Annotated in this window: 40 protein-coding genes; 16 read left to right on the forward strand and 24 right to left on the reverse strand. The window is 62.8% G+C overall.

Going from position 1 to position 46,894, the window contains the following annotated elements; translation table 11 throughout:
- Positions 1 to 311 (reverse strand): hypothetical protein (locus BN2475_RS35045; protein ID WP_218023713.1); only part of this gene is annotated, 311 nt, incomplete at its 3' end.
- Between BN2475_RS35045 and BN2475_RS22255 the strand changes: the two genes are divergently transcribed.
- On the forward strand, positions 310 to 3,189 hold the full coding sequence (locus BN2475_RS22255) for a valine--tRNA ligase (protein WP_094781667.1): 2,880 nt from the start codon (positions 310 to 312) through the stop codon (positions 3,187 to 3,189). The two genes, BN2475_RS35045 and BN2475_RS22255, sit on opposite strands and share 2 nt — an antisense overlap.
- Before the next feature lie 73 nt (positions 3,190 to 3,262).
- On the forward strand, positions 3,263 to 4,144 hold the full coding sequence (galU, locus tag BN2475_RS22260; RefSeq protein ID WP_094781668.1) for a UTP--glucose-1-phosphate uridylyltransferase GalU: 882 nt from the start codon (positions 3,263 to 3,265) through the stop codon (positions 4,142 to 4,144).
- 139 nt (positions 4,145 to 4,283) lie between these two features.
- Here galU and BN2475_RS22265 read toward each other — a convergent pair whose 3' ends face one another.
- From BN2475_RS22265 to BN2475_RS22280, 4 genes are all read right to left on the reverse strand, one after another.
- Positions 4,284 to 4,511 carry a sulfurtransferase TusA family protein gene (locus BN2475_RS22265; RefSeq protein ID WP_075301700.1) on the reverse strand — a complete coding sequence of 76 codons (228 nt, stop codon included), beginning with the start codon at positions 4,509 to 4,511 and terminating at the stop codon, positions 4,284 to 4,286.
- Between the two features lie 136 nt (positions 4,512 to 4,647).
- Positions 4,648 to 5,682: a Gfo/Idh/MocA family oxidoreductase gene (locus BN2475_RS22270; RefSeq protein ID WP_094781669.1), complete on the reverse strand. Its 1,035-nt coding sequence runs from the start codon at positions 5,680 to 5,682 to the stop codon at positions 4,648 to 4,650.
- Complete coding sequence (gene iolG / locus BN2475_RS22275) at positions 5,682 to 6,698, reverse strand: inositol 2-dehydrogenase (RefSeq protein ID WP_094781670.1); 1,017 nt, start codon at positions 6,696 to 6,698, stop codon at positions 5,682 to 5,684. The genes BN2475_RS22270 and iolG overlap by 1 nt, the downstream gene beginning before the upstream one ends.
- Positions 6,691 to 7,572 carry a MurR/RpiR family transcriptional regulator gene (locus tag BN2475_RS22280; protein ID WP_094781671.1) on the reverse strand — a complete coding sequence of 294 codons (882 nt, stop codon included), beginning with the start codon at positions 7,570 to 7,572 and terminating at the stop codon, positions 6,691 to 6,693. Before BN2475_RS22280 ends, iolG begins: the two co-directional genes overlap by 8 nt.
- A 277-nt stretch (positions 7,573 to 7,849) precedes the next feature.
- On the opposite strand from BN2475_RS22280, the gene BN2475_RS22285 reads away from it, so the two are divergent.
- The 9 genes from BN2475_RS22285 to BN2475_RS22325 all read left to right on the forward strand — a co-directional run bounded on the left by BN2475_RS22285 (position 7,850) and on the right by BN2475_RS22325 (position 19,205).
- Positions 7,850 to 8,896, forward strand: coding sequence for a sugar ABC transporter substrate-binding protein (locus BN2475_RS22285; protein ID WP_094781672.1), 1,047 nt, complete (start codon positions 7,850 to 7,852; stop codon positions 8,894 to 8,896).
- Between the two features lie 223 nt (positions 8,897 to 9,119).
- Positions 9,120 to 10,304 carry an ABC transporter permease gene (locus BN2475_RS22290; protein WP_094781726.1) on the forward strand — a complete coding sequence of 395 codons (1,185 nt, stop codon included), beginning with the start codon at positions 9,120 to 9,122 and terminating at the stop codon, positions 10,302 to 10,304.
- Between the two features lie 24 nt (positions 10,305 to 10,328).
- Entirely contained in the window at positions 10,329 to 11,135 is an 807-nt protein-coding gene (locus BN2475_RS22295; protein ID WP_094781673.1) for an ATP-binding cassette domain-containing protein, read from the forward strand.
- Between the two features lie 66 nt (positions 11,136 to 11,201).
- The gene (locus BN2475_RS22300; RefSeq protein ID WP_094781674.1) at positions 11,202 to 13,253 is read left to right on the forward strand and encodes a bifunctional 5-dehydro-2-deoxygluconokinase/5-dehydro-2-deoxyphosphogluconate aldolase; all 2,052 of its coding nucleotides are present in this window, start codon (positions 11,202 to 11,204) and stop codon (positions 13,251 to 13,253) included.
- Between the two features lie 12 nt (positions 13,254 to 13,265).
- Positions 13,266 to 15,251 carry a 3D-(3,5/4)-trihydroxycyclohexane-1,2-dione acylhydrolase (decyclizing) gene (gene iolD, locus BN2475_RS22305; protein WP_425435558.1) on the forward strand — a complete coding sequence of 662 codons (1,986 nt, stop codon included), beginning with the start codon at positions 13,266 to 13,268 and terminating at the stop codon, positions 15,249 to 15,251.
- Between the two features lie 10 nt (positions 15,252 to 15,261).
- The gene (iolE, locus tag BN2475_RS22310) at positions 15,262 to 16,188 is read left to right on the forward strand and encodes a myo-inosose-2 dehydratase (protein WP_094781676.1); all 927 of its coding nucleotides are present in this window, start codon (positions 15,262 to 15,264) and stop codon (positions 16,186 to 16,188) included.
- Positions 16,185 to 16,985, forward strand: coding sequence for a 5-deoxy-glucuronate isomerase (iolB, locus tag BN2475_RS22315; RefSeq protein WP_094781677.1), 801 nt, complete (start codon positions 16,185 to 16,187; stop codon positions 16,983 to 16,985). Before iolE ends, iolB begins: the two co-directional genes overlap by 4 nt.
- 60 nt (positions 16,986 to 17,045) lie before the next feature.
- On the forward strand, positions 17,046 to 17,867 hold the full coding sequence (locus tag BN2475_RS22320) for an alpha/beta hydrolase (protein WP_094781678.1): 822 nt from the start codon (positions 17,046 to 17,048) through the stop codon (positions 17,865 to 17,867).
- Between the two features lie 300 nt (positions 17,868 to 18,167).
- Positions 18,168 to 19,205, forward strand: coding sequence for a GSU2403 family nucleotidyltransferase fold protein (locus BN2475_RS22325; protein WP_094781679.1), 1,038 nt, complete (start codon positions 18,168 to 18,170; stop codon positions 19,203 to 19,205).
- A gap of 17 nt (positions 19,206 to 19,222) precedes the next feature.
- On the opposite strand, the gene BN2475_RS22330 is transcribed toward BN2475_RS22325, so the two are convergent.
- From BN2475_RS22330 to BN2475_RS22345, 5 genes are read right to left on the reverse strand one after another with little or no spacing between them, the layout of a single operon-like run.
- Positions 19,223 to 20,233, reverse strand: a complete 1,011-nt coding sequence (locus tag BN2475_RS22330; RefSeq protein ID WP_094781680.1) for a response regulator — start codon at positions 20,231 to 20,233, stop codon at positions 19,223 to 19,225.
- A complete protein-coding gene (locus BN2475_RS35690) occupies positions 20,230 to 20,418 on the reverse strand; it encodes an ATP-binding protein (RefSeq protein WP_245841479.1) in 189 nt (62 codons plus the stop codon). Before BN2475_RS35690 ends, BN2475_RS22330 begins: the two co-directional genes overlap by 4 nt.
- A complete protein-coding gene (locus tag BN2475_RS22335) occupies positions 20,418 to 20,822 on the reverse strand; it encodes a response regulator (RefSeq protein ID WP_245841482.1) in 405 nt (134 codons plus the stop codon). The genes BN2475_RS35690 and BN2475_RS22335 overlap by 1 nt, the downstream gene beginning before the upstream one ends.
- A 7-nt stretch (positions 20,823 to 20,829) precedes the next feature.
- Positions 20,830 to 22,167 (reverse strand): sensor histidine kinase, encoded by a 1,338-nt coding sequence (locus BN2475_RS22340; RefSeq protein ID WP_094781681.1) that lies wholly within the window; start codon positions 22,165 to 22,167, stop codon positions 20,830 to 20,832.
- Position 22,168: 1 nt separating this feature from the next.
- Positions 22,169 to 23,578: a class I SAM-dependent methyltransferase gene (locus BN2475_RS22345; protein ID WP_094781682.1), complete on the reverse strand. Its 1,410-nt coding sequence runs from the start codon at positions 23,576 to 23,578 to the stop codon at positions 22,169 to 22,171.
- On the opposite strand from BN2475_RS22345, the gene BN2475_RS22350 reads away from it, so the two are divergent.
- On the forward strand, positions 23,568 to 23,924 hold the full coding sequence (locus BN2475_RS22350) for a hypothetical protein (RefSeq protein ID WP_143325842.1): 357 nt from the start codon (positions 23,568 to 23,570) through the stop codon (positions 23,922 to 23,924). The genes BN2475_RS22345 and BN2475_RS22350 overlap by 11 nt on opposite strands.
- 735 nt (positions 23,925 to 24,659) lie before the next feature.
- On the opposite strand, the gene BN2475_RS22355 is transcribed toward BN2475_RS22350, so the two are convergent.
- Together BN2475_RS22355 and BN2475_RS22360 are read right to left on the reverse strand one after the other, a co-directional pair.
- Positions 24,660 to 26,450: an FAD-binding oxidoreductase gene (locus BN2475_RS22355; protein ID WP_094781684.1), complete on the reverse strand. Its 1,791-nt coding sequence runs from the start codon at positions 26,448 to 26,450 to the stop codon at positions 24,660 to 24,662.
- Between the two features lie 517 nt (positions 26,451 to 26,967).
- Positions 26,968 to 27,399, reverse strand: a complete 432-nt coding sequence (locus BN2475_RS22360; protein ID WP_094781727.1) for a hypothetical protein — start codon at positions 27,397 to 27,399, stop codon at positions 26,968 to 26,970.
- A gap of 760 nt (positions 27,400 to 28,159) precedes the next feature.
- Here BN2475_RS22360 and BN2475_RS22365 point away from each other — a divergent pair.
- Together BN2475_RS22365 and BN2475_RS22370 are read left to right on the forward strand one after the other, a co-directional pair.
- Positions 28,160 to 29,473, forward strand: a complete 1,314-nt coding sequence (locus tag BN2475_RS22365) for a DUF2254 domain-containing protein (protein WP_094781685.1) — start codon at positions 28,160 to 28,162, stop codon at positions 29,471 to 29,473.
- 18 nt (positions 29,474 to 29,491) lie between these two features.
- Positions 29,492 to 30,169, forward strand: coding sequence for a carbonic anhydrase (locus BN2475_RS22370; RefSeq protein ID WP_094781686.1), 678 nt, complete (start codon positions 29,492 to 29,494; stop codon positions 30,167 to 30,169).
- A gap of 242 nt (positions 30,170 to 30,411) precedes the next feature.
- Here BN2475_RS22370 and BN2475_RS22375 read toward each other — a convergent pair whose 3' ends face one another.
- From BN2475_RS22375 to BN2475_RS22415, 10 genes are all read right to left on the reverse strand, one after another.
- Entirely contained in the window at positions 30,412 to 31,206 is a 795-nt protein-coding gene (locus tag BN2475_RS22375; protein WP_245841484.1) for an FkbM family methyltransferase, read from the reverse strand.
- Positions 31,207 to 31,404: 198 nt separating this feature from the next.
- Entirely contained in the window at positions 31,405 to 32,043 is a 639-nt protein-coding gene (locus BN2475_RS33770) for a hypothetical protein (protein ID WP_143325845.1), read from the reverse strand.
- Between the two features lie 785 nt (positions 32,044 to 32,828).
- Entirely contained in the window at positions 32,829 to 33,542 is a 714-nt protein-coding gene (locus tag BN2475_RS22380; RefSeq protein ID WP_094781688.1) for an ABC transporter ATP-binding protein, read from the reverse strand.
- A complete protein-coding gene (locus BN2475_RS22385; RefSeq protein ID WP_094781689.1) occupies positions 33,539 to 34,339 on the reverse strand; it encodes an ABC transporter ATP-binding protein in 801 nt (266 codons plus the stop codon). The genes BN2475_RS22380 and BN2475_RS22385 overlap by 4 nt, the downstream gene beginning before the upstream one ends.
- Positions 34,336 to 35,643 carry a branched-chain amino acid ABC transporter permease gene (locus BN2475_RS22390; RefSeq protein ID WP_094781690.1) on the reverse strand — a complete coding sequence of 436 codons (1,308 nt, stop codon included), beginning with the start codon at positions 35,641 to 35,643 and terminating at the stop codon, positions 34,336 to 34,338. Before BN2475_RS22390 ends, BN2475_RS22385 begins: the two co-directional genes overlap by 4 nt.
- Positions 35,636 to 36,574 (reverse strand): branched-chain amino acid ABC transporter permease, encoded by a 939-nt coding sequence (locus BN2475_RS22395; RefSeq protein ID WP_094781691.1) that lies wholly within the window; start codon positions 36,572 to 36,574, stop codon positions 35,636 to 35,638. The genes BN2475_RS22390 and BN2475_RS22395 overlap by 8 nt, the downstream gene beginning before the upstream one ends.
- Before the next feature lie 4 nt (positions 36,575 to 36,578).
- Positions 36,579 to 37,028: an acyl-CoA thioesterase gene (locus BN2475_RS22400; protein WP_094781728.1), complete on the reverse strand. Its 450-nt coding sequence runs from the start codon at positions 37,026 to 37,028 to the stop codon at positions 36,579 to 36,581.
- A gap of 124 nt (positions 37,029 to 37,152) precedes the next feature.
- Positions 37,153 to 37,683 carry an NUDIX domain-containing protein gene (locus tag BN2475_RS22405; RefSeq protein ID WP_094781692.1) on the reverse strand — a complete coding sequence of 177 codons (531 nt, stop codon included), beginning with the start codon at positions 37,681 to 37,683 and terminating at the stop codon, positions 37,153 to 37,155.
- A gap of 135 nt (positions 37,684 to 37,818) precedes the next feature.
- Positions 37,819 to 38,850, reverse strand: a complete 1,032-nt coding sequence (locus tag BN2475_RS22410) for a threonine aldolase family protein (protein WP_094781693.1) — start codon at positions 38,848 to 38,850, stop codon at positions 37,819 to 37,821.
- Positions 38,851 to 39,132: 282 nt separating this feature from the next.
- Entirely contained in the window at positions 39,133 to 40,527 is a 1,395-nt protein-coding gene (locus BN2475_RS22415) for a YbfB/YjiJ family MFS transporter (protein ID WP_094781694.1), read from the reverse strand.
- Between the two features lie 125 nt (positions 40,528 to 40,652).
- Between BN2475_RS22415 and BN2475_RS22420 the strand changes: the two genes are divergently transcribed.
- The gene (locus BN2475_RS22420) at positions 40,653 to 41,585 is read left to right on the forward strand and encodes a LysR family transcriptional regulator (RefSeq protein WP_094781695.1); all 933 of its coding nucleotides are present in this window, start codon (positions 40,653 to 40,655) and stop codon (positions 41,583 to 41,585) included.
- Positions 41,586 to 41,870: 285 nt separating this feature from the next.
- Here the strand turns inward: BN2475_RS22420 and alaS are convergent, their stop codons facing one another.
- Positions 41,871 to 44,495 carry an alanine--tRNA ligase gene (alaS, locus tag BN2475_RS22425; protein WP_094781696.1) on the reverse strand — a complete coding sequence of 875 codons (2,625 nt, stop codon included), beginning with the start codon at positions 44,493 to 44,495 and terminating at the stop codon, positions 41,871 to 41,873.
- Positions 44,496 to 44,812: 317 nt separating this feature from the next.
- Between alaS and BN2475_RS22430 the strand changes: the two genes are divergently transcribed.
- Entirely contained in the window at positions 44,813 to 46,033 is a 1,221-nt protein-coding gene (locus BN2475_RS22430; RefSeq protein WP_094781697.1) for a CaiB/BaiF CoA transferase family protein, read from the forward strand.
- Between the two features lie 91 nt (positions 46,034 to 46,124).
- Here BN2475_RS22430 and BN2475_RS22435 read toward each other — a convergent pair whose 3' ends face one another.
- Positions 46,125 to 46,685, reverse strand: coding sequence for an RBBP9/YdeN family alpha/beta hydrolase (locus BN2475_RS22435; protein ID WP_094781698.1), 561 nt, complete (start codon positions 46,683 to 46,685; stop codon positions 46,125 to 46,127).
- Positions 46,686 to 46,894: the final 209 nt, after the last annotated feature.

The raw sequence follows: 46,894 nt of genomic DNA on the forward strand, positions 1-46,894 counted from the left end.
CGTTCGTTAATCGCGCCACTATCCCCTCCAAGCCAGGGGACCCGCTTAAGAATTAGCGGTTTGAAGCCGCTTTCTTTGCCTACTTTCTTTGCGGCATGCAAAGAAAGTAGGTGCCCGCCCCGCACAGGGGCAACGCCAATAGACCACAAGCAAATCAAGGAAAGGCCAACACCACAAGCAAACCAAAAAAAGCCAACCTTAACCCTACCAAAACCAGAACAGAAAAAGAACAGAACAAGACCAGAAATCCCTCCCCACCGCACGCCGCTTATAATCAGGCATTCTTTGCATTTACCAGCCGATCGACACATGAGCGACACCCCGAGCGACACCACCTCAACACTTGCCAAAAGCTTCGAACCCCACAACATCGAAGCCCACTGGGGCCCGGAATGGGAAAAGCGCGCCTACGCGGCGCCCTCCTTCGACGCGAATCGCAAGGATTTCTCGATCCAGCTGCCGCCGCCGAACGTCACGGGCACCCTGCATATGGGCCACGCGTTCAACCAGACCATCATGGACGGCCTCACCCGCTATCACCGCATGCTCGGCGAAAACACGCTGTGGGTGCCGGGCACGGACCACGCGGGGATCGCCACGCAAATCGTCGTCGAACGGCAACTGGACGCGCAAGGCGTATCGCGCCACGACCTCGGCCGCGAGAAGTTCGTCGAGCGCGTGTGGGAATGGAAGCAGCAGTCCGGTTCGAGCATCACCAGCCAGGTGCGCCGTCTGGGCGCATCGATCGACTGGTCGCGTGAATACTTCACGATGGACGACAAGATGTCGGCCGCCGTGCGCGATGTGTTCGTGCGACTGTACGAACAGGGCCTGATCTATCGCGGCAAGCGCCTCGTCAATTGGGACCCGGTATTGCTCACCGCGGTCTCCGATCTCGAAGTGGTCAGCGAAGAAGAAAACGGCCACCTGTGGCACATCCAGTATCCGCTCACCGACGGTTCGGGCCATCTCACGGTCGCCACCACGCGCCCGGAAACCATGCTCGGCGACACCGCGGTGATGGTTCATCCGGAAGACGAGCGTTACGCACACCTGATCGGCAAAACCGTCACGCTGCCGCTGTCGGGCCGCGAAGTGCCGATCATCGCCGACGACTACGTCGACCGCGAGTTCGGCACCGGCGTCGTGAAGGTCACGCCCGCGCACGACTTCAACGACTATCAGGTCGGCTTGCGCCACCAGCTGCCGCAAATCGAAATCCTCACGCTCGACGCGCAGATCAACGGCAACGCGCCGGAAAGATACCGCGGCCTCGACCGTTTCGACGCCCGCAAGCTCGTGGTGGCCGACCTCGAAGCGCTCGGCGCACTCGAATCGGTCAAGCCGCACAGGCTGATGGTGCCGCGCGGTGACCGCACCGGCGTCGTGATCGAGCCGATGCTGACCGACCAGTGGTTCGTCGCGATGAGCAAACCGGCTCCGCAAGGCACCTTCAATCCGGGCAAATCGATCGCCGAAACCGCGCTGGACGTGGTTCGCAACGGCCAGATCAAGTTCGTGCCGGAAAACTGGACCACCACGTATTACCAGTGGCTCGAGAACATCCAGGACTGGTGCATCTCGCGCCAACTGTGGTGGGGCCATCAGATTCCCGCATGGTACGGCGAGAACGGCGAAATCTTCGTCGCGAAGACCGCGGAGGACGCACGCGCCAAGGCCGCCGCGGCCGGCTATACAGGCGCGTTGAAGCGCGACGAAGACGTGCTCGACACGTGGTTCTCATCCGCGCTGGTGCCGTTCTCGTCGCTCGGCTGGCCGAACGAAACGCCGGAGCTCGAGCACTTCATGCCGTCGTCGGTGCTGGTCACAGGCTTCGACATCATCTTCTTCTGGGTCGCGCGCATGGTCATGATGACCACGCACTTCACCGGCAAGGTGCCGTTCGATACGGTGTACGTGCATGGTCTCGTGCGCGACGCCGAGGGCCAGAAGATGTCGAAGAGCAAGGGCAACACGCTCGACCCGATCGATATCGTCGATGGCATCGGCCTCGATTCGCTGGTCGCCAAACGCACCACCGGGCTGATGAATCCGAAGCAGGCCGCGTCGATCGAAAAGAAAACCCGCAAGGAATTCCCCGACGGCATCCCGGCGTTCGGCACCGACGCGCTGCGCTTCACGATGGCCTCGATGGCCACGCTCGGTCGCAACGTCAACTTCGATCTGGCACGCTGCGAAGGCTATCGCAACTTCTGCAACAAGCTGTGGAACGCCACGCGTTTCGTGCTGATGAACTGCGAAGGCCACGATTGCGGCTTCGGCAAGCCGGAGCAGTGCGGCGAATGCGGGCCGGACGGCCACCTGAATTTCTCCTCGGCCGACCGCTGGATCGTGTCGCAACTGCAACGCGTCGAGGCGGAAATCGCCAAGGGATTTTCCGACTATCGCTTTGATAATGTGGCCAACGCCCTATACAAGTTCGTATGGGACGAATACTGTGACTGGTATCTCGAACTCGCCAAGGTGCAGATCCAGACGGGTCAGCCGAACCAGCAGCGCGCCACGCGCCGCACGCTGCTGCGCGTGCTCGAGACGGTATTGCGCCTCGCGCATCCGGTGATTCCGTTCATCACCGAAGCGCTGTGGCAGAAGGTGGCACCGCTGGCCGCGCGTTATCCCGAAGGCAAAGTCGAGGGCGAAGCGTCTATCATGGTGCAGCCCTATCCTCTTGCCGAGCCGTCGAAGATCGACGACGATGCGGAGCAATGGGCAGCCGAACTGAAAGCAGTGATCGATGCGTGCCGGAATCTGCGCGGCGAAATGAATCTGTCGCCGGCGGTCAAGGTGCCGTTGCTCGCTACCGGCAATGCGCAACGCCTGCGCACGTTTGCGCCGTACGCTCAGGCGCTCGCGCGTTTGTCGGAAGTGCAGATCATTGCCGACGAGGCAGCGCTCGACGCGCAGGCTGATGGCGCGCCAATTGCTATTGTCGGGAATGACAAGCTCGTGCTGAAGGTGGAGATCGATGTCGCGGTCGAGCGCGAACGGTTATCGAAGGAGATTGCCCGGTTGAGCACCGAAATCATCAAGTGCAACGGCAAGCTGCAGAATGAAAGCTTCGTTGCCAAGGCGCCGCCGGCAGTCGTTGAACAGGAGCAGAAAAGACTGGTCGATTTCGAGGCTACGGTGGGCAAACTGAAAGCCCAGCTGGCCCGCTTGCCGGCCTGATCAACGGTCCTTGCCCGCCGCTGCGAAGGCGGGCAAGGACTGATAGCTAAACCAGAGGACTCAGGGTAATCAAATGCTAAAAGTTACAAAGGCGGTTTTTCCGGTAGCAGGTCTGGGCACCCGGTTCCTCCCTGCCACGAAGGCGAGCCCGAAAGAGATGCTGCCGATCGTCGACAAGCCGTTGATTCAATACGCGGTCGAAGAAGCGATGGCGGCCGGCATTACCGAAATGATCTTCGTCACGGGGCGCAGCAAGCGCGCCATCGAAGATCACTTCGACAAGTCCTATGAGATCGAAGCCGAACTGGAAGCGCGCGGCAAGGACAAACTGCTCGAGCTCGTGCGCAGCATCAAGCCGAGCCACGTGGATTGCTTCTACGTGCGTCAGCCCGAAGCGCTGGGTCTCGGCCATGCGGTGCTGTGCGCGGAAAAGCTGGTGGGCGACAACCCGTTCGCCGTGATTCTCGCGGACGACCTGCTGTACGGCAAGCCGCCCGTGATGACGCAGATGATCGAGGTGTTCGACCACTATCACAGCTCGGTGATCGGCGTCGAAGAGATTCCGCCGCAGGAAACGAAGTCGTACGGTATCGTCGACGGCAAGGAGTGGGAAGATTCGATCATCAAGATGTCGGGCATCGTCGAAAAGCCGGAGCCGAACGTGGCGCCGTCGAATCTCGGCGTGGTGGGCCGCTACGTGCTCAAGCCGCGCATCTTCGATCACATCCGCTCGATCAAGCCGGGCGCAGGCGGCGAATTGCAACTGACGGACGCGATCCAGTCGCTGCTCGCCGACGAACAGGTGCTCGCGTACAAGTATCACGGCACGCGTTTCGACTGCGGCAGCAAGCTGGGTTATCTGAAGGCGACGGTCGAGTTCGCGCTACGTCATCCGGAAGTGGCCGCCGATTTCGAAGAGTATCTGCGCACCCGTTCGCCGGTTCTGGAAGGTTGAACGGCCGCGCATTTCCGGCTTCCGGCCGCATCGGGCTGCAATGAAAAAGGCGCTGTGTCCCGCATTCGCGGGCACAGCGCCTTTGGTTTTGTCCAGGACATGGGACGCGCGCCGGGTAGTGGCGCCGCCGACTAACGCACTAGCGGCGCCTCATCAGGAACGTGAACACCTTGTCCTGCGCCGAGCTTTCGACGATCTCGTTGCCGGTCTGCTTCGCAAACGCGGCGAAATCGCGCTGCGAGCCGGGATCGGTCGCCAGCACCTTGAGAATCTGGCCGCTTTCCATGTCGGCGAGCGCCTTCTTGGCGCGCAAAATGGGCAGCGGGCACATCAGCCCGCGCGCATCGACTTCCTTGTGAATCTGAATTTGCATCGGCGATGACCTTCGGGACGAGGCGTCGTTCGCGACGCCGGACAGAAGGTCAGATTTTACCGCAGGCGGCGCACAACCGCCGGGCGTGACGCTGACGCAGCGAGTTGCGCGCGCAATGGCCCGCGCGCCGCTACAGCGTCACCGCCTGGCCGCTTTGCAGCGACTGCCGCAACGCGACGCCGATGCGCGTCGCCTCGAGGGCGTCGGCGAGCGTCGCGCCCGCCTGCGCCGCCGCGCCGCTCTGCACCGCCGCGACGAAGGTGCGCGCCTCATGCAGAAACGCCTCTTCGAAGCGCTCGAAGAAGTTCGGCGTGCATTCGTTGCGAATCCCGCTGGCGTCGTATATCTCGACGCGATTTGCGCGCGGATTGCGGCCGATCGTGAGCGCGCCGGCCGTGCCGATTACTTCGCTGTGCGTATCGTTGCCGTGCGCCTGGGTGCGCGACGCGTAGAACATCGCGAGCTTGCCGCCTTCGAACTCGCAGATCGCGACGCCGTTATCGACGTCGCCGAATTCGCGCAGACCGTCGTGCAGCGCGACCGCGCCCGCCGCGAACACGCGCGTTGCGCGCGGCTTGCCGAGCAGCCAGCGGGCAACGTCGATATCGTGCACGGTGCAGTCGAGAAAGATGCCGCCGGAGCTTGCCGCGAAGCGCACGAAGAACCCGTCGGTATCGTTCTTGTCCGTGGTCTGCGAGCGCACGAGGAACGGCCGGCCGATCTGGCCTGCTGCGATCCTGTCGAATGCATCCTTGTAGCTCGGATCGAAACGCCGCATGAAGCCGATGGTCGCCTGCAGATGCGGATAGCGCGCGGCTTCGGCCAGCACGCGCTCGCATTCGGCGAGATCGAGCGACAAAGGCTTCTCGCAGAACACGTGCTTGCCGGCGCGCAACGCGTCGACGATCTGCTGCGCGTGCAGCGACGACGGCGTGACGAGCCACACAGCGTCGACCCCGGCATCGGCGAGCAGCTCTGCGTAATCGCGGTACAGACGCGGCTCGGGCAATGCATCGCGCGCCCAGCACAACTCATCTTCCAGCGGACTGCAGGCCGCGACCAACGCCGCACCCGGCACGCGATACGCGAGATTCTCCGCGTGCCGTTTGCCGAGCCGGCCCAGGCCAACCACGCCGATGCGAAGCGGTGCGATAGCCGTTTTCATCAGGATGCCTCACCGAGTTTGACCACGCGGCCTTCGCGCCACGAACGGGTCGCGGCGTCCGCGAGTTCGAGCGCTTTCAGCCCGTCGGCTACCGTCGTGCGCACCGGCTTGCCGCGCGTTACCGCATCGAAGAAATGCGCAATTTCCAGCGCGTAGGCTGCGCGATAGCGTTCGAGAAAGAACGCTTCGGGCACGTCGGTCGACACTTCGGTTTTCGAATACGCAGTGACTTCGGTCGGCCGCACATTGCCCGCCTGCAGCATGCCAGTGCTGCCGAGCACTTCGAAACGCTGGTCGTAGCCGTACGCAGCGCGGCGCGCCGTGTTGATCTGGCACAGGCGTCCGCCCTTCGTGCGGATCGTCACTGCGGTCGAATCGATATCGCCCGCATCGGCGATCGTCGGGTCGCTCAGACAACTGCCGGTCGCGTGCAGCGTGTCGGCTTCGTCGTCGAGAATCCAGCGGAAGATATCGAAGTCGTGAATCAGCATGTCCTTGAAGATACCGCCCGAGTGCCGGATGTACTCGACCGGCGGCGCACCCGGATCGCGGCTCGTCACCACCAGCATTTCCGGCGTGCCGATCTCGCCCGCGTCGATACGCGCCTTCAACGCGGAGAAGGTCGGATCGAAGCGGCGCTGAAAGCCGATCATGCAGACCACGCCCGCGCGTTGCACCGCGTCGGCGCAAACGCGCGCGCGCTCCAGCGTCAGATCGACCGGCTTCTCGCAGAACACGTGTTTCTTCTGCGCGGCCGACTTGACGATCAGGTCCGCATGCGTGTCCGTGCTCGAACAGATCACGGTCGCGCCGATCGTCGCGTCGCCCATCGCGCCGTCGATATCCGCGACCTGCGCGCCATGCTCGGCGGCAAGCGCGGCGGCGGCCTCGCGATTCACGTCGACCACGTACTTCAACCGCACACCAGGTTGGCGCGCCAGATTCGCCGCATGAATCTTGCCGATGCGTCCCGCACCGAATACCGCCACGTCGATCGTCTTTATCGCGTCAGTCATCGTATCCTCCGGTGTCCTTGGATTCTTCAACGTTCAATTCGAGCTTGTACGCGAGCGCGATGAATAACGCCTGGCACAAGCAGATCGTGCTGGTCAGCGAGCGGAACGCGAACGCGCTGCCCTCTTTCACATACAGCTGCGTGGTCGCGTAGCGCGCCAGCGGAGATAGTTGGCTGTCCGTAATAACCAGTGTTTTCGCCTGATGATGATGCGCGACGCGCAGGCAATACTGGGTTTCCTTGCCGTACGGCGCGAAGCTGATCGCAATCACCACGTCGCCCTTCTTCACACTGCGAATCTGCTCGCGGTACATGCCGCCGAAACCGGACACCAGATGCACGCGCTTGGGCGTGTGCTGCAACGCATAGACGATGTAGCTCGCCACCGGAAACGAGCGCCGCACGCCGATCACATAGATGTTGTCGGCCTGCTGCAGCATCTTCACGGCGGCGTCGAACTGCTTGTCGTCGAGTCCTGCTTCGAGCTCTTCGAGACCGCCGCGCGACGCCGCGATGAACTCGCGCGCCACCGCGCCGCCGGACAACGCGCCGGGCTTCTCGTCGATCAGCTTACGAATCCTCTGCTGGTAACTCGGCGACGACGCGCCCTGCCCCGTATAAGCCTGACGAAACACCGCCTGCAGATCGGAGAACCCGGAAAAGCCGAAGCGCTGCGCAAACCGCACCACGGCGGACGGATGCACGCCGCAGCTCGCGGCGATGTCGCTGGTGCGATCCACCATCACGCTCGAACGGTGCTGTTCGATATAGGTCGCGACATTCTTCAGCTGACGCGGCAACGCGTCGTAGTTTTCCGCAATGCGCTGCATCAATTCGTCGACGCTCGGCAATGCTTCAGTGCTCTCTTCCGCCATGGTTTTCTCTCAGATGCTGTATTGCAGTGCGGCAACCGCTGCCGGAGCTCGCCGCACGGCGTGCCGACGCTGCGAATTATAGGCAGGCTCCGTGCCAAATGGAACGTATTTTCCATTTTTATTTGCCATGAAATTTTCATTGCAACACGTTGGAAGATGACCTAATCTTGGTCGTGAGCGATGGTGCTGCGGCGGACCTGCGCCGGCAAGTAGGCAGTCGGAAGCCGCCCCGCCCGCCGCTCCCCTCAATAACGACAGACCGAGAAAGGTGGAGACAATGAGACTTTGCAAGGGCAAGGCCACGCTCAGCATTCTGGTGACGGCATTGACGTTGGCGATGGGATTCGGCGCGGCTTCGGCCGCCCGCGCGGCTGACGCTCACTTCGTGCTGATCAGCCACGCGCCGGATTCGGATTCGTGGTGGAACACCATCAAGAACGCGATCAAACAGGCCGACGAGGACTTCAACGTCGAGACCGACTACCGCAATCCGCCGAACGGCGACATCGCCGACATGGCGCGTCTGGTCGAACAGGCCGCCGCGCGCAACTACGACGGCGTGATCGTCTCGATCGCCGACTTCGATGTGCTGAAGAATTCGATCGGCAAGGTCACCGAGAAACACATTCCGCTCGTCACGATCAATTCCGGCACCGAGGAACAAAGCGCGAAACTCGGCGCGATCATGCATGTCGGACAACCTGAATTTGCCGCGGGCAAGGCAGCGGGCGAGAAGGCCAAGGCGGCGGGCATCAAGTCGTTCCTGTGCGTGAACCACTATGCAACCAACCCGGCTTCGTTCGAACGCTGCCGCGGCTTTGCCGAAGCGATCGGCGTCGACTTCAAGACGTCGACGCTCGACGCAGGCCAGGACCCGACGGGCGTGCAGTCCAAGGTGAGCGCCTTTCTGCGCAATCATCCGGACACCCAGGCGGTGCTCACGCTCGGTCCGCTGTCGGCCGATCCGACGCTCAAGGCGCTGCAGCAGATGGGCCTCGCGGGCAAGATCTGGTTCGCCACGTTCGACTTCGACAGCGACATCGCGAAGGGCATCCAGGACGGCACGATCCAGTTCGCGATCGACCAGCAACCGTACTTGCAGGGCTATATCCCGGTCGCCGTGCTGGCCATTGCAAAAAAGAACAAGACGACCGATCCGGCAAAAATCCGCGAGATCCTGCAGGCCAATCCGAAGTTCAAGGAACGGCTTGCCACCTACGGGCTCGCACCGTCTTATGGGCCGCGCAATATCGGCTCGGGCCCGGGCTTCATCACGAAGGCCAATGTCGACAAGGTGCTCAAGTACGCAGGCCAGTACCGGTAGGTAGCGTGGCGCCTGACGGCGCGGCCGCCACGGTCGCACGCATCAGGCAGGCGGGGACCGGCCAGACGCATCTGGCGTGGCCGGCACTCGCCCGTTCGCCGCCTTTTACGCGCAGCTCTTTTACGCGCAGCTTTTTGCGACCATTCACGCGCGTTTGAACGCACTGCGCGCCTCGCGGGTTTGCATCGACCAGTCGCCCGCCGACGTATCAAGGAGAGCTTCAATGGGTGTCGCCGACCTCTTCCATCCCCATCAACGCAAGCAGCCACCGTCCGATCCGCAGAATCCGTCTGGACCGGCTGCGGCCGCGCCGTCCGTTGCCGACGACGAGCGCGTGCGCCGGGAATCGTGGTTCCGGCATCTGCTCAATCGCCCGGAATTCGCGGCGTTGGCGGGCACCGCCATGGTGTTCATCGTGTTCGGCGTGACGGCCGGCAACTCCGGGATGTTCAACCTCGACGGCGTGATGAACTGGTCGCAGGTCGCGGCCTATCTGGGTCTGATCTCGGTCGGCGCGTGCGTGCTGATGATCGCCGGCGAATTCGATCTGTCGATCGGCTCGATGATCGGCTTTGCCGGCATGATGGTCGCGCTGCCGACCATGTATTTCCACTGGCCGATCTGGCTTGCCATCGTGTTCGCGTTCGTCGGCTCGATGCTGCTCGGCGCACTCAACGGCTATCTCGTGATGCGTACGCGGCTGCCGTCGTTCATCGTCACGCTCGCGTTCCTGTTCATCCTGCGCGGACTCACGCTGGCGCTCTCGGTGATGTTCGCCGATCGCACGATCATCTCCGGCGTCGGCGACGTCGCGCGGCATGACTGGCTGGCCCACACGCTGTTCCAGGGGGTCGCGTTCCGGGGTCTGTTCGTCTGGCTCGGCCACATCGGTGTGGTGAAAATGCTCGACAACGGCCTGCCGCTCGTCCCGGGTATTCCCAAGGTGCTGCTGTGGTGGCTCGCGCTCGCCATCGTCTGCGGCTTCACGCTGGCGAGAACCCGCTTCGGCAACTGGATCTTCGCCGTCGGCGGCGACGCCAACGCGGCCAAGAACGTCGGCGTGCCCGTGCGGCGCGTGAAGATCTCGCTGTTCGTGCTGACCGCGTTCTGCGCGTGCCTGTATGCGGTGCTGCAAGTGTGCGACATCGGTTCGGCCGCGGCCGACCGCGGTCTGCAGGCGGAATTCGAAGCGATCATCGCCGCGGTGATCGGCGGCACGCTCCTCACCGGCGGCTATGGCTCGGTGGTCGGCGCATGCTTTGGCGCGCTGATCTTCGGCGTGGTGCAGATCGGCATCACCTACACCAATGTGGATTCGGACTGGTTCCGGGTGTTCCTTGGCGTCATGCTGCTGTTCGCCGTGCTGTTCAACCACTACGTGCGCAGCCGCGTCGCGGCATCCCGCTAAGGCAAGGAGTACAAGGAGTTCATGATGACCGCTCCCGAACAGACCGAAGGCGACTACATCCTGTCGCTCGAAAACGTCAGCCGTTATTTCGGCAACATCATTGCGCTCAAGGACGTCACGATCCGCCTCAAACGCGGCGAAGTGCATTGCCTGCTCGGCGACAACGGCGCCGGCAAGTCGACCCTGATCAAGACGCTCGCGGGCGTGCACCAGCCGAGCGAAGGCATCTACCGGGTAGACGGCAAGCCCGTGCACTTCACGTCGCCCAAGGACGCGCTCGATCTCGGCATCGCGACCGTCTACCAGGATCTGGCGCTGGTGCCGCTGCTGTCCGTCGCGCGCAATTTCTTCATGGGACGCGAACCGCAAAAGAAGCTGTTCGGCTTCATCAACGTGATGGATATCGATCAGTGCGCGACTACCTCGCGCGACAAGCTCGCCGAAATGGGCATCAACGTGCGCGACCCGCATCAGCCGATCGGCACGATGTCCGGCGGCGAGCGGCAGTGTCTCGCGATCGCGCGGGCAATCCACTTCGGCGCGCGTGTGCTGATTCTCGACGAACCGACCGCCGCGCTCGGCGTGAAGCAGAGCTTCAACGTGCTGAAGCTGATCCACAAGGCGCGCGCCAAAGGCATCTCGGTGATTTTCATCACGCACAACGTGCACCACGCGTATCCGATCGGCGATTCGTTCACGCTGCTCAATCGCGGCAGGTCCATGGGCACATTCACCAAGGAGACCATCAGCAAGGATCAGGTGCTCGACATGATGGCCGGCGGCGCCGAGATGCAGAAGATGATCGGCGAACTCGAAGGCGCGACGATCTGACCGATTCGCGCGGAAGCGCCGGCGCTTGCGTAGCCGGCGACCGCGCCCAGCTATTCAGGACTATTCATGGATCATTCCAGCACCTCCAGCGACACTCCGCCGGTCCCCGCGTCGGGTTTTGCGACCGGCGGCCGCTTCGCGCCGGGCCGCAACCGCGACATCATCTGCCTCGGCCGCCTCGCCGTCGATCTGTACGCGCAGCAGGTCGGCGCGCGGCTCGAAGACGTGTCGAGCTTCGCGAAGTATCTCGGCGGTTCGTCGGCGAACATCGCGTTCGGCTGTGCGCGGCTCGGGCTCGCGTCGGCGATGCTCACGCGGGTCGGCAACGACCACATGGGGCGCTTTCTCACCGAAACGCTGACCCGCGAAGGTTGCGACGTCAGCCACGTGCGGGTCGACCAGCAACGGCTGACCGCGCTGGTGCTGCTCGGCCTGAAAGACCGCGACACGTTCCCGCTGATCTTCTACCGTGAAAACTGCGCGGATATGGCGATCGACGAAGCCGATTTCGACGAGGCATTCATTGCGTCGGCCAAAGCGCTGCTGATCACCGGCACGCACTTCTCCACCGAGCAGGTGAATCGCACGAGCCGCCGCGCGCTCGACTACGCACGCGGCAATCAGGTGCGCACCGTGCTCGACATCGACTATCGGCCGGTGTTGTGGGGACTCACGGGCAAAGCGGACGGCGAGACCCGCTTCGTCGCGAGCGAAGGCGTCAGCGCGCATTTGCAGCGCATCCTGCCGTGGTTCGATCTGGTGATCGGCACTGAAGAAGAGTTCCGCATCGCCGGCGGCAAGACCGAGCTGCTCGACGCGCTCACGATGGTGCGCGCCGTGACGCCGGCCACGCTGGTCCTCAAGCGCGGACCGCTGGGCTGCCAGATCATCGACGGCAAGGTGCCTGCCTCGCTCGACGACATCCCGATTCACGGCGGCGTGCAGGTCGAGGTGCTGAACGTGCTCGGCGCGGGCGACGCGTTCGCGTCGGGCTTTCTGTCCGGATGGCTGCGCGATCAGCCGCTCGAAGCGTGCGCGCGTGCCGCGAACGCGAGCGGCGCGCTGGTGGTGTCGCGGCACGGTTGCGCGCCGGCCATGCCGACCTCGGCCGAGCTCGACTACTTCCTGCGCGAAGCGCAAGCCGATCCACAACGGATGCGCCGCCCGGATCGCGACGCGACGCTCGCGCGACTGCATCGCGTCTCGCCGGCCCGCAAATCATGGCGCGAAGTGCTCGGCTTCGCGTTCGACCATCGCAACCAGTTCTTCGAACTCGCGCAGCAAACCGGCGCCGACGAAGCCCGCATCGCGCGCCTGAAAGGCCTGTTCGTCGAAGCCGTCGCGCAGACCGAAAGCGCGTTGGGCTTGCAAAATCGCATCGGTGTACTGATCGATGACCGCTACGGCCAGGATGCGCTGAACGCCGCCACCGGCCGCGGCTGGTGGGTCGGCCGCCCGGTCGAGTTGCCGGGCTCGGTGCCGCTGGTGTTCGATCATGGCCGCTCGATCGGCACGTCGCTGATCGCGTGGCCGCTCGAACATGTGGTCAAGTGCCTCGTGCAGTTCCATCCCGACGAACCCATCGAACAACGACTCGAACAGGAAGCCCAGTTGCGTGCGCTATACGACGCGACGCAGGCAAGCGGCCATGAACTGCTGCTCGAAGTGATTCCGCCGAAGCACGCGCATCTGTCGCAAGCGCCGGACGTCGTCTATCGCGCGTTGAAGCGCCTGTACAACATCGGCATCTATCCCGAGTGGTGGAAGCTCGAACCGATGAACGCGGCGCAATGGCAGGCTATCGATGCGCTGATCGCCGAACGTGATCCCTATTGCCGCGGCGTGGTGCTGCTCGGTTTGTCGGCCGGCGTCGAGCAACTGGCCGAGGGTTTTCGTGCGGCCGCGCAATCGGCCACGTGCCGCGGCTTCACGGTGGGCCGCACGATCTTCCACGAGCCGAGCCATGCGTGGCTGGCCGGCGAAATCGGCGACGACGAACTGATCGCACGCGTGCGCCATACCTTCGAAACGCTGATTGCTTCGTGGCACGCAGCGCGTGGCGCGAGTACCGCGCAATCCGGCGGGTCGAGCAATGTTCATCAGGAGCAGGCGGCATGAATCATGCACATCATGCATCACAGTGCGCCGTCCGCCGACGACGCCACCCCAGCGCGCACAACAGCCGGCACTGTCCGCCTGACCACCGCCCAGGCGCTGGTGCGCTATATCGCCGCGCAACGTGTGGCGACCGAAGACGGCAACGGCACTGAGCCGCTGTTCGGCGGCGTGTTCGCGATCTTCGGCCACGGCAACGTGGCGGGCATGGGCGAAGCCCTGTACCAGCATCGCGACGAACTGCCCACTTTGCGCGCCCATAACGAGCAGGCGATGGCGCATAGCGCGATTGCGTACGCAAAGGCGCATTTGCGCCGCCGCATGATGGCCGTCACGACGTCGATCGGACCCGGCGCCACGAATCTGCTGACGGCGGCGGCGCTCGCGCATGTGAACCGTCTGCCGGTGCTGCTGCTGCCGGGCGACATCTTCGTGTCGCGTGCGCCCGATCCGGTGCTGCAACAGCTCGAGGATTTCAACGATGGCGGCGTGTCCGCCAATGACGCGTTCAAACCTGTCTCGCGCTACTTCGATCGCATCGTTCATCCGGCGCAATTGCTGAGCGCGTTGCCGCGCGCCGTGCGCGTGCTGACCGACGCCGCGTTGTGCGGGCCAGTCACGCTCGCGTTGCCGCAGGACGTGCAAGCGCATGCATGGGATTTCCCGGTGGATTTCTTTACGCCGCGCGTCGTGCGGTTTCATACGCCCGCGCCGCGTGTCGACGAGATCGACGCCGCCTGCGCGCGCTTGCGGCACGCGAAGCGGCCGCTGATCGTCGCGGGCGGCGGCGTGCTCTATGGGCGCGCCACCGATGCCTTGCACCGCTTCGCGACCACGCACGGCGTGCCGGTCGCGGAGACCCAGGCCGGCAAGAGTTCGCTCGCGTGGAACGATCCGCTGAACGCCGGTGCGTTGGGCGTGACGGGCTCGCCCGCGGCGAACGCGCTCGCGCACGACGCCGACTGCGTGCTGGCAATCGGCACGCGCCTGCAGGACTTCACCACCGGTTCGAACACGCTGTTCACGCAGGCCGACGTGGTTGCGATCAACGCGAACGCGTTCGACGGTCTCAAGCATCGTGCGCTGGTCGTCGAAGCGGACGCGCGGCTCGCGCTCGATGCACTCGCCGAGCCGCTGCATGGATGGCATGCGGACCGCCCATGGACCGCACGCGCGCACAAGCTCGCGGCCGGCTGGCGCGATACGGTGAACACGCTCACGCATGCGCCGCAACGCGATGCCGTGCTGCCTTACGAGGGCGACGTGATCGGCGCGGTGCAGCGTTCCAGCGCGCATTCCGCGACGGACGACATCGTCGTGTGCGCGGCCGGCACGTTGCCCGCCGAATTGCACAAGCTGTGGCGCGCTGGCAGACCTGGGGCCTATCACGTCGAGTACGGCTATTCGTGCATGGGCTACGAGATTGCCGGCGGACTCGGCGTGAAACTTGCGCGGCCCACGCGTGAGGTGATCGTGATGGTCGGCGACGGCAGTTATCTGATGATGAACAGCGAGATCGCGACCTCGGTGATGCTCGGCGCCAAGCTGATCGTCGTGGTGCTCGACAACCGCGGCTTTGGCTGCATCAACCGCCTGCAGCAGGCCTGCGGCGGCGCGCCGTTCAACAACCTGCTCGACGACTGCGTGCAAGCGCCCACCGGCGCGCCGCGCATCGATTTTGCCGCGCACGCGCGCTCGCTTGGCGCACAGGCCGAGCACGTCGACCATATCGCGGGACTCGAAGCCGCGTTGCAGCGCGCACGCGCGGCCGATCGCACCTACGTCATCAGCATCGACACCGACCCGGCCCGCACCACCGACGACGGCGGCTGGTGGTGGGAAGTCGCGGTGCCCGAAGTTTCCACGCGCGACACGGTGCGCGCCGCACGCGCGAAATACGATGCGCAGCTCGCGGCGCGCGCCGATCCGGCAGCGTCTTCGGGCAATGACACCGGCCATGTCGCCCACCCCACGCACGCCGCCCGCACCGACAACGAATGAGGATGCTCGCATGACTGCTTTCGACGTACGTATCGGCATCAACCCGTTGTCATGGATGAACGACGATCTGCCGTCGCTGGGTGGCGAGACGCCGCTCGACGTGGCGCTGACGGAGGGTCGCAAGATCGGCTACGAGGGCTTCGAACTCGGCAACAAATTTCCGCGCGAGCCGCAGGCATTGAAGACGCTGCTCGCGCAATACGATCTCGCGCTGGTGTCCGGCTGGTATTCGGGACGCCTCGCGCGGCGCAGCGTCGAAGAGGAGATCGCGTCGGTCGGCCCGCATCTCGAACTGCTCGCGCAAAACGGCGCGACGGTGATGGTCTATGGCGAAGTCGCCGATTCGATTCAGGGCGCGCCGCAGCCGCTCTATCAACGACCGCGCTTTTTCAGCGACGCCCAATGGGCCGCATACGCGGCGCGTGTCGACGAATTCGCGCGTTATACGCGAAGCCACGGCGTGCGGCTTGCGTATCATCACCATATGGGCGCTTACGTCGAAACGCCGGCCGACGTCGATCAACTGATGGCGCGCACCACCGACGCCGTCGGCCTGCTGTTCGACGCCGGGCACATCACATTCGCCGGCGGCGATCCGCTGGCGGTGCTCGACAAACATATCGCGCGTGTGTGCCACGTGCATTGCAAGGACGTTCGCCCCGTCGTGATGAAACTGGCGCGCAACCGCAACTGGAGCTTTCTCGATGCGGTGATCGCCGGCGCCTTCACGGTGCCCGGTGACGGCGCGGTCGATTTTCCGGCGCTGATCGCCCGCCTGAAGCGGCATGGCTATCGCGGCTGGCTGGTGGTCGAAGCGGAACAGGACCCGGTGGTGGCGCCGTCGTTCGAGTATGCGCAGAAAGGCTTCATGACTTTGCGGTCGTTGGTCGATGCACCGCCCGACACCGCGGACCGTAACGTGCAGGAGGCAGTATGAGTCTATTGGTGAAGGCGCAGCGCGAAGGCCAGACGATCGCGCGAGTGACGCCGCAGTCGGCATGCTGGCGCTATGTGGGATTCGCCGCGTACCGGCTGGGCACGAGCGAAGTCGTGCACGTGTTCGAGCCGTCGCGCGAGGTATGCATCGTCGTGCTCACCGGCACGGTGGATGTCGAAACCGCCGACGCCCGCTGGACCTCGCTGGGTTCACGCGACAGCGTGTTCGAGGACGCCGCCCCGTATGCGGTGTATCTGCCGCCCAACGTGCGCGCGACGGTGCGCGCTTGCCGCGATGCGGAGCTCGGCGTGGCGAGCGCGCCGGCCAAAGGCGAGTATCCGGCACGTCTGATCGAACCGGCCACGATGAAGCGCTCGACGCGCGGCAAAGGGCTAAATACGCGCTACGTCTGCGATATTCTTGCGCAGACCGAACCCGCCGAATCGCTGCTGGTGGTTGAGGTTAGAACGCCTGGCGGACATGCTTCGAGTTATCCGCCGCACAAGCACGACACCGACAACGTGCCGCACGAGAGCGCGCTGGAGGAGACTTACTATCACCGACTCAATCCGCCGCAAGGTTTCGCGTTCCAGCGCGTGTACACGGATACGCGCGACATCGACGAGTCGATGGCCGTGGAGAATCACGACGTCGTGATGGTGCCGCGCGGCTATCATCCGGTGGTCGTGCCGTACGGGTATGACTCGTACTATCTGAACGTGATGGCGGGCGCGCAACGGGTCTGGCATTTCCGCAATGACCCGGCGCACGAATGGATCATTAATAAGGATGCCTGACGACACATCCTGCAGGGATTCGAGCGTTCGCGACAATAACAATCGGGGGTCGATAACAACATGCGTGCAATAGCGAGACGAAGGTTCATTTCACTGTCACTGGCCGCATGCGCAGCCGGCATAGTCGCGTATCGGGCGCGCCCGGGCGGCATCGCCTATGGCAAGGCGTCGCGTCAGCGGCTAGACGTATATGCGCCCGAGTCCCGCACCCGCACGAACCACCCCGTCGTCGTGTATTTCTACGGCGGAGGCTGGCAAAGTGGTCATCGCTCGCTGTCGCGAGGAGTCGCGCAAGCGCTCGCCGCGCGAGGCATCGTAACGATCGCGCCAGATTACCGCATCTATCCGGAGACCGTCTTCCCGGGCTTTCTCGACGACCCTGCTGCCGCCGTGCGCTGGACGCGCGATCATGTGCGCGAATTCGGCGGCGACAGCGGACGCATTTTCGTGATGGGACATTCTTCCGGCGCGCATATGGCGGCGATGCTCGCGACCGATCCGCGCTATCTGGCCGCGCACGGCATGTCGAACACCTCGCTGTCCGGGATGATCGGACTCGCGGGTCCATACGCCGCAATTCCGACGAGCGACCCTCACATGGACAGGATCTTTCCGGCGGCCCTGCGCCAGCGGGCGCTGCCCATCGCGTTCGTCACGGGAAACGAGCCACCGATGTTGCTCGCCGCCGGCACGGCGGATACCGATGTCGATCCGCATAACAGTGATCGTTTTGCAGACGCGCTGCGCGCGCATCGCGACGCCGTCGAACTGAAAAAATATCCGGGTTACGGCCACGATACAATCATCGAGTCGTTTTCGGCGGTGCAGAATACGGCCTCACCGGTTCTGGCCGACGTCATCGCCTTCATCGACGCGCATTAAAGATCCGCTTCGATAATCGGCGCAGAAAGACTGCGGCTTTCGCCCAGCCGGTGGCCGGTGTCGAAAGCGAAGGCGCCATAGGAGTGTCCCGGTAGCCGATCGGACGAATGTCTCTGGTCAGGAGGAGAGGCAGCAGCAACCGCATCGCGACGTTGCTGACGAGCGCCTCGGGCTGCGCGCGAACTTCCCCCGCTTGCTCTCAGTGCAATTATCCCTCGCAATGAAATATTAAGGTATAAGTTTGACGCATCTCTTTTTATACCCTAACATGAAATTGTAGGGTATAAGGAGTCGCTAGCTATGGCCAGCTTCCACAACGACGCACTGCAAACGCTGTATTCCTCTATCACCGAGCGCGCCAGCGTACAACGTCACATCCCGCTGCATTCTCCGGGCTCCGCTGCGCAGAAGACCGTTGACGGGAAAACGTACACCTACTGGCGGGTTTATCTGGCCTCAGGAAAGCACAAGGAAACCTCACTGGGCCGAGCGGGAGAGCCCGCTACCAACGCTGCGCTCGAGGCGAGACTACTCGGGAGCGCGGAGATGCGCGTGCTTGCCGCCGACGTCCAGGTTCTGCGCAAGGCGAGCTTTGCTGCTGCCGACAATTCTTCGGCGCTGACTCTCGCAACGCTCTTTAACGCCGGCATCTTCAGCCACGGCGGAGTGCTCGTCGGCTCCCACGCATTCGGTGGGCTCCTGAACAGCCTCGGCGTTCGTCTGCCTGCGAACTACAGGACTGAGGATATCGACATCGGCAGCACGGGGACCATTTCGGTGGCTATCCCGGAAGACCGCAGCTTTCTCGACATCCTGCGTGACAGCGGTATTCCCTTTATCGAGGTGCCGGAACTGGACTCGCGAAAGCCGTCAACCTCGTTCAAGGCTCGCGGACAACCCCTCAAGGTGGACTTGCTCGTGCCGGGTACCGAGGCGTACGAGACGAAGGCCTTGCCCCAGTTGCGCGCACACGCGACAGGGCTTCCATACTTCAGGTATCTGGTATCAAACCCGGCGCGCGGCTTTATCCTTGGCAAGGAACACGTGGTCCCGGTGATGCTGCCGGACCCCGCGAGATTCGCTCTTCACAAGCTTGTCGTCAGCACGCTTCGCGACCCATCGCGCGCACTCAAGGCAGACAAGGACCGACGGCAAGCCGCTGTGTTGATTGACGCGCTCACAGAGAAATTTCCGGACTGGTTGACGACAGCCACCAACGACCTGGAGAAGAGCGCGCGCCCCCGGGTTGCCATGGCGGCTGCCCAGGCCCTGAACCTTGCTCCGGGCTTGTCGGAACGCGCCCGAGATTTTCTGGCTGATTTAGGCGCCCTCGCGTAGCCTGGGTTCTCCTTCGCCTAGTCGAACGCCGGTTCCGAGAACCGCTCGATCCAGACTGCCAGGCGGTCGGCCGCAAAACTGGCAGTGCGTGTGCCGGCGCGGCAGGCGATGGTGTCACCTTCACGCACAAACTGCAGCGCGCCGCCGGCTTCTTCCAGCCACAGCAGGCAGGCCAGCCAGGCGGCGTGCTCGGCCGATACGGCCTGACCCACCGGCCGGGTGAGGAACTCGCTCAGCGTGGTCGGCGAAGTCCAGATCAGCGCATCGCCACCGCCGCGTACTGTGGCGCCGAGGACGTCAGTGAAGATCTGCACCGCATCGGCAGCGCTGCGTCCCGCATTCCGCGTACGCAGCTCCGCCAGGCGCGTGCTGACCGCGTGGCCGAAGCTGCCGCTGCATTCGCTCTCGGCACCCACCAGGTCGGCGTAGTCCATCCGTTGCCAGTCCGGCTCCGCATTGCGCATACCAGCCAGTTCGGTGCCGGCCAGGTAGGTTTCCACCGGCTGGAAGCGGCCCGGGCCGATCAGGCTGGCGCACAGCGTGTGCACTATGCCGATGCGGGTGGCCACGGTCTGCGTCTGCAGCACGCCCAGCTTCTCGCGCACGAGTTGGTCGCGTTCCTTGCGCAGTCCCGACAGCTCCAGCGCCTGCCTCATCTCCATGCGCAGCGCGGTGATGTCCCACGGCTTCTTGATATAGCGATGTATCTGGCCTTGATTCACGGCCTCGACGGTCTGGTCCAGCTCCGAATACGCGGTCGTCAGAATCCGGACGATGTGGGGATAGCGTTCGCGCGCATAGCGCAGAAGTTCGTTGCCATATTCGCCCGGCATGCGCTGGTCGGACACCAGCACGGCCAGGCTGGCGGCGTGGGCATCCAGCATTGCCTTGCCGTCCTCCACGGAGGCGCCCGTTACCACCGGCGCGATCGAGCCGATGGCGCGCTCGAAGTATTTGACCGCGGTGGCTTCGTCATCAACGAACAGAATCGCCGGGGGCGGCGTCTGGTCGGCGCTCGTATTGCTCATTGGTAACTCCTGTGCATTCGATCCTTGAAATTTGGGAATTCCAGCGTCACGGTCATGCCGGCGCCGGACGCGGACGCGATCCTGATACTCTCGCCAAAGGACTGCATGACGCGGTTGCAGAAAATCATGCCGAAGCCGCTAACGCCGGCGTTCGTGATAACTGTGTCGACCAGCAGGCGCTGCATCACCTCGGGCGCAACACCGGGGCCGTTGTCGCTGATGCCAGCACCGCGCGGACCGTGCCCACGCCTAGCGGTTTCTCCAGGATTCGAAACACCTCGCCAGCATTGACCGCTCCCGGCAGCGCGTTGTTGTCCGCGTAGGCTGTCACCAGGATCCGCACGATATGCGGATACTCCTGAGACACCTGCCGCAGCAGGTCGTCGCCGTGCCGGCCCGGCATGCGGAAGTCGGTCACCAGGATCGCCACCCGTGCACCTTCGCGGCGCAGGATCGACATGGCCTCGTCCGCGCCGCCGGCGAGCAGCACCTCATAGTCGCTGCCGGCCGAGCGCGCAAAGTATTTGCGGGCCAACTCCTCATCATCGACATAGACGACAGTCTGCCGCGCTTGCTGGGTCTCTCTCATTTCGATATCACTCGACACGCAGCAGGTCGAAGTTGAACGCGGTCCACTCGCCCAACTGGCTTTCTGCAAACAGTGTGCCGCCGTGCCGCTCCACCACCGCATAGCTGATGGACAGGCCAAGGCCGAGGCCCTGGCCGACTTCGCGGGTGGTGAAGAATGGTTCGAACACCCGCGCCAGATTCTCCGCGGCGATCCCCGGGCCGTTGTCGCGCACATTCACGTGCAGCCGGTCGTCGTGCCATTGCGCCGTGACATCGATCTGCGGCGATACGGTGCCGGCCTTGCGCATGGCCAGAGCAGCATTCGAGAACAGGTTGATGAGCACGCCGATGATGGCGGCTTCGTCGCCCAGCACAAGGGTGTCGCCGGGCAGCTCACGCGTGACCTTCACGCCGCGCAGCTCATGTGCGCTCAGCCGGAGCGATGAGTCAAGCGCCTTCTCGAACAGGAACGGCACGTCGTCTGCCGCCGCGCCGGGCTTGCGGTAGGCAAAGGTCTTCAGGTCCGACACGATATGCTGGATGCGGAGCATGCCCTGCTTGGCATCCATCAGGCACTCCTGCAGCGACGGGCTGTCCTTGGCCTGCGATTCCTCCATGGCTAATTCGATGGCCATCAGGCAGAAGTTCACCGGGTTGTTGACCTCGTGGAGCAGCCCCGCAGACAACGTACCGATTGCGGCCATCTTCTCCTGCTGCAGCAACTGGCCCTTGATCTGCGCCAGGCTTTCATTGGTGCGGGCGAGCTGGTCGTTTTTGTGCGCCAGCTCATCCTTTAGCCGGAAAAGCTGGAAACGGCCCTTCTCGTTGAAGTAGGTGTAAATGGAGCTGGCCAACGCGCAGAAGAAGATCAGGATTAGCTGGAACTGAAACTTGCTCGCGTCCTGTATGCCGCCCGGATGTGCCACGCAGGCGATGTAATAGAGCAAGACCGTGGCCAGGCCGAATGCCAGCGTCTGCCAGTAGCCGGAGGGGAACAGGATCCCCACCGCAAAGATCGTCAGCATAAGCCCGGCATAGAACAGCGAGTCCTCGCCCTGCGTGGCATAAATCATCCAGCAGATCATTGCCTGCGGCAGCAGCAGCCAGAAGAAGGTGATGACCTGCACCTGGCGTTTGCCCGTTTCCGTATAAAGCGAGAGCAATGCCAGCCCGATGGCCGCGCTGGTCAGCACCCGAACGATGGCGAAGTACTTCTGCTCAGCCGGATACACGACATGGTCCAGCGCCACGCCCATCAGCACCAGCACGATCACGGTCAGGCCGCCCGCCTTGCTGCACAGCAACCGGTAGTCGCGCAGCTCTTCACGATAATTCGAATGTAGCCCAGCCAGGGATGTTGTCATCTCAGGCTACTTGTTGCTGGCCGATCATTACCTCGGCAAATACATTAACCCCGGTCGGGTCCGTATACAGGCGCGGCTCGCCGCAGTTCTCCGGCATGATTTCGGCCATCTGTGCCTCGTTGCGATAGATCAGGTACCACTCCAGCACGTGCTCCATGCTGAAGCGCTCCGGGTTGTCGGCGTGGACATTGGTGACCAGCAGGCGGCCGCCCCGTTTGGTGCGGCTGGCAAAGTACTGGTTCAGCCGGGCGCAGACCTTGTCCGACAGGTAGTCAAACAGGCCGGCGCAATAGACCGCGTCGAATTCGCGGACGTCCGGTGCGTCCGCATCCATCCGGCGCTTGAGCAGGTGGTGGACGGAATCCTGCGTGTAGCTAATGGTCATGCGCGTGGCCGTTTTCTGTGCGATCGCCCCCAGGCGATCGCGCGTCCAGTCCAGTGTCTCCTGGCTGAAGTCGAGCAGTTCGAACGTCAGCCACTGCGGTTCGTCGTATTCATGCATGAAGCGCTGGATCTCCTGAGCGGGGCCGCAACCCACGTTCAGCACCCGGAACGGCCGCCGCGCGGCGCGCGCTTCATTGGCCAGCCGGGTCAGGTAGTCGACCAGCAGCTCGATGCGATTGCGGTGCGCGCGTGCCACGGCCGTCTGCAGGAAGGCCGCGTTGACGATCTGGAAATACGTGCTCGGGCCCTGGCGGGGATCGTCGAGCATCTGGTTGACCATCTGGTAGTCACCGGCATAGCCCAGCGGCTTCGTGAAGGTGCGGAAGACGAAGGGCGAGCGCAGCAGTAGCGGATGTAGCGCGGCCTGGGCAAAGGCACGGTGTGCCGGCGCCAGTTCTTCGTCGACCAACCGCGCCTCGCCTTCGAATTCGTCGAAGTAGAACTTGGTCCGTTCCATCAGTGGCGATGCCAGTTCGAGGAAGAAGTCCTCGCGCAGGCTCTTGCCTTCCTTCGGCATGGTATCGACCAGGTCCGCCTGCTCGACCCAGCGCGACATGTCTGAGAGAAAAGCCCGGATCTGGTTGACCGCGATCTGGTAGTCACGGCGGATCTGAAAACGCTCGGCCCAGTCCTGCGCAAACCGGCGGGCTTCTTCCCCCACCGCCCGCGCTTCCAGCGCGGCGCCGCCACTCAGTTCCCGCCACTCGGCAATCAGCGTCACCGAGATAATGGCTGTCAGGCCGGTATTGACCATACTGATCACGACCGCCTTGCCCGAATAGGCGTGTTCCACGCCCATCTTGACCGACAGGTCGCTCAGCACCTCACTGACCTGGACAATCGAGTACGGGTTATAGACCTCCATCACCAGGGACTTTCGCTGGAGATTGATGATCGTGCCCCGCACCTGCTCGCCCTGCGAGTTGCGGAAGCTCACTACCGGATCGATTTGCGTTTTGGAATACACAGTATTGCGGCCAGGTAAGTACCACGAGGAGTTGGTTTTAAATTCGGTGCCATACCCAGGCCAGCAGGTCGGCCAGCTCGGCGTCGATGGTTTGCCTGGTCCAGGTGACGAAGCGTTGCCATCGGTACTTCAGTTGCCGCCACGGCAACCCCTCTCTTTCCAGGCGGCGTACCACTTCTTCCCGAACTGCATCGGCCAGACAAGTTATGCATTTGTCTTATCCGCGTCGCATCGCGACAGCACGTATGCTAATGGCATCACGGCTTCAACGACCCTCATTAGCCTGGTGGGCCTGAAGGCCGGTTTCGGAACAATCCGGACCTTTGCGATTGCAGCATTCTACTGATAAAAGAGAATGCTGTCGTCTCGCGCGGATTTCATCAGTGAAACTAGCTGGAGGCACTCGACGAAAGCGCGCCAAAGTACTACGAGGGCTGCCCCGTTGAGCGCAGGCTCAATCGAGTTCTTTGATAGTGCAAAGTGCAATGCCGCTCCTGTGCGTGTGAGAAGGCGCACACCGTCATATTTGCGAGTCTTGTGGGGTGAAGCGCGGCGGGAAGTAGGAGACTTCGGATCCTGGCTGTAACTGGAGAGCTCAAAGAGCAGGCGCGACGACGTCTGAATTGGCCAGGCTCAAGGAGCTCGAGCGTGAGAACCGCGAATTGCGCATAGCTAACGAGATCCTGCGCAAGGCAACACTATCTTCATTTCAATGGTGTCTTTCTCTTTGAATGAACGTCAGCAAGAAACTTTAGCTGCCTTGCTATAGGCCGCACATGAACCTGTTATTCACGGGTGATGACGAGACCTTCGTCTTCGCTTGACTCTTCGCTTGACTCTTTGTTTGACTCTTCGCTTGACTCTTCGCTTGACGAATGGCCGCCTCCTGATGAGGAACAGCCGTCTCAACGTCCGAGCGACAGCACGAGCGAACGACGCTTGCTGGCCGCACTGCGTCTCACGGCCTGGTGCGACGATCGTCTCAGGCGCGCGCCTTACGCAAAAGGCATAACCTGACCCACCCTGGCAGTCTGTGGGCCGCACGGCGAGGCGCGGCCGCAGGTGCTCATCGCTGTAAAGATCACGACCTCACGGGCGTGAAGCCGTCGGGACTCCAGTCCTCGCTGCCGACTCCGTGATGGACGAAAAAGAAGCCCTCCGGGTCGTAGCGGTCTTTGATCGATTTCAGCCGCGCATAATTGGTTCCCCAGAACGCCTCGCGCCAATCTTCACGAAAAAAATCGGTCTCCGAAATATATGAGCCGCTTTGTGGTGACAACGCTTTGAGAACGGCCGCAGCCTTGGCCACATTTTCGGCATTGCGATGTGCCTGTGCCATGTCAGGTGGAGTGATCGGGAGACCCGCAAATGGCGGCGCACCGCCCGTAGCAATAATCACCAGGCCAAAGGCGTCGGCGACTTTCGGATTCATCGCGCACTGACTCGCCTGCTCGTTCACTTCCGGCGGTGCGCCTGCGAGTCCTTTGTTGAAATGCAACTCTACCGCTTGAAATTGGGCCGCCGCCACGAGGGCGTCAACGAGCCGACCGCGTTGTGCCGGTTCGAGAAGGGACGCGGGCAGCCATTGCGACTCGTACGCGTGAAGGAATACGGAGGCCTGATCTCCGTCGCCTCGCCACCAACCATGGTTGTGCGCGGCTTTGTCGCGTGGGTCTGGCACAAGTCCCGGGTTGGCTTCGAGGTCCCACCAGTGACGCGACGGGCCCGCGCCGACGTGAGGTTCCTCGTTTAAGGTGAAAGCCTTCGGCGAGGCGCGCACCCAATCGATGAAAGACACCCAGGCCGACTTTGCTTCATGATCGTTGAGGCCCTGGCACACCATTGCCACGTGGATCTCGTCGTTTTGAAAGATGAACCGCTCGCCCCAATGAGGGTTGAACAGATTATCTGCATAGTGATCAACCAATCGCCGAACCAGCCGCCGGTAAGCCTCACGTGATGAAGCTTTGATCTTGAACCCAGCCCAGCCAAAGCTTTCGGGCAGGTCATGGGTCTGTAAAGTGATCCTGGTCACCACTCCAAAACTGCCGCCGCCCCCGCCTTTGAGCGCCCAGAAAAGATCGGGCTCCCGGGATGCGTTGACCGTGCGGACAACGCCGTCAGCGGTGACGACCTCGGCCTGGAGCAGACTCGCAGCCGCCAATCCGAAGCGCTTCGAGAAAGAGCCGAAACCGCCGCCCAGGACGAGACCGGCAACTCCCACGGTCGTACATCCGCCACCCTGAACGTAGCGCCCCGCCTGGTTAGTGACGGCAGTGTAGACGTCGATCCACATGCAGCCTGCCTCTACAGTCACAGCCGGCGTCGGTGGCGTCGAGCAGTCGACTGGAACGAAAGCGTCATGGAGATCGATGCGGTTCATCGCGCGAGTCCAGATCAGAAGAGAATCTGGCGCGTTCGAACCGCCAAGGTAACTGTGACCGCCGCCTTTGACCACCAGACGCAAATTGTGTTGGCGCGCGAAATTGACGCCCGCAACTACGTCTGCGGTAGAGCGGGCTGCCACTGCGTAGGCGCTTGCGTTCGATGTCCATGCATCAAGCCAGCCAGAGATCTGGGTGCCGCCAGGATCGTCGCCGAGCGCGATCGGGTTTCGCGCTTCCTTGAGCCTCGCAAGACAATCTTGCGCGTGGGGCGCTTGCGCACAGGTCTGCCAAATCGTTCTTGGTTGCAACAGATTTCCGCCAACCGCTCGGTTCAACGCCTCCCATTCCGGCGCTTTCGGCCAGGCAGGATCGCTGGGCCGAACGCGGCCCGCTCTAGCCGCAGCAGGAAGCACTTTGGCGAAGGTCGCGGTAGTGGTAAGGAATGGCAGGGCGGCAACCCTCTTTAGAAGGCATCGTCTGTTCATGACGTCTCTTCTCCTTGCCAAGGGTGAACCGCCCTGGCGAACAATTTTTTCTGAATTCTAAAGCGACGCCGGATAGCCCGGTCGAGCGAATGGCCGCTGCAAGACGTTGCGAGCCCGTTTGGCGGTCCCGCGAGCACTTATACTGGTTGTGTGATCACCTGCCGCTGGCGCAATACGGCGAGCCGTTTCCGCTCCGCAGCAGACCTTATGGCCGACGCCGGTTTGACACCGTCGTTCAGTAACCGGCGACGCAGCGTATCTGCCGCGTTCTTGCAGGCGGCCGGACGAGCCTGGCGGCGGCAACGCATCCCCATGTGGAGCATTGTGTGAGATACGATTGATTGCGGGGGGCGGCTTGCACAGGCAACTCCACGGGTGTGACCCGCACCATTGCCGACGATCGGCGCATTGTGGTACAGCGGCCGTTCCTGGGCCGAACCCTGTCCCACGACGACAGGCTCAGCTCGACCACAAGAGACTAAAGACAACCTGGAGAACGGCAGCGGCGTGCGCGTAATCAGTGGTACGTCGTCGTAGACGACTGCAGCTTCGTCAGCGCGCCGCGCTGGAATCGGAACCAGCCTTGTGAGCCTTGCATCACGACTTCATCGCCTTGCCAGAAGACGCGCTTGACCGTCATGCGCGTGCCACAGCGCTGCACAAGTGGAGGACGGTGGCGAAAGTCGTACAGCACCGGGCCGGAATCGGTCTGCACGAGCGTGCGCGTGACCGTGTCATTTGTGTTGCCCACGTCATCGAAATGCGTGAGTGTGTTCGCGCCAAAGCGATCGAAACTTTCCTTGTCGAGCATCGCCACGAAGTCGTGGTCGACGCGCACGAATTGCAGTGTGCCCGAGGGCGTGCCGAGCGGGCCGGACGCGTTGCTTTGCGCGTGAACGCAAGTCGCGAAAGAGGTGGCTGCGAGCGCAGCGACGAACAGTCGTCTCATGTTGCCTTTCAGGTTCAGCGGCGTCTCCGACGACGGAGCACGACTCGCAATGTTCCTTGGGAAATTTGTCGTCAATTTTGCTCGACACGTCGAAGGTCTGCAACTCGCCGCGTGCCGCCTCATGCAATGAGGCTTATGCCGCTGAACCCCGCAAGGCTGCGATCGTCGACACGCGTCCCTCTGCGGACCGTGGACCCGGCGTCGCCTCGACGGCCGCTTTGAGATGCCGTCAGTCTTCGCCATTCCGGAGCCCATCGAGGCGCCATTCTGGAGACTCGACGTCCCTGGACCAAGGCCTCATTGACCAGCATGAAGTTCAGGTGTCTTATTGCATCGGGAAGGTTCACGTGTCCATAACCTGGTCCGCGCCAGCGGAGCCTCCCCTGACCTGCGGATTCAGTTTATCGAGCAGGTTGAGGCCGGCAGCGATCTGGACTCAACCCGCGTGATCAAACAGTACTGGAATGGCAGATCAACTCAGCTGCTGGCAGGGTTGGCCCTCCTATGCCGCGAACGTTGACAGAAGCGACGCTGCCAACCTCGCGCCCGTGCAGTTCGTGCATCGCGACAAAAGCAGGTGGTTTTGGACGTTCAGCGGCGCTTGCCTGAACGCCGACATCAAGACGACGACCGGAACAAGCGACCGTGGGGTGATCCCAGTCGCGTGCGCGCCCGCTCGGGAAGCCTCCTTTGCATGCCACCAGGCGAGCCGCCGATACCTTGGTCCCGCTGCAATATGAACCGTAGGGAGAGAGCAAACATGGACTGGAATCGCTGGTACAGCTTAAAGAGCTACCTGAGGTCTTCGCTGTGGACTGTGCCGCTCATCGCGATCGCGATCTATGCCGTGGTGAAGCCTGTGGCTGAAATGGCAGGAAGATGGATGACCAGGCAAGGGACCCTTGATCCGAAAAGCAGCCTGCTTGGCCTGTCCATGACTGGGGCGCGGTCGCTGCTCGGTGACATCGTTTCCGCAGACATGGCGTTTCTGGTATTTACGTTCGGTTCGCTGCTCGTCGCAATCCAGGTTGCCGGCGGCCAGTACACCCCGCGGATCATCGCAACGACGCTGCTGCGCGATAACGTCATCCGTTGCATCTCGGGATTATTCGTTTTCACACTGCTGTTCGCCAATAGAACGGCGGGCTGGATGGGTGAGAATGAGGTACTCCAGCTTCAAGTCTTCATTGCAGCGCTATTCGGATTCACTTCCGTCGTCGCTTTCCTTTTCCTGATTGACTACGCCGCGAAGTTTCTGCGCCCTGTCAGCCTCGTGGCTCGCGTTGGGGAGCAAGGGATCGCGGTCATCGAGAGCGTTTATCCCGCCCCGTCTACGGGTGCGATTACCGCGCCGGAACGCGACAAAGAGCGAGGCGTACCTGATCGCATTGTTAGTCTGCGCGGGAGGTCTGGCATCGTTCTGGCCGTGAATCTGGAAAGGCTGGTGGCCAAGGCGCGACGCGCTAACGCAGTCATCGAATTCGTGCCGCAAGTCGGTGATTTCGTCGCGGTGGACGAACCCTTGTTTTATTTGTACGGGAACTCTGACGCAATCGATGAAAACAGGCTGCGCACACTTGTCGCTTTCGGAACGGAACGCACGATGGAGCAAGACCCAATGTTCGCGTTTCGCATCCTGGTCGATATTGCGCTAAAAGCGCTGTCGGCAGCGATCAACGATCCGACCACGGCCGTGCTTGCGATCGATCAGTTGCACCGACTATTGCGCATGGTAGGCAAACGGTCTCTGCGCGTCGAAGAGATTGAGGATAGTTCGGGGCGAGTGCGCGTGATCTTGCGGACGCCCAATTGGGAAGATTTCGTGCATATCAGTTTCCGCGAGATACGACAGTATGGCGCGGGCAGCATTCAAATCGCGCGGCGTCTGCGCGCGGCGATAGAGAACCTCATCCAGAGCCTGCCGGAGCATCGTCATGACGCATTGCGCGTTGAGCTAACACTGATCGACCGCGCGATCGCCGCGAATCATCCATTTCCGGAAGACCTGGCGTTGGCCCGCATCCCCGACTCGCAAGGGCTTGGAGGTTCGGCAGTCTCGACGGCAAACAACTAGCCCTTTCGGAGGCGAGCCATGCGCAAACTCATCATGGGCATCGTTGAATTTCGCGAGAAAATGTTGCCGCAATACGCGAAGCAGTTCAGCAAACTGGCGCTTGCGCAGACACCTGATGCGCTCTTCATTACGTGCTCGGACAGCCGGGTTGTGCCGGACCTGCTTGCCTCGACCCATCCGGGCGATCTGTTCACGATGCGCAATGTCGGCAACCTGATACCACCAGCAACTGCGGAGGGGGCCTCTACCGGTGACCTTTCCGAGGCAAGCGCAATCGAGTACGCAGTACTGGTGCTGAAAGTCGCGAATATTGTTGTGTGCGGGCATTCCGAGTGCGGTGCGATGAAAGCCGTGCACACACGCAACGCCAAGCTGAAAGCGCCGAACCTCGATAGATGGCTATACCACGCCAACAACGCAGCGTTTCGCCTCGAACACGAAGGTCCGCTCGATGACAGGTTGAAACCGCACGATCAATTGTCGCAACTCAACGTACTGGTGCAGCTCGAGCATCTGATGACATACCCGATAGTCCACCAGCAGGTCACTGCCGGGGCACTGGTATTAAGCGGCTGGTGGTTCGACATCGCGACGGGCGACATGTATGCCTATGAACGCACGAGCCGCTCATTCGAAGTCATCGACCGCGCGATGGCGGAGCGGATGATTGCGCGCCTCGCCTCGCGAGCGCGGTGAAGGTGCGAGAAGTCTTTCTACACGAATGCCTTCCTGGGTCCATGCGCTAGCCGTGGCCAGGCGACTCAACGAACGTCCCCGAAAAACACTAGACTTCGACACACCGGCTGAGAGATTTCATCAAACCGTTGCATCGACCGGTTGAATCCGCAGGCTCAAGAGGGACATTCCACTTTCTCTACAGCGGGCATTCGTGACGTGATTCCCGCTCACGGGATCAATAGCATCGCGTTGACAGACAACTAGAAATACTTGAATTTCACCTGACGCCACAGTTCAGGATCGCTGCAGTGTCCGACGTCTTTTCTTGCATCAAGCATCCCTTCTACGACTGCCTTTTCCTTCGGAAGGCAGAGCATATCGAATGACCAGAGGCCTGCAAAATGATTCACCTCGTTGCCAAAGTAATTTCTGGAGTTGAAAATTGGCGTGATATAGTAATACAGATCGTATCTCAAATCTGAAAAATATTCTACAAAGACCTTTGAATTATCGCCATTGTAGGGATTCATATATTCCAGATAAACAACCGGCCTACAGGTTGAAATTGTCGTACGCGCACCGGCAAGCATGTCAACTTCAAATCCTTCGATGTCAACTTTGAGGAGATCCAATCGTGGGAAATTCATTGAATCGAGTGTCCGCATCGATATCGCTTCCGTTGGACAATCAGTCAGATGGAGGGAGGATGCACCAAAATTATTTGTCACCGTTGGATCGGCTACCGGAAAAGAGATTGTTTTGTTCTCGCTTCCGACAGCGTGAGGATACGCAAATACATTGAAGCATTCGTTCAAAGAAAGGTTCGCACAGAGCAGTTGAAACGTATGCCGCTGCGGTTCGAAGGCATGAACGATACCGGCCAAGCCAACGGCTTTGGACAAGCCAACAGTGTGAGAGCCAATATTAGCTCCTGCCTCTACAACGACATCTCCCTCGCGGATAATCTGCTGAAATAGAAAGGATTCTGGTTCGGACCATTCCCCATACGCCTGTAAGCTCCTGCCCACAAAGGTATCGTTCGTGTTGTACAACATGATGCCGTGCCGGCATCGTTTTTGTTCGTAAACAGGCACGTTTTCCCCTCAAAGGCGTTTACAATAATCACTCATGCGGACGCGCCGCTCCTGAGCTTCCTTAACCGCAATCCGAACTAGCGCGCTCTGTCCACAGAAGACATTCGAGCAAAACAAGAGCAGGACGCCAAGCCGATAACCAGTAGGCGCCCCGTTACATCAATGCGTCGTCAAGTTGGCAATTGCTGCGTTTAATTGTTCCACAGTGACCGCGTCAGTGGGAGCAACCCCATCGCTGAGTTGAGAGATGCTTCTCCCACCAACTGCGACAGTATTCGCTTGAGTAACTGTCGTGCCGCTCCCGATCGCTACAGAGTTTGTCGCAGATTGTGCGACGCTGGCTGCCATTCCCAAAGCGGCACCCGCAGTTCCAGTAACTGAAGCGCCTCTTCCAACCGCTACAGATTCATATCCTGCAGTACTGCTTTCACCAATTACAACGGCAACATCATCCGTCGCTTTGGCGTTGGCCCCTACCACTAGAGACTTCCCCCCTGAGTTAGAATTATTGCCTATAGCAATCGCGCCGAGTGCCCCAGTAAAGTTGGCTTGCGTTGTTGCGCCATTCCCTATAGCCACGCCAGTATCATTCAGATTTTGAGAGCTCGCCCCCACTGATACACCGCTGAATGCGGTGTGAGAATTTTCCCCAACTGCCACTGCTTGATCGCGCTCTGTCAACGACCCTACCCCTGCCGCGACAGAAGTGGTCCCTCGCGTATCTCCGGCTGGCACATATTGCGCAAAAACATTAACAGAAAAAATAGTCATGGCAGCGGCTAGTGCAATTTTTTTCATATTGTTGCTCCATTATTTGCAAAGAAAATGAAAACAAAAACATAAATTAACCAAAATCGCAGGGTAAAGCACCACCGTTTATAGGCGTCCACTTAATGATTCGATAATATTGAAATATTTGGCAAATCACGTAATCCAGTATTTATGTTGTCAACATTAATACCTTACCCGCACGCTCAAATGGCTTCATATTATTTTCTTTACCGCTTCCATCATGATTTTCCACTACTATGCTCTTGAGCCAGATGCTTCGAATATTTCACATATGACAAGAAAACATCGATCTTTTAACATAGACAATCTCGACGCAAAAATGCGGCCTGCATCATGGATGCGTCAATCCGACCATGTCTTCATTTTTTCCCAACGCAATGTTTCACCGACCCTATTGTAGGAAACATAAGTGCGGGATGAAATCCCTTAAATGGGGCAAATTGTTAATTATTGTCAATGTAAATTCAAGGTGCATTTTTTGAGTTTTTCGGAGGAAGCCTATGTGGCTTTCATCGATAAATGGTGGGAATTTTCAACGCTATTCGAGCTGAGCCGACGTTCGAATGTCCGCCTGAAAGCGCGATCGAACGACCGTAGGTGGCCGAACCTAAACGACCGCAGTGCCTCGCGAATTTTTCCCTTTCCATGACACATGGCGTGGGAATTTCTCGCTTTATGTCACGCAGAACTGTGACCCACTTGCCACAGTTCGTGAAAAAACCATACGAATTCAGCACGCAGGTTTTCGCCCCGTGTGGCGTTCGACAAAACCGCCGCGATTCGCGGATCGATCAGCCGACGCCGAGCCACTCCCGCATCACGTCGACGCGCGTCAGAAACGACGCCAGTTCGCCATCGAACACGATTTCGCCATGCCCCATCACGGCAACCCGGCTGGCGATCTCGCGTGCAATCACGAGGCGCTGCTCGATCAGCAGCATCGCCACGCCGCGCTCGCGCAGCGCGCGCAGACATCCGGCAACCTGCTCCATCACACGGCTCGCGAGACCCTCGCCAGGTTCGTCGATGACCAGCAGATCGGGATCGCCGAGCAGAGCACGCGCCAGCGTCAGCATCTGCTGTTCGCCGCCCGATAGCGCACCGGCGCGCGTGCGCCTACGTTCACTGAGCGCAGGGAATAGCGCGTAAGCATCGTCGAACGTGAAGCGCGGCGTGCGGTGGCGAGCACGCGGCGCGACCCCGAGTTGCAGATTTTCATGCACAGTCAGCGTCGGAAATACATCGCGATGTTCAGGCACGTAACCGAGCCCGAGACGCGCGATCTCGAAGGTGCGCAAGCCGTCGAGCGGCCGGCCCGCAAAGCGCAGCTCGCCCGCGCTGCGCACGAGGCCCATGATCGCGCGTGCCAGCGTCGAGCGGCCAGAGCCGTTGCGTCCGACCAGCGCCAGTACTTCGCCGGGCTCGATGCGTAGCGTGACGCCATGCAAGGCCTGACTCGCGCCGTACCACGCGTTCAGGTCGCGAATGTCGAGCAGCGCGGTCACGCGCCTGCTCCTTTGCCGAATCCGCCGCTTAGTCCACCGCTTAGTCCGCCGCCTAAGCCGTCGCCAAGATAGGCGGCGCGGACCGCCGCATCCGCGCGTATCGCCGCCGGTGTGCCGGTCGCGATCACGCGGCCTTGCACCAGCACGGAGATCCGGTCGGCGAGCGCGAACACCGCATCCATGTCGTGCTCGACCATCAGCAGTGTGCGGCCTGCGGTGGTTGCGCGAATCAGCTCGATCGCGTGCGCCGCTTCCGCGCGGTTCATGCCAGCGGTCGGCTCATCCAGCAGCAACGTGTGTGCGCCGCCCGCGAGCGCAATGCCAAGGTCGAGCGCGCGCTGCTCCGCGTAGCTGAGCGTGCCGGCCCGAACGTGGCCGCGCGCACTCAGCCCTACCGCGTCGAGCACCTGTTCAGCGTGTGCATCGACGCTGCGCGAGCCGCTGAAGCGCTGCCACCAGCGCATGCGGCGACGCTCGGCCAGCATCGCCGCGCAGCGCAGATTGTCGAACACGCTCAGCCGCGCGAACACACTGGTGCTCTGGAAACTCCGCGCGAGCCCGCGCCGCGCGATCGCAGCCGGGGCGAGTCGCGTGATCTCCGCGCCGAACAGATCGATGCGCCCGGCGTTCGGCCGCGCGCCGCCGGCAATCAGATTGAAGAGCGTCGATTTGCCCGCGCCGTTCGGGCCGATCAGCGCATGGCGCTCGCCAGGCTCGATCGCGAGATCGACGCCGTGCAGAACGTGCGTGGGCCCGAAGCGTTTCCTGATGCCGTAGACGGCGAGAGCCGGAATCATCGCGCGTCTCCGGTGGACTGGCTCGCGCGGGCGCGCCCGGCAAGACGAGCTTGCGCGCGCACCGCGCAGTGCGTGGCGAGCGCCCCCGAGGCGCCCAGCACGAACAGCGCGACGCCGAGCCAAAGCGGCGACGCCGCGCTGGACCACGGCACGCCGGCGAGGTTGAACGCAGCGCCATCGTTCGTACCGAACTGCGCGGCGTACGCCCATTGCACCGCGAGCACGACGGTCGCTGTCCACAGCAGCGCGGCGGCCGTGGCCCACAGATAAGCCGCGCGGCAGCGGCGCCAGCCGTGCGTCGCGACGCGCGCCGTATGCCGCCCGGCGAATCCCGCGAGGCCATCCGGCGACACGACCACCACGACGATAAAGAACAGCCCCAGATAGAACAGCCACGCCCGCGTGACGCTCGCGACCACGACGCTGAAAAACGTCATCACGAGCGCGCCCGCAACCGGCCCGAAGAAGGCGGCGGTCCCACCAATCACCGTGGCGATCAGCACCGCGCCCGAGCGCATCATGCCGATGCTTTCCGTCGACACCAGTTCGAGATTGATCAACCCCAACGTGCCCGCGATGCCCGCGAAAAACGCCGACAGCACCACGACGCCGTAGCGGATGCGGCGCGGGTAACAACCGATCGCCGCGGCACGCGCCGGGTTGTCGCGCACGGCGTTGGCGAGTCGCATGAACGGCGTGCGCGACAGCGCGAACATCGCCATGCTTGCCAGCAGGCACCACAGCGCGATCAACGCATAGGCCTCGCGCGCCGGGCCGAAGCTCCAGTTGCCCACGAGCGGTGCGCGGGTACGATCGATCGCCACGCCCGCCACGCCGCCGAACCAGTCGGGCAGCGCCCACGCGGCCGCCACCACCAGTTCGCCGAGGCCGAGCGTGATCATCGCGAACGCTGTGCCGGCGCGTCGCGTGGCGATGAAACCGAACGGCACGCCGCACAACGCGCCGCCGATTCCGCCAAGCAACGGCAGCAGCATGAGCGGCACGCCGATCCGGTTGAACACCTGCGCGGCGACCAGCGCGCCGAGCCCCGCATACGCGGCATGGCCGAACGACAGCAGCCCGGTTTCGCCGAGCAGCAGGTTGTACGACAGTGCGAAGACGATCATCGTCGCGCTCTGCGCGAGATAGGCGAGCAGCCAGCTTTGCGGCCAGACGAACGGCGGCACCGCGAGGAACACGACGAGCGCGAGCCACGGCGCGAGAGCGCGCCCGATCGCGCGGAGCGATGCCGCGCGCCGCGGGGACGCGCGGGACGGTCTGGACGCTCCGGCGGGCTCACGCATGATCGTCGTGGCGCCCGAACAGCCCGCGCGGGCGCAGTGCCAGCATCGCGACGAGCAACAGATAAGGCAACAGCGGCGCGAGTTGCGCGAGCGTCAGTGCGTCCCAGTCGACCGGCAACGACACGCCGACGATCGACAGCACATCGCCCAGCGACACGTCAGTCGCGACCGCCAGCGTCTGCACACAGCCGACCAGTAGCGATGCGGCGAGCGCCCCGCTCAACGAACCGAGCCCGCCGATCACGACCACCACGAACACGATCGAGCCGAGCGATTCCGCCATCGCCGGTTCGATCACGAAGAGCGGTGCGCCGATCACGCCGGCCAGCGCGGCGAGCGCCGTGCCCGCGGCGAACACGCCGGTGAACACGCGCGGCACGTTGTGGCCGAGCGCTTCGACGGCGCTCGCGTGCGTCAGCGCGGCGCGCACGATCAGCCCCGTCTTCGATACGCGCAACACCGCGTACAGCACCACCAGCATCGCCAGCGACACCGCCATCATGAACGCCCGGTAGCGCGCGAAAGCTGCGCCGTAGACCGTGAACAACGGGCCGTCGAGCACGGCCGGAACCGTCGCGGAAAGCGGGTTCAAGCCCCAGCCAAGTTTGACCAGTTCGCCGAGCAGATAGGCGGCGCCGAACGTCAGCAGCAACTCCGGCAGATGGCCGTGGGTGCGCACACGGCGCAACAACCAGCGCTCCAGCGCCGCGCCGAGCAGCCCGACGACGAGCGGTGCGAACACCAGCGCGCTCCAGAAACCGGCCCGCGCGGCCACCGAGAAACCGACGTAAGCCCCCAGCATGTAGAAGCCCGCATGCGCGAAATTCAGCACGCCTAACATGCTGAAAATCAGCGTGAGGCCAGCCGACAGCATGAACAGCAACAGGCCGTAGCTGACGCCGTTGAGCAGATTGATGACGAGCGACTGCACGTGCCTATTCCGTGCGCACGACGACGTTCAGCGGTTCGAGCGCCGCGCGCAGGTCGGCGGACAAGCTCACGGGACGGCGCGTGACGCGATCCACATACACGTGTACGAAGTAGCCCTGCGCGGCGGGCTGGGCGTCGCCTTCCTTGAAAAGCCCGACTTCGTAACGCACGCTCGACGTGCCGAGCCGCGTCACCCGCAAGCCCGCTTCGACGCGCTCGGGAAACACCAGTGGCGCGAAGTAGCTGCAGTGCGTCTCGACCACGAGCCCGATGGTCGCGCCATGCTCGAAGTCGAGCACGCCCGCGCGGATCAGATACTCGTTCACCACGGTATCGAAGTAGCTGTAGTAGACGACGTTGTTCACGTGACCGTAGACGTCGTTGTCCATCCAGCGGGTGGTGATCGGCAGGAAATGCGGGTAAGCGTTGCGCGCGGCGGGGGCGGGTTTGTTCATCGGACGTGGCGGGTGATCGGTGTGGTTGTCGGTGTGGTTGTCGGTGTGCTCGTTGTTGTGGTTGTCGAGCACTCATTGCGTCGCCAATTGCGTCGCTGCATCGCGGCGTCGCTGATGGCGTCGCTCATTGTCCCGGCCTGTCGACGAACTCGAACGGCAGGCCGCGCCGCCGCATCCATTCGCCGAGCGCCTGACCCGTGCCCGCTCGCCACGGCCGCAATCTGGCCGGCTCGACCAACCGGTATTCGAGCAATTCCGGCGACAGCGCGATAGTCCCGTACGCCTTCACGTGATACGCGATGATCACTTCATTCTTGCGGATGAATTCATACACGCCAATCAGCTCGACCGTCTCAGCATGCAGCGAGGTCTCCTCGAACACCTCGCGAGCGATGCCCTGTTCAGGCGTCTCGCCGTTTTCGAGGAAGCCGGTGATCAGCGCGAACACGCCTTCGGCCCACGCGGCGTTGCGAGCGAGCAGAATCTTGCCCTCATATTCGACGATCGCCGCAACTACCGGCAACGGATTGTTCCAGTGCACGTAGCCGCACACCTCGTCGGGACAGCTCTGGCGAATGCGGCCACCTTCGTGCTCGGGATCGGCGCGTTCGGTCAGAGGGGTGGCGCAGCGAGGACAAAATCGGTACTCGGTCATGGCGTGAGGATGTCTCTTTTGTCGTGGTTCGTGGTTCGTGGTTCGTGGTTCGTGATTCGTGATTCGTGGCTCGTGGCTCTGGTTCGTGGCTCGTGGCTCTGGCTCGTGTTTCGCGTGTCTGCTCGCTTTGCGCGTTCACATGGCGCACAGCTCACGCACTTCGGCCGCGAAACGCTCGACCGTTTCCGGCTGCGTGTCCCACGCGCACATCAGACGGCAACCGCCCGCGCCAATGAACTCGTAGAATTTCCAGCCGCGTGCGCGCATCGCCTTGGCGGCGTGGGGAGGCAACTGCGCGAAGACCGCGTTCGATTCGCCCGGAAACATGATGCTCACGCCCGGAATTTCCTGCAACCGCGTCTGCAGCAAGCGCGCCATCGCATTCGCGTGACGCGCATTGCGCAACCACACGTCGTTGTCGAGCAGGCCGAGCCACGGCGCAGAGATGAAGCGCATCTTCGACGCCAGTTGGCCGGCCTGCTTCAGACGGTAGGCGAAATCGTCGGCGAGCGAGCGATCGAAGAACACCACCGCCTCGCCGACCGGCAAGCCATTCTTGGTGCCACCGAAGCACAGCACGTCGACGCCCGCGCGCCACGTGATCTCCGACGGATGCACGTCCAGTGCCGCGACCGCATTCGCAAAACGCGCGCCGTCCATGTGCACTTTCAGATGACGCCGTTTGGCAATCGCCGCGATCGCCCGCACTTGCTCGACGCTGTAGACGGTGCCGACTTCCGTCGCTTGGGTCAGCGTGACGACCTTCGGCTTTGGGTAGTGGATATCGGCGCGGCGCGTGATGACCGCTTCGATCGCATCCGGCGTGAGCTTGCCGCCGATGCCCGGTGCGGTCAGCAGCTTCGAGCCGTTCGAAAAGAATTCCGGGCCGCCGCATTCATCGGTTTCGATGTGCGCGAGTTCATGACAGATCACCGAGTGATATGACTGGCACAGCGACGCGAGCGCCAGCGAATTGGCCGCCGTGCCGTTGAACACGAAGAACACTTCGCAGTCGGTCTGGAACAGGTCGCGCAGGCGGTCGCACACCTGGTTGGTCCAGGAGTCGTCGCCGTAGGCCGGCTCGTGGCCGCTGTTGTTGGCGGCGATCAGCGCATCGAGCGCTTCGGGACAGATGCCGGCGTAGTTGTCGGACGCGAAGTGTTGCATGACGGGAGTCGCACCCGGCGACAGGCGCGCGATGACGGAAAGCGGTCATTTTAGTGCGCCTGTGAGGTTATTTGTTTTGCGGGGTGAGATGTGGGCTTGGTTTGGCTTGGTTTGGCTTGGTTTGGCTTGGTTTGGCTTGGTTTGGCTTGGTTTGGCGTGGGCTCGGGCTCGGGTTCGGGTTCGGGTTCGGGTTCGACGTTTCGGCCCGAGGCTTCGGCCTGTGGTTCGACTTCGTACTTCCTAAGGCTCCTCCACGAACAGCCGCCAGCCACGGGCCGTCAGTCAGTTGCACCCGCAAGCGGCCGTGCGGCCACGGCCACGGCCACGCGGTAACCGCGCGACCGCGATCAGCCCCGCCGCCCCCAGCAGCAGCGCGCCCGCCGCCAGCGCCAGCGCCAACGAGAACGAGCCCGTATGGTGGGCGATCGGCGCGGCGACCAGCGGGCCGGCGATCTGGCCGACGCCATAGGCCGCCGTCGCATAGCCCATCAGGCCGGCCGCATCGTCTCCGCGCAGACGCCGCGCCTCGCGCATCGCGAACAGCGTGATCGCGGTGAACGGCAGGCCGATCAGGATGCTGCCAAGTGAGAAGCCGCCCGCCGTCGGCCAGACAATTCCGAGCGCGATACCGCAGGCTTGCAGCACATAGCTGCCGGCGAGCAACGTGCGGTTGTCCCAATGCGTCGGCAGCCGCGCCGCCAGCAGCGAGCCTGCCACCAGCGACGCACCGAACATCGGCCAGAACAGGTCAGGCCACGCAGAACCCGGCAGCGCATGCCGTGCGATCACCGGCAGGAATGTCGCGGTGATGATGTAGCCGAACCCGGGGACGCCGTAGAGCAGGATCAACCAGAGTGCGTCGGTACGGTGGGCGGTGTGGGTCAAGTGGGGCCCGGTCGTCGCGGTTTGGGTGGCGGTTTGGGTGGCGGCTTGGGTGGCAGCTTGGGTGGCGGTTCGGACGGCGGTTTGGCTAGCGGTTCGGATGGCGGTTTGGCTAACGGTTCGGATGGCGGTTTGCGTAGCGGGATGCCCGCTAGCGGCGGCTGCGCTGGTCGAGCCTGCGTCACCGGCACCCGCTCCGCCAAACACCGGCCAAACCACCACCGACAGAACCGCCGCAATCAACCCAAAGCCAATCCATCCGGCCGTCGCGCCATAGCCCCCCGCGACGCTGACCAACAACCCCGTTCCGACGATTCCCACTCCCGGTCCGGTATAAATCACCCCACTCCATCCGTGAGCGCCGAGTTCGGCGAGCCGCCGCAAGCCCCACTGCGACGCGAAAACGAAAGTCCAGGCGCTGACCGCGCCCGCGATGAAGCGCACCGCCGCCCACACCCAGAACTGGCTCGTCACACCCATCGCCAGCGTCAGCAGAACCGTGGCGACGAGCCCCACGCGCACCATGCGCGCCGGCTCGATGCGCAGCGCCGCGCAGGTGAGCGCGCCGACGAAATAGCCCGCGTAATTGAACGACGCCAGCCAGCCGCCGTGCTGGATGTCGATCTGCGGCTGACCGGAAGCGCCGCCGTGGAGCATCAGCGGCAATAGCGGCGTGAACGCGAAACGCCCCACTCCGAGCGCAACGGCCAGCGTCACCATGCAGGCCAGCGCCGCACGACGGGCGGCGTGAGATTCGGATGAGCGGTCGTATGCGGCGGAGGCGAGGTGGTTCATGAGCGGGCGATCCAGGGGCTGCGGGCCGGCGCGTAGGCCAGCGGGTTGGTTCAGTGCATATTAGCTTGACCTTTGAATCACGAAAAATGAATAATTCGGATATCAATCATCGCGAGGAGAGAATCATGGATCTGGCCGCCTTGACCATTTTTCGTGCGGTCGTGCGGGAAAATGGCGTGACACGCGCCGCCGCCAAGCTCAATCGCGTGCAATCGAACGTCACGACGCGCATCAAACAGCTTGAAGAGCAACTCGGCACCGACCTGTTCATCCGCGACGGCCGGCGCCTCGTGCTGACGCCGGCCGGCGAGACGCTGCTGCCCTACGCGGAGCGTCTGCTGGCGCTCGCTGACGAGGCGCGTCACGCGGTGCGCGAAGATCGTCCGAGCGGACGCCTGCGTCTGGGCGCGATGGAAAGCGTCGCGGCGACCCGCCTGCCTGGCCTGCTCGCGCGGTATCACCAGCAGTGGCCCGCCGTCGAACTCGAACTGGAGACCGGCACGACCGACAGGCTGATCGAGCGGGTGCGGGAGTTCGAGGTGGATGCCGCCTTGGTGGCGACGCCGCTGGATCAGACCGCGCTCGGCGACCTGTTCGAGGCGGTGCCGGTATTCACGGAAGAACTGGTGATGCTGACGCCGCGCGGGCATCGGCCGATTCACGACGTGGGCGACATTGCGCTATCGACGCTGATCGCGTTCGAGCGTGGCTGCGCGTACCGTGCGTATATCGAGAAGTGGTATCTGGAGCACGGCGTGCGGCCCGCGCGGGTGCTGGAGCTCGGCTCCTATCACGCGATAGTCGCGTGCGTGGCCGCCGGTGCTGGCGTGGCAGTGGCGCCGCGCTCGGTGCTGGATCTGCAAACGGATACCAGCAATATCGCGGTTCATGATCTGCCCGATATCGGCATGATCGAGACGATGCTCATCTGGCGACGCGGACATTTTTCGTCCGCGCTCAACGCGCTGCGACGCACGCTGATGGCGCCGGAGGAAACGGTTGACTTGCCCGCGACGGCCGCAGCGGGCGCTACGGCTTCGGCAGTGGACGGCGGCTGATGGTCGCCCACACGGCATGAAATGGTCGGAGGCCAACCTTCACGGACAATCGCGAACGAACCACCGATGCACCACCGACGCAGCGCCAACCGATCCGTGCACGAACCCATGATGCGCGCTGCGCGAACCCGCAACGCGGCGCAAACTGTGCAAACTGCGCAAACTGCGCAAACTGCGCAACAGCACAACGGCACAACGGCACAACGGCACAACGGCACAAAAAAGACTAAGGCCACGCGGCACGCCGATACACCCGGCGCCCCGCGTGGCCCAATCAGAACCGAATCAGAGCTGGCCTTCGACCCACGCCTTGACGCCAGCCAGCGCCGCGGGCAGGTTGGCCGGCTCGGTGCCGCCTGCCTGCGCCATGTCAGGCCGGCCGCCGCCCTTGCCGCCGACCTGCTGCGCAACGAAGTTGACGAGTTCGCCCGCCTTGACCTTCTTGCTTGCGTCCGCTGTCACACCGGCGATCAGGCTTACCTTGCCGCCGTCGACCGACGCCAGCACGATCGCCGCGCTCTTCAGCTTGTCCTTCAGCTTGTCGACCGTCTCGCGCAGGGTCTTGACGTCCGCGCCTTCCAGCGTGGCCGCCAGCACCTGCACGCCGGCGATCTCGATGGCCTGACCGGCCAGCTCGTCGCCCTGGCTCAAAGCCATCTTCGACTTCAACGCGCTCAGTTCCTTCTCCAGCGACTTCACCTGATCCTGCACCTGGCTGATGCGCTGCGTGAGTTCCGACGGCTGCGCCTTCAACACTGCGGCGGCCGCATTGATGCGCGCATCGAGGTCCTGCACGAAACGCACGGCGTTGTCGCCCGTGATCGCTTCCACGCGACGAATTCCCGCCGCCACCCCGCCTTCCATCACGATCTTGAAGAGGCCAATGTCGCCGGTGCGATGCACGTGCGTGCCGCCGCACAACTCACGCGAAAAACCCAGATCGAGCACGCGTACTTCGTCGCCGTACTTTTCGCCGAACAGCGCCATCGCGCCGCCCTTCACGGCTTCGTCGAACGGCATCACGCGCACGATACCCGGCGCGTTCGCCAGCACTTCGGCGTTGACTATTTCTTCGACACGGCGAATCTGCTCGTCCGTCATCGGCGCGTTGTGCGCGAAGTCGAAACGGGTCTTGTCGGCGTCGACGAGCGAGCCCTTCTGCTGCACGTGCGAACCGAGCACCTCGCGCAGCGCCTTGTGCATCAGGTGCGTGGCCGAGTGGTTGCGCGCCGTGCGGGCACGGCGAATCGCGTCGATCTCCGCCTTGACGACGTCGCCCAGCTTCAGCGTGCCCTGCTCGAGCGTGCCGTGATGCCCGACCACGTCGGCCTGCACCTTCAGCGTATCGGTCACGGCGAAGCGCACGCTCGCGTTGGCCAGCACGCCCTGGTCGCCGACCTGGCCGCCCGATTCCGCGTAGAACGGCGTGTGATCCAGCACGACGACCGCCTGCTGACCATGGCTCACCTGCTGCACCGACGCGCCGTCCACATACAGCGCGATCACCTTCGCGTCGTCGAAGACGATCTCTTCGTAGCCGTGGAACGTGGTCTTCGCGCCCGTGTATTCGAGACCTTGCGCCATCTTGAACTTGCCCGCCGCGCGTGCCTGTTCGCGCTGACGCGCCATCGCTTCGTCGAAGGCCGGTTCGTCGACCGTCACTTCGCGCTCACGGCACACGTCGGCGGTCAGATCGAGCGGAAACCCGTAGGTGTCGTGCAGCTTGAAAGCGAGTTCGCCGTCGAGCGTCTTGCCGCCCTTCGCTTCGAGCTCGGTCAGCGCGGCTTCGAGAATCGACATGCCGTGCTCGATGGTCTCGAAGAAGCGTTCCTCTTCCTGGCGCAGCACGTCGGTGACGCGCTGTTCGGCCTGCTTCAGTTCAGGGTATGCGTCGCCCATCTGCGCGACGAGGTCCGCCACGAGGCGATGGAAGAACGAACCCTTCTTGCCCAGCTTGTAGCCGTGGCGGATCGCGCGGCGCACGATCCGGCGCAGCACGTAGCCGCGGCCTTCGTTGCCCGGGATCACGCCGTCGACGATCAGGAACGAGCACGCGCGGATGTGATCGGCGATCACCTTCAGCGAGTTGTTTGTCAGATCGCACACGCCAGTTTCGCGGCCCGCAGCCTGGATCAGCGCCTGGAACAGGTCGATCTCATAGTTGCTGTGCACGTGCTGCAGCACCGCCGCGATACGCTCCAGCCCCATGCCGGTGTCCACGCACTGCTTGGGCAGCGGGGTCATGTTGCCCTGGGCGTCGCGGTTGAACTGCATGAACACGAGATTCCAGATCTCGATGTAGCGGTCGCCGTCTTCCTCGGGCGATCCCGGCGGGCCACCCCACACCTCCGGGCCGTGGTCGTAGAAGATTTCCGAGCACGGGCCGCAGGGGCCGGTGTCGGCCATCTGCCAGAAATTGTCCGACGCGTAGCGCGCGCCCTTGTTGTCGCCGATGCGGATGATGCGCTCGACCGGTACGCCCACTTCCTTCGCCCAGATGTCGTGCGCTTCGTCGTCTTCGTGATAGACGGTGACCCACAGCTTGTCTTTCGGCAGCTGGTACACGCCGGTCAGCAATTCCCACGCGTAGTGGATCGCGTCGCGCTTGAAGTAGTCGCCGAACGAGAAATTGCCCAGCATTTCGAAGAACGTGTGGTGACGCGCGGTGTAGCCGACGTTTTCCAGATCGTTGTGCTTGCCGCCGGCGCGCACGCTGCGCTGCGCGGTCGTGGCGCGCGAATACGGACGCGATTCCGCGCCGAGGAACACATCTTTGAACTGCACCATTCCCGAATTGGTGAAGAGCAATGTCGGGTCGTTGCCGGGCACGAGGCTCGACGAGCGAACGATCGTATGGCCCTTCGATTCGAAGAACTTGAGGAATTTCTCGCGGATTTCAGCGGCTTTCATAGCGTGCGGGGGACGGTCCTGACTGTTCCTGACTCTGACTGTTACCGGCGGCATCGTGGGATGCGCCAACTGTTAAACGACTGATTATACGGGATCGGCGCCGGTGCGCGGCAGCCCACGACGCGGGATTGGCCGTCCGGCCAGGTTCGACCGGGCAACATGCCCCGGGCAACATGCAATATCGAGACGCGTGCCTGAAACCGGCGATTCGTCCTATGACATTCGGCTGACTGCGCCGACCCGCGAGAATCGCTTAAGATTGCCTCCATTCGCGGCGCCTTGCGCGCCGCCTGGCTACCTAGGAGACATTCAACGATATGGGCGCTCTCAGTCACATCCGCGTACTGGATCTCACACGCGTGCTCGCCGGGCCCTGGTGCGCGCAAACGCTCGCCGATTTCGGCGCGGACGTCATCAAGATCGAACGTCCCGAAGTCGGCGACGATACCCGTCACTGGGGGCCTCCGTATCTGAAGACGGCAGCGGGCGCGGACACGCACGAGGCCGCGTACTATCTGGCGGCGAACCGCAACAAACGCTCGGTCACCGTCGACATCGCCACGCCCGAAGGCCAGCGGATCATCCGCGAGCTGGCCGCGCAAAGCGATGTGGTGCTGGAGAACTACAAGGTCGGCCAGCTGCGGAAGTATGGGCTCGACTACGCGTCGCTCAAGGAAGTGAAGCCCGATCTGATCTACTGCTCGGTGACGGGCTTCGGGCAGACCGGACCGTATGCGCAGCGCGCCGGCTACGACTTCATCGTGCAGGGCATGGGCGGCTTCATGAGCATTACCGGCGAGCGCGACGGCCAGCCGGGCGGCGGTCCGCAAAAAGCCGGCGTCGCGATCGCCGACCTGATGACCGGCATGTACTCGACCATCGCCGTGCTCACCGCACTCACGCATCGCGATCGCACGGGCGAGGGGCAATACATCGACATGGCGCTGCTCGACGTCCAGGTGGCGATGCTCGCCAACATGAATTCGAACTACCTGGCGAGCGGCCAGCCGCCGGTGCGCTGGGGCAACGCGCATCCGAACATCGTGCCCTACCAGACCTTCCAGACCAGCGACGGCTGGATCATCGTGGCGGTCGGTAACGACGGCCAGTTCCGCAAGTTCGTCGAAGTGGGCGGCCAGCCGGAACTCGCCGACGACGAACGGTTCGCGACCAATCCGGCGCGCGTGCGCCAGCGCGAAGTCCTGGTGCCGATCCTCGCCGAGATGGTCCGCCGCCAAGGCAAGCAGCAATGGATCAGCGCGCTCGAAGCGGCGGGCGTGCCGTGTGGGCCGATCAACGATCTCGGCGAAGTGTTCGAAAACGAGCAGGTGGTGGCGCGCGGCCTGCAGGTCGATCTGCCGCATCCGTCGGGCGGCACGGTGAAACTGGTGCGCAATCCGATCAACATGACCGGCACACCACCGCAAGCGTTGACTCACCCGCCTCTGCTCGGCGAGCACACCGTCAGCATCTTGCGCGACGTACTCGGCTATGACGAAGCGACGCTTGCGGCGTTGCGGGCGAAGTCGGTGATTTGACCAACGCGCTTGACGAACACGCCTGGTCGGCGCGCGGCGCACCAATGCGCGGCGCCTGTGGCCGCGCCGCGGCAAGCTCAACTGGGCGAACTCAATCCTGCGCGCCCAACGAAGCCAGCCAGCGCCGCCCGTCGTCCCAGTCGCCAAGACCACTATCCGCGTTGATGTGACCGCGCGCACCGATCTCCATCCAGCGGCTGCCCCAGCCGTTCGCACAGGTTCGCGCGAACGGCACGCCGCCATACGGATCGTCGCTGCTCGCCACCACCATCGTCGTGAACGGCAAGCGCGTAAGCGGCACCAGCGCGAAGCCGCTTGCATGCCGCGGGAAATCCGCCCCGGCGGGATCGGGCACGGCGACCAGCAACGCGCCGGCCACCTTCACAAGCTGTGTTGCGCTCGCGTACCGGGACGCCCAGAAAGCGATCGTCAGGCAACCGAGACTATGGGCGGCGAACCTCAGCGGCGCGTCGGCGGCGGCGACCGCGGCATCGAGCGTGCGGCACCACGCGTCACGCACCGGATGGTCCCAGTCCGGCATCTGTACGCGCACGAACGCCGGATCCAGTGCTTCCCAGCGCGTTTGCCAGTGACCGGCGCCGGAGTTCTGATAGCCCGGCAGCACGAGTGTGTCCAGTTTTTGTTCGCTCATTGCGTTCCCCGCCTGTAGTTGGTTTTTTCGGTTCGCTGCTGCCGTTCGTTTCCACTCTCTGCTTCATGCACCTTGTTCTTGCAGCTCGGTTTTTGCAGCTCGTTCTTGTAGCTCGTTCCTACAGTTGGTTCCTACAGTTGGTTCCTGCAGTTCGTTCCTGCAGTTCGTTCCTGCAGTTCGTTCCTGCAGCTCGGTTTTTGCAGGCGGTT

It is taken from the genome of Paraburkholderia ribeironis (assembly GCF_900019265.1).
GTDB lineage: Bacteria > Pseudomonadota > Gammaproteobacteria > Burkholderiales > Burkholderiaceae > Paraburkholderia > Paraburkholderia ribeironis.

Bases quoted from the DNA above. Each gene is read 5' to 3' on its own strand.
- BN2475_RS22255 (WP_094781667.1), top strand. From the start codon at position 310: ATGAGCGACACCCCGAGCGACACCACCTCAACACTTGCCAAAAGCTTC.
- galU (WP_094781668.1), top strand. From the start codon at position 3,263: ATGCTAAAAGTTACAAAGGCGGTTTTTCCGGTAGCAGGTCTGGGCACC.
- BN2475_RS22270 (WP_094781669.1), bottom strand. From the start codon at position 5,682: ATGAAAACGGCTATCGCACCGCTTCGCATCGGCGTGGTTGGCCTGGGC.
- iolG (WP_094781670.1), bottom strand. From the start codon at position 6,698: ATGACTGACGCGATAAAGACGATCGACGTGGCGGTATTCGGTGCGGGA.
- BN2475_RS22280 (WP_094781671.1), bottom strand. From the start codon at position 7,572: ATGGCGGAAGAGAGCACTGAAGCATTGCCGAGCGTCGACGAATTGATG.
- BN2475_RS22285 (WP_094781672.1), top strand. From the start codon at position 7,850: ATGAGACTTTGCAAGGGCAAGGCCACGCTCAGCATTCTGGTGACGGCA.
- BN2475_RS22290 (WP_094781726.1), top strand. From the start codon at position 9,120: ATGGGTGTCGCCGACCTCTTCCATCCCCATCAACGCAAGCAGCCACCG.
- BN2475_RS22295 (WP_094781673.1), top strand. From the start codon at position 10,329: ATGACCGCTCCCGAACAGACCGAAGGCGACTACATCCTGTCGCTCGAA.
- BN2475_RS22300 (WP_094781674.1), top strand. From the start codon at position 11,202: ATGGATCATTCCAGCACCTCCAGCGACACTCCGCCGGTCCCCGCGTCG.
- iolD (WP_425435558.1), top strand. From the start codon at position 13,266: ATGCATCACAGTGCGCCGTCCGCCGACGACGCCACCCCAGCGCGCACA.
- iolE (WP_094781676.1), top strand. From the start codon at position 15,262: ATGACTGCTTTCGACGTACGTATCGGCATCAACCCGTTGTCATGGATG.
- iolB (WP_094781677.1), top strand. From the start codon at position 16,185: ATGAGTCTATTGGTGAAGGCGCAGCGCGAAGGCCAGACGATCGCGCGA.
- BN2475_RS22320 (WP_094781678.1), top strand. From the start codon at position 17,046: ATGCGTGCAATAGCGAGACGAAGGTTCATTTCACTGTCACTGGCCGCA.
- BN2475_RS22325 (WP_094781679.1), top strand. From the start codon at position 18,168: ATGGCCAGCTTCCACAACGACGCACTGCAAACGCTGTATTCCTCTATC.
- BN2475_RS22330 (WP_094781680.1), bottom strand. From the start codon at position 20,233: ATGAGCAATACGAGCGCCGACCAGACGCCGCCCCCGGCGATTCTGTTC.
- BN2475_RS35690 (WP_245841479.1), bottom strand. From the start codon at position 20,418: ATGCAGCGCCTGCTGGTCGACACAGTTATCACGAACGCCGGCGTTAGC.
- BN2475_RS22335 (WP_245841482.1), bottom strand. From the start codon at position 20,822: ATGAGAGAGACCCAGCAAGCGCGGCAGACTGTCGTCTATGTCGATGAT.
- BN2475_RS22340 (WP_094781681.1), bottom strand. From the start codon at position 22,167: ATGACAACATCCCTGGCTGGGCTACATTCGAATTATCGTGAAGAGCTG.
- BN2475_RS22355 (WP_094781684.1), bottom strand. From the start codon at position 26,450: ATGAACAGACGATGCCTTCTAAAGAGGGTTGCCGCCCTGCCATTCCTT.
- BN2475_RS22360 (WP_094781727.1), bottom strand. From the start codon at position 27,399: ATGAGACGACTGTTCGTCGCTGCGCTCGCAGCCACCTCTTTCGCGACT.
- BN2475_RS22365 (WP_094781685.1), top strand. From the start codon at position 28,160: ATGGACTGGAATCGCTGGTACAGCTTAAAGAGCTACCTGAGGTCTTCG.
- BN2475_RS22370 (WP_094781686.1), top strand. From the start codon at position 29,492: ATGCGCAAACTCATCATGGGCATCGTTGAATTTCGCGAGAAAATGTTG.
- BN2475_RS22375 (WP_245841484.1), bottom strand. From the start codon at position 31,206: ATGTTGTACAACACGAACGATACCTTTGTGGGCAGGAGCTTACAGGCG.
- BN2475_RS33770 (WP_143325845.1), bottom strand. From the start codon at position 32,043: ATGAAAAAAATTGCACTAGCCGCTGCCATGACTATTTTTTCTGTTAAT.
- BN2475_RS22385 (WP_094781689.1), bottom strand. From the start codon at position 34,339: ATGATTCCGGCTCTCGCCGTCTACGGCATCAGGAAACGCTTCGGGCCC.
- BN2475_RS22390 (WP_094781690.1), bottom strand. From the start codon at position 35,643: ATGCGTGAGCCCGCCGGAGCGTCCAGACCGTCCCGCGCGTCCCCGCGG.
- BN2475_RS22400 (WP_094781728.1), bottom strand. From the start codon at position 37,028: ATGAACAAACCCGCCCCCGCCGCGCGCAACGCTTACCCGCATTTCCTG.
- BN2475_RS22405 (WP_094781692.1), bottom strand. From the start codon at position 37,683: ATGACCGAGTACCGATTTTGTCCTCGCTGCGCCACCCCTCTGACCGAA.
- BN2475_RS22410 (WP_094781693.1), bottom strand. From the start codon at position 38,850: ATGCAACACTTCGCGTCCGACAACTACGCCGGCATCTGTCCCGAAGCG.
- BN2475_RS22415 (WP_094781694.1), bottom strand. From the start codon at position 40,527: ATGAACCACCTCGCCTCCGCCGCATACGACCGCTCATCCGAATCTCAC.
- BN2475_RS22420 (WP_094781695.1), top strand. From the start codon at position 40,653: ATGGATCTGGCCGCCTTGACCATTTTTCGTGCGGTCGTGCGGGAAAAT.
- alaS (WP_094781696.1), bottom strand. From the start codon at position 44,495: ATGAAAGCCGCTGAAATCCGCGAGAAATTCCTCAAGTTCTTCGAATCG.
- BN2475_RS22430 (WP_094781697.1), top strand. From the start codon at position 44,813: ATGGGCGCTCTCAGTCACATCCGCGTACTGGATCTCACACGCGTGCTC.
- BN2475_RS22435 (WP_094781698.1), bottom strand. From the start codon at position 46,685: ATGAGCGAACAAAAACTGGACACACTCGTGCTGCCGGGCTATCAGAAC.